This window comes from Mangrovibacter phragmitis, assembly GCF_040429585.1.
GTDB lineage: Bacteria > Pseudomonadota > Gammaproteobacteria > Enterobacterales > Enterobacteriaceae > Mangrovibacter > Mangrovibacter phragmitis.
Genome location: NZ_CP134782.1, coordinates 3451508 through 3509178 on the forward strand (window position 1 = coordinate 3451508; position 57671 = coordinate 3509178).

The window sequence follows — 57671 nt, forward strand, 5'->3', positions numbered from 1 at the left end:
TTTGTGGGGTGGCGCTGTTGCAGCACACCAGGTTGAAGGTGGCTGGGATAAAGGTGGAAAAGGCCCCAGCATTTGTGATGTGCTGACCGGTGGCGCTCACGGTGTGCCACGCGAGATTACCCAGCAACCAGAAACAGGTAAATACTACCCTAACCATGAAGCAGTCGACTTCTATGGTCATTACAAAGAAGACATTAAGCTGTTTGCCGAAATGGGCTTCAAATGCTTCCGGACATCCATTGCCTGGACGCGAATTTTTCCCAAAGGAGACGAAGCCCAGCCAAATGAAGAGGGCCTGAAATTTTACGACGACATGTTTGATGAAATGCTCAAATACAATATTGAGCCAGTCATCACCCTGTCGCATTTTGAAATGCCTTTACACCTGGTGCAGGAATACGGCGGCTGGACTAACCGTAAAGTTGTCGATTTCTTCGTTCGCTTCGCCGAAGTGGTGTTTGAGCGTTATAAATCCAAAGTGAAATACTGGATGACGTTCAACGAAATTAATAACCAGCGTAACTGGCGCGCGCCTTTATTTGGTTATTGCTGCTCTGGTGTGGTGTATACCGACCATGAGAACCCTGAAGAAACCATGTATCAGGTTCTGCATCACCAGTTTGTTGCCAGCGCAATGGCGGTTAAAGCCGGCCACCAAATCAACCCGGAAATGAAAATTGGCTGCATGCTTGCCATGGTGCCGTTGTATCCGTTTACCTGTAACCCGGATGACGTGATGTATGCACAGGAATCCATGCGTGAACGCTATGTCTTTACCGATGTGCAATTGCGGGGCTACTACCCGGCTTATGTACTCAACGAATGGGAACGCCGTGGGTTTACTATCCACATGGAAGAAGGTGACGAGCAAATTCTGCGTGAAGGATGCTGTGATTACCTGGGATTCAGCTATTACATGACCAATGCGGTAAAAGCAGAAGGTGGCAGTGGCGATGCCATTTCCGGTTTTGAAGGCAGCGTACCGAACCCACATGTTAAAGCCTCTGACTGGGGCTGGCAGATTGACCCGGTTGGCCTGCGTTATGCTCTGTGTGAACTGTATGAACGCTATCAGAAACCGCTGTTCATTGTCGAAAATGGCTTTGGCGCTTACGACAAAGTTGAAGAGGATGGCAGTATCAATGATGACTACCGTATTGAGTACCTGCGCGCACATGTCGAACAAATGGTGAAAGCTGTCACTTATGATGGTGTGGATCTGATGGGCTATACCCCATGGGGCTGCATTGACTGCGTCTCTTTCACTACCGGGCAATACAGCAAGCGCTACGGGTTTATTTATGTGAATAAACACGATGATGGCACGGGTGATATGTCCCGCTCGCGGAAGAAAAGCTTCTGGTGGTATCAGGGCGTGATTGCCAGCAATGGTGAAGAACTCTGATAACCCAACCAGCATCTTTCTCAGGCCCCGCGTACTGCGGGGCTTTTTCTTTTACAGGCTGATACCAGCCTGCGTGCAGGTCACCTTGCGGCAGGGCTACAGGCATTTTTACAGCCCACCAGCCAAATCAATAAATGAGCCTGTCACGTAAGACGCATTGTCACTGAGTAACCAGACAATTGCCTGAGCCACTTCATTGGGTTCTCCCCCGCGTTGCATGGGCAAACGGGACTTAATTCTGTCTACCCGACCGGGTTCACCACCACTGGCATGCATCCCGGTATAAATAAACCCAGGCCGGACACCATTCACGCGGATCCCCAGAGCAGCCACTTCCAGCGATAACCCCCGGGTCAATGTATCCAGCGCGCCTTTTGACGCGGCGTAATCAACATATTCGCCAGGTGCCCCAAGACGGGCCGCCGCAGAAGAAACATTCACAATAGCGCCTCCCGGGTTACCTGAGTGCTGGCTCATGCGTTTTACCGCTTCCCGGCAGCAAATAAAAGGGCCGGTAACATTGGTATGTAATACTGCGTTGATTCGCTCAGCATCCAGCCCTTCAATACCCGTCTGAGGAAATAACACACCAGCATTATTGACCAGTGCATGTAGTGAGCCCGGCAACGTATCAATCCAGGCAAATAAATTTACGATGTCCGTTTCTTGTGACATATCAGCCGGATACGCCCATGCCTGCCCACCATGCTGAACAATATCGGTAACCACTTCATCTGCCGCTTGCTGGTTTTCGCGGTAGTGAACCACCACAGCATAGCCGCTTTGCGCTAATAATTGTGCCGTTGCCCGCCCGATTCCACGGCTGGCGCCTGTCACCAGTGCTATTTTCATCCTTTGCTTTACTCCAAAATAAAAAGGGTGCCGAAGCACCCTTAACATAAAATTAACAAAAAACAAAATTTGACTAGTCGTATTCGCTCATCGGGACACAGGAGCAGAACAGGTTGCGGTCACCGTAAACATCGTCCAGGCGTTTAACCGTCGGCCAGTATTTATTGCCGTAACCCGCCGGGAACGCAGCAAGTTCACGGGTATAGCTGTGCGGCCACTCAGCCTGAGCCAGTTCTTGCTGTGTGTGCGGTGCATTCACCAGTGGGTTATCATCCAGGGCCCATTCACCCGCACCAACTTTGGCAATTTCACCGCGGATAGCCAGCATGGCATCAATAAAGCGATCCAGTTCAACTTTGCTTTCCGATTCCGTCGGTTCCACCATCAGCGTACCGGCTACCGGGAAAGACATGGTTGGAGCATGGAACCCATAATCAATCAGGCGTTTCGCGATATCCAGTTCACTGATACCGGTTTGCTCTTTCAGCGGGCGGATATCCAGAATACATTCGTGTGCCACACGGCCATCCTGGCCGGTATACAGCACCGGATAGGCATCTTTAAGGCGTGTGGCAATATAGTTGGCATTCAGAATTGCCGTCTGACTGGCCTGCTTCAGGCCTTGTGAACCCATCATGCGTATGTACATCCAGCTAATAGGCAGAATGGAAGCACTGCCAAATGGTGCGGCAGACACCGCGCCCTGCTGGGTCAGCATTTCTTCAATTTGCACCACGCTGTGGCCTGGAACAAACGGAGCCAGGTGTGCTTTAACACCAATCGGCCCCATTCCCGGGCCGCCACCGCCGTGAGGAATACAGAAGGTTTTGTGCAGGTTGAGATGTGATACATCCGAGCCAATAAAACCGGGTGATGTAATGCCAACCTGAGCATTCATATTCGCGCCATCCAGGTAAACCTGGCCACCCGCCTGGTGCACAATGTCACACACAGAGCGAATAGTTTCTTCATACACGCCATGGGTGGACGGGTATGTCACCATGATGCAGGAGAGTTTGTCACCAGCTGCCTCTGCTTTGGCACGCAAATCATCGAGGTCGATATTGCCTTGCTTATCACAGGCCACCACGACCACCTGCATGCCCGCCATTTGTGCTGATGCCGGGTTGGTACCGTGAGCTGAACTGGGGATAAGGCAGATATCGCGCTGCCCCTGGTTGCAGCTTTCGTGATAACGGCGAATCGCCAGCAGGCCGGCATATTCCCCCTGGGCACCCGAGTTAGGCTGCATACACAGGGCATCATATCCGGTCAGTTTCACCAGCCACTCAGACAGTTGGTTAATCATGTAATGATAACCTTCAGCCTGATCCACCGGGCAGAATGGGTGCAGTTCGGCAAATTCAGGCCAGGTAATGGGGATCATTTCAGCCGCAGCATTGAGCTTCATGGTGCAGGAGCCCAGTGGGATCATGGCCTGATTCAGTGCCAGGTCTTTGCGCTCCAGGCTGTGCATATAGCGCATCATCTCAGTTTCACTGTGATAACGGTTGAAAACCGGATGCGTCAGTATGGCATCGTTACGCAGCATTTCTGCCGGTAGTGAGCGGCTGTCCAGTGCGGTTTCTTTATCCAGTGGGGCAATATCCAGACCATGATCGTCGCCCAACAACACGCTAAACAGGCTGAGAACATCTTCCCGGGTAGTGGTTTCATCCAGAGTAATCCCCACTGCATTATGAATATCGCTACGCAGGTTGATACCTTGTTCCTGAGCACGCGCCAGCACACTGCCTTTATCACTCACTTCCACACACAGTGTGTCAAACCAGTGCTGATGACGTAGTGAAACCCCTTTTTGCTTCAGGCCACAGGCCAGAATATCGGTAAAGCGGTGAATACGCCCGGCAATACGTTTCAGCCCAACCGGGCCGTGCCATACAGCATACAGGCTGGCGATATTGGCCAGTAAAACCTGTGACGTACAAATATTGGAGTTCGCCTTTTCACGGCGAATATGTTGTTCGCGGGTTTGCATCGCCATACGCAATGCAATGTTACCAGCTGCATCGCGGGATACACCAATAAGCCGCCCTGGCATCGCACGCTTATGCGCGTCACGCGCTGCGAAGAATGCAGCATGTGGGCCACCGTAACCCATCGGCACGCCAAAACGCTGTGCGGAACCGAAAACGATATCAGCACCTTGCTTACCGGGTGCTGTCAGCATCACCAGCGCCATAATATCTGCCGCAACACTCACCACGATATTACGCTGCTTCAGTTGCGCGATTAAGTCGCTGTAGTTATGCACTTCACCAGTGGTTCCTACCTGCTGCAGCAACACACCAAAGATATCCGGGAGTTCCAGCACTTTATCAGCGTCATCCACTACAACCTCAAAACCAAAGGTTTCTGCGCGGGTACGGACAACATCCAGCGTTTGCGGATGGACGTCATTGGCGACAAAAAAGCGGTTGGCGTTCTTGAGCTTACTGACGCGTTTTGCCATCGCCATAGCTTCTGCAGCCGCAGTCGCTTCATCCAGCAAAGAAGCGGAGGCCATGTCCATACCGGTGAGGTCGAGTGTCACCTGCTGGAAATTCAGCAAAGCTTCCAGGCGCCCTTGAGAAACCTCAGGCTGATACGGGGTATAAGCCGTGTACCAGCCAGGGTTTTCCAACATGTTACGCAAAATAACGGGTGGCGTATGAACCGCCGTATACCCCATACCTATAAACGAACGGAAACGCTTGTTACGGCTGGCAATTGTTTTTAATTCAGCCAGCGCCTGCGCTTCGGTAGCCGCTTCACCAATATAAGGTGGTTGTGCCAGTTGAATATCTTTGGGCACAATTTGCCCGGTCAGCGCATCCAGTGAATCGGCACCAACTACAGCGAGCATGGCCTGCTGTTGATCAGGCGACGGGCCAATATGGCGACCGATAAACGCTTCATTGTTTTCCAGTTGGCTTAAGGTCTGGGTCATGGGCGGTATTTCCTGAAACGAAACTTACGATAAGTAGATAGCTACAGGGCTGGCAGTTACCAGCCCCCGGGTTTTACTCGTCTTCCAGCAGTGCCTCATAGGCTTCTGCATCCAGCAGCGCATCAATCTCAGAGGTATCGCTGGCTTTAATTTTGAAAATCCAGCCATTGCCATAAGGCTCGCTGTTGACCTGTTCCGGGCTGTCATTCAGCTCTTCGTTAACAGCGACAATCTCACCACTTACTGGCGCATAGATGTCTGAAGCCGCTTTAACAGATTCAGCAACGGCACAGTCATCACCAGCGCTGACAGTGGCTCCCACTTCCGGCAGATCGACAAACACCATATCGCCCAGCAGCTCTTGCGCATGCTCGGTAATACCTACAGTGTAAGTACCATCTTCTTCTTTACGCAGCCACTCATGCTCTTTGGTGTATTTCAGCTCATTAGGCACATTGCTCATAATTCTCTCCTGATAAAAATTTACTGAGCCACCGGTTTACCGGCGCGAACAAAAATCGGTTTAGTCACATGCACCGGCATTTCCCGGTTACGGATCTGCACAACCGCTGTGCTGCCAATACCTGCCGGTACGCGTGCCAGCGCAATACTGTAGCCTAAGGTTGGAGAAAAAGAGCCACTGGTGATAACACCTTCGCGTGCTGTGCCTTCAGTGTCGGTGAAACGAACAGGTAAACCACCACGCAGTACACCTTTTTCGGTCATCACCAGGCCCACCAGTTGCTCGGTACCATGCAGGCGTTGAGCTTCAAGAGCATCGCGCCCAATAAAGTCGCGATCTTCAGGTTGCCATGCAATAGTCCAGCCCATATTTGCAGCCAGGGGAGACACGCTTTCGTCCATCTCCTGGCCATATAAATTCATTCCGGCTTCAAGGCGCAGGGTATCCCGGGCCCCCAGGCCACAAGGTTTCACCCCGGCCTTAACCAGTTGTTCCCAAAAATCTGCGGCCTGCTCTGCCGGCAGTGCAATCTCGTACCCGGCTTCACCGGTATAACCGGTTGTTGCAATGAAAAAATCCCCGGATTGTACGCCGAAGAAAGGTTTCATACCTGCAACAGCCTGTTGCTGCTGTGCAGTAAACAACGTTGCCGCTTTCTGCTGTGCATTCGGGCCCTGTACGGCAATCAATGACAAGTCATCGCGCACGCTGATATCAATGCTATAAGAGGCTGCCTGTTGATTGATCCAGGCAAGATCTTTTTCACGGGTTGCAGAGTTGACGACCAGGCGGAACCAGGAGTCGGAGAGAAAATAGACAATCAGATCGTCGATGACACCCGCTGAGGCGTTAAGCATCCCGGTATACAGTGCTTTGCCTGGCTGGGTTAGCTTCGCGACATCATTTGCCAGCAAATAGCGCAAGAATTCACGGGTGCGTTCGCCATGAAGATCGACAATCGTCATATGCGACACATCAAACATCCCGGCATCCGTGCGCACGGCGTGGTGTTCATCAATTTGCGAGCCATAATGCAGTGGCATCATCCAGCCATGGAAATCCACCATGCGCGCGCCGCACTGTTTATGCTGCTCAAACAACGGAGTTTGCTGAGTCATGTTGTCCTCTTCAGTAATAGCCCGCAATTGCGGAACGCTCACGTCTGGCCTGGGGAAAACAATACCCTGACTTGCCCCGACGCAAACGTTATCTTTTGCCTGAACTTACCACTGAAAAGCCTGCTTAACCATAAGGTAAAATGGGTCATCACTTTATCTTATGAGTATTTTTAACAACACAACTACCAGTTAATTAAACTGGATTAACCACAAAAACATAAAATTTTCTCCAGCTTTTGCGTACCGGTTTCCGATTTAAATGATATTAATCTCCAAATACTCAGGAAAACGCGAAATTCAGGAAAAAATTCAGATAAATAAAACTAATCTGAAAAAAGGAGTGAAATTAGAATATTTCAAATGAAAGGCGCGCCGGTTTACCAACCGTAAACACGGCGCTGATGATCAATCACGCAACCATTGGGGTAAATTATTAAGCCCCATTGCCTGGCGAATAATGCGGGGTTTAACGCCGGGTAATGTGTCGGCGAGTTTCAGGCCAACATCACGCACCAGTTTCAGTGCCGGGTTAGTACCTGCGAACAATTCACGGAAGGATTGCATGCCAGCCAGCATCAATGCGGCATTGTATTTACGCTGCCTTTCATAGCGTTTCAGATACAGGTACTGACCGATATCTTTTCCTTGCTGGTGCAAACGCCGTAATTCCCCCACCAACTCAGCTGCATCCATAAAGCCCAGGTTCACGCCCTGCCCCGCCAGCGGGTGAATGGTGTGTGCTGCATCGCCTACCAAAGCCAGCCGGTGAGCGGCAAACTGCCGCGCATAACGCCCGGTAAGAGGGAAACACTGGCGGTCACTGCTCAACTCACAGCGACCCAGGCGCAAATCAAATGCAATGCTCAGTTCGCGGTTAAACACTTCAGGGACCGCCTCCTGCATTTCACGGGCTTTATCGGGCGGCAATGACCAGACAATAGAACACAAGTGAGGATCGTTAAGTGGCAGAAAAGCCAGAATGCCATCGCCATGAAATACCTGGCGAGCAACAGCCTGATGTGGCTCCTGAGTGCGAATAGTGGCGACCAGGGCATGGTGCCGATAATCCCAAAAGGTGAGCGGTATATTCGCCTGGCTACGCAACCATGAGCGTGCGCCATCAGCACCGACAACCAGCCGGGCAGTGAGCATCTCGCCATCTTTGAGCGTAATAAATGCCTCATTTTCACCCCAGGCAACTGAATTCACTTCAGCCGGGGCATAAAATGAGACATCTGCCGACTGCTCAGCCTGTTGCCACAATGCCTGGTTTATCACGCTATTCTCAATGATATAACCCAGCGCATGCTCACCCGCAGTGCGATCATCAAAAGCTATGCGCCCAAAGCTGTCTTTTTCCCACACTTCCATACCATGCCATTCACTGGTACGTTGTGGCGCCATTCGCTCCCAGGCTCCGAGACGGCGCAGTAATTTTTCACTGGCCGCATTGATTGCCGAAACGCGCAGCGCCGGAGGCGCAGACGCATCAACTGGCTGGCATGGCTGATTTTCCACGACAGCAACCCGCAGCCCACTACCCTGCAGACCGCAGGCTACGGCCAGCCCAACCATTCCACCGCCAATAATGGCGACATCCACACTCTGAACCATAATGCTCCTTACCGAATCACCCAGCCCAGGGTGCGTTTTGCCAGCGCTTCACGCACTGGCGCCAGGATATCCATCGCCATTAAACCTATGTTGCGCCCAACAACCAGCGGCCCCCATGGGTTGGCAAACAAGTGAACCAGGCCATCAGTGACGCCAATTGTCGCCTCCCGGTCAGGAGTACGGCGCGCATTATAGCGTGCCAGTACCGCACATGAGCCCGGATCCTGCTGCTGATTAAACGCGCTGGCGAATTCCTCAGCCAGCGACATCACATCGCGTATGCCAAGATTAAAACCCTGCCCGGCAATAGGGTGCATGGTTTGTGCAGCGTTACCCACTGCCACTACACGGTGCGAAGTAGCGGCCACTGCCGTAGTTAACCGAAGTGGGTATGCACTGCGCTCACCTGCATGGCAAATACGCCCCAGCCGCCAGCCAAAGGCGCGCTGAAGCTGTGTGCAAAACTGCTCATCACTCCAGCTCATAACCTCAGCTTGTTGTGATAACGGGTGGCACCAGACCAGTGAACTGCGCCCACCAGACATCGGCAGCATTGCCAGTGGCCCACTGGCGGTGAAGCGCTCAAAAGCCCGGCCATCTGGTGAACATGCGGTTGTTACATTCGCGATGACGGCTACTTGTTGGTAGTCATCTTGTTGCCAGGCAAGGCCACAAGCTTTACCAACAGCAGACAGAGTGCCATCAGCAGCCACCAGCACTTTGCCCACAACGGTTGTTTGGTTATCCAGCGTCACTGTAACGCTGTCAGTGCTGCGTGTTACAGATTCAACCCGTGCCGGGCAATGCAGTGTCACACCAGGGGCATCGCGCAATAGCCGAAACAGGCGAACCCCGGCATCATGGAGTTCAACAACATGGCCCAGCTCAGTAATAGCATAATCTTTGGCCTGCAGTGTCACAAACCCGGCATGACCGCGGTCGCTAACCTGAACTTGTGTCAGTGGCGTAGCGCAGTCCTGCAATGCCTGCCACACCCCTAGCTTTGCTAACTGAGTGGAAGTGCCTTTTGCCAGGGCAATAGCCCGGGCGTCAAACCCCGGGTGCTGACAGGCATCAGGGGAACGGGCCTCGATGAGATGAACAGGTAACTTACCCTGAGTAAGGGCGGAGATAGCCAGCGCCAGTGTCGCACCGGTCATTCCGCCTCCTGCAATCACAATACTCATGAGTGTGATGCCGCCATCAGTGCTTCGATATCATCTGCAGATTTCACTACACTGGCAGTCAGGTTTTCGTTCCCGGTGGCTGTAATCACAATGTCATCTTCGATACGAATACCAATGCCCCGGTAGATTTCCGGTACATCTGCATCTGGCGCAATATACAAACCGGGTTCAACCGTCAGTACCATGCCAGGTTCCAGCGGGCGTGAGCGATCCGGCCCATATTCCCCGACATCATGGACATCAAGCCCCAGCCAGTGGCTCAGGCCATGCATGAAAAATTGCCGGTGTGCGTTTTGGGTTATCAGGGCGTCGATATCACCCTGTAAGATATCAAGGCGAACCAGGCCCATGACCATTACGCGCACAACAGCTTCTGTCACTTCCTGCATGGTTGTACCCGGACCATATAACGAAAGTGCCGTTTCAAGCGATTCCAGTACGATGTCATAAACCGCCCGCTGCGCCGGAGTGAAGCGCCCGTTAACAGGAAAAGTGCGGGTAATATCCCCTGCATACCCTTCCAGCTCGCACCCGGCATCAATTAATACCAGGTCGCCGGCACGCAGCAGGCTTTCATTTTCGGTGTAATGCAGAATACAGCCGTTTTCACCGCCTCCGACAATCGTGTTGTATGAGGGATAACGTGCGCCATGATGGTTAAATTCGTGGAGGATTTCACCTTCCAGTTGGTATTCATACATTCCCGGGCGGCACTTTACCATCGCCCGGGTGTGGCCCAATGCGGTTATCTCCCCGGCACGGCGTAATACCGCGATTTCCTCGGGTGATTTAAACAGGCGCATATCATGCACCCAGGGGCGCCAGTCAGTAAGTGTGGAAGGGGCTTTCAGGTTCTGGCGGCTGCCTTTGCGTAATTTATCCAGCGCGCCAAAAACAATGCTGTCTGCATAGTCATAGAGACCCTGCGCGTGGTAAACACAGTCCAGCCCATTAAGCAGTTGAGCGAGGTTGTCATCCACTTCGTCAAAAGCCAGAGCTCTGTCCACCCCGAGTTTTTCCGGCGCAGCTTCCTGCCCCAGGCGACGACCAAACCAGATTTCTGCCGTTTTGTCCCGCACCCGGTTAAACAACACACTGTGATTGTGCGTATCATCGCTCTTAATTAAGACCAGCAATGCTTCCGGCTCGTTAAAACCTGTGAAGTACCAGAAATCACTATTTTGCCGATAAGGATACTCGCTGTCAGCACTGCGCGGTGCCTCAGGAGCCGCAAAAAACAGCGCCGCACTGGCTGGCGCCATTTTTGCCAACATAGCCTGACGGCGGCGAAGAAATTCCTGTTGATTCATCACCCCTCCTTTCGTTCCTGACCCCACGTTGAATTAATGCAGTGTGGGTTTTTGTTGTACTTCCGGTGCTGTTGGTTGCTGGCGGTTAAATGTTTCATAACACAGCAATGCCGCAACACGCACATACTCAACAATTTCTTCCAAAGACATTTCCAGTTCTTCAATATCTTCGTCTTCGTCGTAACCCAGTTGAGCGATATTGCGTAAATCAGCAATCGCTTCGCCAAGATCACCTTTCACTTTATCCAGGCGCGGCTGAGTCACTCCCAGCCCCAGCAGGAAGTGATTCACCCAGCCAGAAAGAGCATCTGCACGGTCAAACACTGACACATCCTCACCGTCAGGCATGAATAACTGGAACTGGAAGCCTTCATCTTCCAGTGCATCACTGGTGGCGCCATGCATCTGGCGCAGGCTGTCAGCAAGGTTCTGGCTGAACGCCAGGCCTTCGTTAGTCAAATCGTGGACAAGCGGTTGCCAGGAACTGTCATTGTTCCCGCCACATAAGATCCCGCTAATCAATCCGTGCATTTCCGACGGCGTTAAACCAACATTTTGTTGGTTGAGCAACTGGTTTATGCTGGCATAGCCAGGCATCTCATTTTGTATAGACATGCGCATTCTTCGTCGTTGGGAAGCTAAGTTCGTGTTATGCTACCACTTCGGCCCCAGGAGATACCAGAAAAGGGCTTGTATCTTCATATAAGGGTAGCTATAGTAGCGCCCCTTCGCCGCCCCAGGGCTGCGATAAGGCAGGCGAGTAAACAGCAGGAAGGTGTCATGTCTGCAGAACCAGTCGACATTCAAATTTTTGGTCGTTCACTGCGCGTGAATTGTCCGCCTGAACAACGTGATGCGCTGAATCTGGCCGCTGATGAATTGAATCAACGGTTGCAAGATCTGAAAGTTCGCACTAGAGTCACCAATACAGAGCAACTGGTTTTCATTGCGGCGCTCAACATCTGTTATGAGCTGTCACAAGAAAAAGCGAAAACCCGTGACTATGCTGCCAGTATGGAGCAACGAATCCGGATGTTACAGCAGACCATTGAACAGGCATTACTTGAACAAGGTCGCATAACTGAAAGGCCGGAAACGAAGTTTGAATAACAATTCTGGGTTGACTGTGGTACAGTAACCATGAATTAAAAATTTCTCTGAGATGTTCGCAAGCGGGCCAGTCCCCTGAGCCGATATTTCAAACAAACAGAATGTGACGCTCCACGACCGGTGAGCATGCCCGGTCAGTCCGGGAAGCCTTAAGGTCGTGACGACACATTCACCTTGAACCACGGGTTCAAGGGTTACAGCCTGCGGCGGCATCTCGGAGATTCCCTCTTTCTTTTCATCATCTCATTGTCTATGTCGCACTCACCGGATGTATCTGCTTCCCGGCAACATATTCGTCAGCATATTCGACAGGTTCGGCGGGCTTTAACTCCTCATCAGCAACAATCTTCCGCTCATGAAGCGGCCAAACGTTTTCTGAGCTGGTCCCCCGCAGCAAGCGCACAGCATATTGGGTTATTCCTCTCTGTAGACGGCGAACTCGACACTCGCCCACTGATTGAACGCCTGTGGGCAATGAACCGCTCGGTTTACCTTCCGGTTCTGCACCCGTTCAGCACCGGTGGGCTTATTATGGTGCGTTATGAGCCGGATACTGAGCTGGTAGTCAACCGCCTGAAAATTCCCGAGCCGCGCCTTGATGTGCGCCAGATTCTGCCCTTGCAGCATCTCGATATTCTGGTAACCCCTCTGGTTGCGTTCGACAGCACTGGCCAACGGCTGGGTATGGGTGGAGGGTTTTATGACCGGACACTACAAAACTGGCGTGAACATGGTTTTATCCCGGTAGGCTACGCGCATGACTGCCAGCATGTGGAGGCACTCCCCACCGAGCGATGGGATATTCCCTTACCCACTATTGTGACGCCGTCAAAACTCTGGGCCTGGTAACTCACTGCCGGCGCATAAAAAAGCCTTCCCAAAGGAAGGCTCCGATTGATGAAAAAGAAGGAAAAAACGTGGTTTTTCCTTCTTTTTAGTTAACAGCCGAAAACCAATAAATTGATTTTCCTTATTTTTATTGGGTGACACCCTCTGGTTCTGTACAGACATGAGGTTTGTCATCGGCCTCAGCCTTCCCAAAGGAAGGCTCAATGCAGCAATGTATTAATTAGTACAGCAGGCGGGCACGTACTGTCCCCGGAATAGCTTTCATGCTCTGCAGTGCTGCATCAGCGACATCTTCTGCCGCATTGATATCAATAACCACATAACCAATATGCGGAGAAGTTTGCAGGTACTGCGCTGCAATATTGATCCCCTGATCGGCAAAAATATGGTTGATTGCGGTCAGAATGCCGGGGCGGTTCTCGTGGATATGCAGCAAACGGCTGGTGCTGCTGGTATGCTGAGGCAAAGACACTTCCGGGAAATTCACTGCAGAAAGTGTTGAACCGTTATCAGAATATTTCACCAGCTTACCGGCCACTTCGATACCAATATTTTCCTGCGCTTCCTGGGTTGAACCACCAATATGCGGAGTCAGCAGCACGTTATCAAACTCGCACAACGGCGAAGTGAATGGGTCACTGTTTGTTGCCGGTTCTGTTGGGTAGACATCAATGGCTGCCCCGGCCAGGTGCTGGCTTGCCAGTGCGTCGCACAGTGCGTCGATGTCAACCACAGTACCGCGGGAGGCATTAATTAACAGTGAGCCTGGCTTCATCATGGCTATCTGTTCTGAACCCATCATGTTTTTGGTGGATGCATTTTCCGGCACATGCAGGCTGACCACGTCACTCATATTCAGTAAATCTGATAAATGCTGAACCTGGGTGGCATTGCCCAACGGCAGTTTGCTTTCAATATCATAGAAATAAACGTGCATACCCAGAGATTCGGCCAGAATCCCTAACTGAGTACCAATATGACCGTAACCAATAATACCCAGTTTTTTACCGCGTGCTTCAAAGCTACCCACTGCCTGTTTATGCCAGACACCGCGGTGTGCTTTGGCGTTCGCGGCCGGTACGCCGCGCAGCAGCAACAGCAGCTCACCAATAACCAGTTCAGCAACAGAACGGGTATTTGAGAACGGCGCATTAAATACCGGGATACCACGTTTACCTGCTGCATCCAGGTCAACCTGATTTGTACCGATACAGAAACACCCTACCGCAACCAATTTTTCAGCCGCGGCAAAAACGTCTTCAGTCAGATGGGTACGGGATCGTAAACCAATAAAATGAGCATCACGGATGGACTCTTTGAGTGATTCAGTGTCCAGTGCGCCTTTATGATATTCAATGTTGTTGTAGCCTGCAGCACGAAGGTTATCGATTGCTTTTTGATGCACACCTTCAACCAGCAGGAACTTAATCTTGTCTTTCTCCAGTGATACTTTTGCCATTTCCCGACCCTGTGTTATCTGAAAGAATACGCTGCATGAAATAAGCCAGCCTTCTGTCAACATATCAAAAATTACGCCCCCGGCAATAACGATGTTTTGTCACTTATGCTGAACAAAATGCAAGTAAGAAGGAAAGCCGGGGATTCACGCCAAAAAAATCAAAAAAAGCAGGAATAAAAACCACAACAGGAATTAAATGTGAACATTATCACTAAATTTAAAATTTCTTAAATTTTTTCAAAACGACAGCTTCTGGAGGGCAGAAAAGCCCCCCAGCCAGATCATTTCACAATAGTTTTCACACCATCAGCTGTACCAATAAGCGCAATATCCGCGCCACGGTTGGCAAACAACCCAACAGTCACCACACCGGGAATCGCATTAATGGCATTTTCTGTGGCAACCGGATCAATGATGGATAAACCGTAAACATCCAGAATTACGTTACCGTTATCGGTCAGAACCCCCTGGCGATACTCCGGGCGCCCACCTAACTTGACCAGGCTGCGCGCAACGCAGCTGCGGGCCATAGGAATAACTTCAACTGGCAGCGGGAAATTACCCAAAATATCAACCTGTTTGGATGCATCAGCAATACAGATAAATTTATCTGCTACAGAAGCAATGATTTTTTCCCGGGTTAAGGCAGCACCACCACCTTTGATCATTTGCATCTGCCCGTTAATCTCATCTGCGCCATCAACATAAATACCAAGCGCGTCAACATTGTTAAGATCAAACACGGTAATACCCAGCGCTTTGAGTTTGGCGGTCGAAGCATCGGAACTGGATACTGCGCCCTCAATTTGATGCTTAACAGTGCCCAGTGCATCAATAAAATGTGCGGCGGTAGACCCCGTGCCGACACCAACGATAGTTCCGGGTTGCACGTACTGTAAAGCGGCCCATCCCACTGCTTTTTTCAGTTCATCCTGCGTCATGGTGTTTTTGCCTGTGATAGAAAAGATGAAAAAACCGGGGGCGTATTATAGAACAGAGCCAGTAAAAATACCGTGTTTAAGGCCAAAATACGCCGAATGAAAGGCAACTTGCATGCCATATGTAAGGATTTTCGCTGGATCATGTCTGGTTTTATGTCATAGTGCCAGAAGCCAAAAAAACAGGAGCACACCGAAATAATGAAACGCCCGGACTACAAAACACTACAGGCGCTGGACGCAGTTATCCGCGAACGCGGGTTTGAGCGTGCAGCACAAAAGCTTTGTATCACCCAGTCTGCGGTGTCTCAACGAATCAAACAGTTGGAAAATTTGTTCGGTCAGCCCCTGTTGGTAAGAACAGTTCCTCCCCGGCCTACAGAGCAAGGGCAGAAACTTCTGGCATTGCTGCGCCAGGTAGAATTACTTGAAGAAGAATGGCTTGGCGATGAACAAACAGGGTCAACACCACTGCTCTTGTCACTGGCGGTGAACGCCGACAGTCTGGCAACCTGGTTGCTTCCGGCGCTAGCCCCGGTACTGGCTGATTCCCCGATTCGCCTCAACCTGCAAGTTGAAGACGAAACCCGTACTCAGGAGCGTTTACGCCGCGGTGAAGTGGTTGGTGCCGTGAGTATACAATCTCAGGCACTGCCCAGTTGCCTGGTCGACAAACTCGGGGCGCTGGATTACCTGTTTGTCGGTTCCAAAGCTTTTGCAGCACGTTATTTTCCCAATGGTGTTAACCGTACATCTTTGCTGAAGGCTCCCGCCGTGGCATTTGACCACCTTGATGATATGCATCAGGCGTTTTTGCAACAGAACTTTGATCTTTCCCCGGGCAGTGTGCCCTGCCATATCGTGAACTCATCAGAAGCATTTGTTCAGCTCGCACGTCAGGGAACAACCTGCTGTATGATTCCGCATCTGCAAATTGAAAAAGAGTTAAACAGCGGTGAGCTTATCGATTTAACACCAGGGCTGTTTCAACGCCGTATGCTTTACTGGCACAGGTTTGCTCCTGAAAGCCGTATGATGCGTAAAGTGACTGATGCACTGCTGGCGTTTGGGCACAAAGTATTACGCCAGGAATAACGGTCTTTTTTGCCTGTTTATTTCCCGAACCCTGGTGAGCGTTCTCTGTAATATTTAATAACAAACAGATAAAACTGGTTATTATCCGTCGGCACGGGAATGTTAGACAATGCGGCGGTTAATTCGCACAGGCGGGTATTGCAGACTGGCATGAAAACGTTATTTATCACGATTTTTTCTCTCGGGCTGTTTGGGATATTGGGTTACAGCCTTTATCTTCCGGCCGCGGTGATGTACTTTCACGGCAAGACACTGTTTATTTCCAGCGCGGCAGCAACGGCTGAGTGCCAGATGTGGCATACCCTTGTTTTCGCAATTTCCGGAACCCTGGGTACAGTGATTCTGCAGCGCGTTTTTGCGATGTCGTCATTACTGAAGGCCCTGGTTTGTACCTTAGGGCTGGCAGTCAGTAACCTGCTGGTACTGATGGCCTTGCTGCAAGTGAAAAGTACCTTTTTCGAACCACTTAATACCAACCGGTTAAGCCATGTTCCGTTAAGTGATTTCTCGGTATATGGTTATGTTGTGGCTGCTGCTGTCATCGCGCTGATTATCACAAGCGCGGTGAATTTATTCCCCCGCCGCCAGCCCATTTGGTACTGATCCAGCATTTGCTCATGAAAAAGGCTTCCAGGTGGAAGCCTTTTTTACTTGTGTTGGCCGTAAACAGTTATCATTGCGCCGGAGCAGAGGCGGTCTGTGGGCTCATTTCGAATACCACATCTACCTGATCATTAAACTGAATCGTTTGCTGGTCGTAGGTATCTTCAGCAGAAACAGGGGCTGCGTCTGCTTTCATCATACGCATCACAGGCGACGGCTGATAATTGGCTACGTGGTAACGCACACTGTATACCGGGCCCAATTTAGCGTGGAAACCTTGCGCAAGTGAATTTGCCTGTGCAATGGCGTCATTGATTGCAGCCTTACGAGCCTGTTCTTTATAGGCATCCGGGCTGGAGACTCCCAGGGAAACGGAACGAATTTCATTCAACCCGGCCTTAAGTGCGCCATCAAGCAACCCGCTAAGGCCATCCAGTTTGCGCACTGTAACAACAACGTTGCGCACAGCACGATAGCCTTTAAGTTCGCGCTTGCCTTCTTTCAGATATTCGTATTCAGGCTGAGTACGTAAATTTGCCGCATCAATATCTTTTTTATCGACACCCTTTTCCTGCAGGAAAGAAAAGTAACGCGCAACACGCTCATCGGCCTGTTTTTTCGCGCTGGCTGCATCCTTCGCCGTAACGCTCACCTCGATAGATAACGTCGCGATATCTGGCACTGCGTCTACACTGGCACTCCCTGATGTGACAATATGAGGTCCGTTCGGTAACTCATTCGCGACACCAGAAAAAGAGGTCAATCCTAAAACACTTGCCAGTAACAACACGTTAAACTTCATTTCTTATCCTCCATGCAATTTTTAACCTGACAGGAAGTACTTCTCGTTACATCCTGCGAGCAAGAGTAACGATTAATCTCCAGATGTCCATAGGATAATTACGCCAGCCTGTTATCAAAACAACCCCTGAAGATGATGAACGCCTTCCCGTGCAAGTCTTAATGCAATGAACCACATCACGCTACCGACTACAAAATTGATAACCCGTTGCGCATGTTGAGTACGCAGGCGTGGGGCAAGCCAGGCCGCGAGCAGTGCCAGGCCAAAAAACCACAGAAACGAGGCGCTGACAGTCCCCAGAGCAAACCACCGTTTCGGCTCAGTGGCCAGTTGCCCTCCCAGGCTGCCTAATACCACGAAAGTGTCCAGATACACATGGGGGTTGAGCCATGTCACCGCCAGCATCGTCGTAATGATACGCCAGCGCCCCTGGCCCGCTATTTGTGCTTCATCCAGCGTAATATCGCGGCTGAATACTGTTTTGAACGCGCCCCATCCATACCATAACAAAAACGCCACGCCGCCCCAGGTTACCAGGGCCAGAAGCCAGGGCGACTGCATCAACAGTGCGCTGCCACCAAAAATCCCGGCACAAATCAGCACTAAATCACTTAAGGAACACAGTGCCGCAATCATCAGGTGATACTGGCGACGAATCCCCTGATTCATTACAAACGCATTCTGTGGCCCGAGGGGTAAAATCATTGCTGCGCCCAACGCCAGCCCTTGCAGATACCAGCTAAACATAGTTCATCCTTTTATTTTGGGAATGGCGCGCAGTCTAAGTAGTTTGTTTTATTAGTGGAAATTGATGTTTCTAATTATTAATAAAAATATCTAATAATAGAGACTATAATAATGGCCAGTACAAACTGGCCATTCGGGCTGATGACGAGAACTGTCATCGACGTGCTTCATTATGCAGAAAAACCACATTTTCCTCAGGCATCACAACAACCTGAGAGCAACAGATTATTTTTCTTGCTCACGAATCATATGCACATCCATTTGCGGGTAAGGAATGCCAATACCATTAGCATCCAGAGCCTTCTTAATTTTTTCCAGTGTATCCCAGTACACTTCAAAGAGATCGGCACTATTGCTCCAGGCACGCACTACAAAGTTAAGGGAAGAGTCACCCAGTTCATGCAGACGCACAGTGATGCCTTTATCTTTAATAACGCGTTCATCAGCCATCAGAATATCAGTGATGATTTTTTTCACCTGATCGATATCCGCATCATAGGACACACCAATCATGAAATCATTACGGCGTACAGGTTCGCGCGAATAGTTAATGATATCACCAGAGATAATTTTGCCGTTAGGAACAACGATTATCTTGCCATCCACGCTGCGCAGTGTGGTAGAGAAGATCTGGACATTCAGTACGGTACCCGCAGCACCACCCAGGTCAACATATTCGCCACTACGGAACGGGCGGAATGTTACCAGCAGAACGCCGGCAGCAAGGTTAGACAACGACCCCTGCAACGCAAGGCCAACAGCTAAACCGGCGGCACCTAATACGGCAATTACAGAAGCGGTTTGTACCCCAATTCGGCCTAATGCAGCAATCAGGGTGAACGCAATAATGCCATAGCGAACCAGCGCAGACAGAAAATCTGCAACGGTGGCATCAATTTTGCGGGCCTGCATAACACGGTTCAGCGCGTTAGAAATTAAGCGGGCTACCACAAAGCCAATAATAATGATGACTACGGCTGAGACAATATTAACGGCGTAATCAACCAACAAAGCCTGATTGCGCATCAACCAGGTGCCTGCATCATTTATGCTGTCCACAACATGTATGTCTTCCATCTGGATTCCTTGTCTCCGTTAGTCAAAAGCAAATATACACCTCAAAGGTGTTTCTAAAGGGTAAACAAAAAGCTTGCCTTATGCCAGACAGCTCACATTTTTATGCTTTAAAGCCAGAAAAAGGCGTAAAAAAACCCGCCACAGAGGCGGGTTTTTAGTTGTGACAGAAACGAACTAATTACAGAACGTCAATTGCGTTCAGTTCAGTGAACGCTTTCTCCAGACGAGCTACCATTGACTGCTGGCCGGCACGCAGCCAGACACGCGGGTCATAGTATTTTTTGTTCGGCTGATCTTCGCCTTTCGGGTTACCCAACTGGCCTTGCAGATAAGCTTCGTTTTCTTTGTAGTAGTTCAGAATACCTTCCCAGGTTGCCCATTGGGTATCGGTATCAATGTTCATTTTAATCACACCGTAGCTTACGGAGTCTTTGATTTCCTGGGCAGTTGAGCCAGAACCACCGTGGAATACGAAGTTCAGGCTGTTGTGCGGCAGGTTGTGTTTTTTGCACACATATTCCTGAGAATCGCGCAGAATAGTCGGGGTCAGTTTAACGTTACCAGGTTTGTAAACACCGTGTACGTTACCGAAGGAAGCAGCGATGGTGAAACGCGGGCTGATAGCATTCAGTTTAGTGTATGCGTAATCAACGTCTTCTGGCTGAGTGTACAGTGCAGAAGCGTCCATGTGGCTGTTATCCACACCATCTTCTTCACCACCCGTACAACCCAGTTCGATTTCCAGGGTCATGCCCAGTTTAGACATACGAGTCAGGTATTTAGAACAGATTTCGATGTTTTCTTCCAGAGACTCTTCAGACAAGTCAATCATGTGAGAAGAGAACAGCGGTTTGCCCGTGGCAGCAAAGTGTTTTTCACCAGCATCCAGCAGGCCATCAAGCCACGGCAGCAGTTTTTTCGCGCAGTGGTCAGTGTGCAGAATAACCGGAACACCATAATGTTCGGCCATATGATGAACGTGAAGCGCACCAGAGATAGCACCCAGAATAGCAGCCTGCTGGCCTTCACCTTTGTAGCCTTTACCAGCGATAAATGCAGCACCACCGTTAGAGAACTGCACGATTACCGGCGCTTTAACTTTGGCAGCCGTTTCCAGAACAGCGTTAATAGAATCAGTACCGACGCAGTTCACTGCCGGTAAAGCAAAGTTATTTTCTTTTGCTACCTGGAAAACTTTCTGAACATCATCACCAGTGATAACGCCAGGTTTCACGAAATCAAAAATTTTAGACATATTACGTTGTCCTGTATCTTCGGCCTTGGAAAAAGGAGGTGCGCCTGGTTAACCAGACACACAGAAAACGACGGGCAGGAAACCCTGCCCGAATGTATTACTTCTTAGCACGCTCTTCGAGCATGGCAACAGCTGGCAGAACTTTACCTTCTACAAATTCAAGGAAAGCGCCACCGCCGGTGGAAATGTAAGAAATTTTGTCTGCAATACCGAACAGATCAATTGCTGCCAGGGTATCGCCGCCACCAGCGATAGAGAATGCATCACTTTCAGCAATGGCTTTAGCAACAATTTCAGTGCCTTTACGGAAGTTCGGGAACTCGAACACGCCAACCGGGCCATTCCACAGAATAGTTTTAGCGTTTTTCAGGATTTCAGCCAGTTTCTCAGCGGAAACATCACCCATATCCAGAATTTGCTCTTCGTCTTTCACTTCAGTAACAGACTTCAGCGTAGCCGGAGCAGTTTCAGAGAACTCGGTTGCTACGCGAACATCGGTCGGTACCGGGATGTCACAAATAGTCAGCAGGCGTTTGGCTTCTTCAACCAGGTCTGGTTCATACAAAGATTTGCCCACTTTATTGCCTTGCGCAGCAACGAAGGTGTTAGCGATACCGCCACCAACAATCAACTGGTCAGCGATTTTAGACAGGGAGTCAAGAACAGTCAGTTTAGTGGAAACTTTAGAACCACCAACGATAGCAACCATCGGGCGGGCAGGTTCTTTCAGTGCTTTACCCAGCGCGTCCAGTTCAGCTGCCAGCAGCGGACCTGCGCAAGCGATTTCAGCAAATTTGCCAACACCGTGAGTTGATGCCTGAGCACGGTGAGCAGTACCGAAAGCGTCCATTACGAAAACATCACACAGTGCTGCGTATTTTTTGGACAGCGCTTCGTCGTCTTTCTTCTCGCCTTTGTTAAAACGAACGTTTTCCAGAACAACCAGTTCACCAGCTGCCACTTCCACGCCATCCAGGTAGTCTTTTGCTAAACGAACCGGCGCAGAGAGTTTGTCTTTCAGGTAATTCACAACTGGCAGCAGAGAGAATTCTTCATTGTACTCGCCTTCAGTCGGACGACCCAGATGGGAAGTCACCATCACTTTTGCGCCTTGTTTCAGGGCAATTTCAATGGTAGGCAGAGATGCACGGATACGCGCATCAGAAGTCACTTTCCCTTCTTTAACCGGTACGTTCAGATCCGCACGGATAAGAACACGTTTACCAGCCAGATCCAGATCGGACATCTTAATTACAGACATGGTGAATCCTCTCGTTGATTCTAAAAGTTTTGCAGGCGCAAATTACGCCTTACCTGATATCGGTGTTGCAGACATCGCCAACGTGGTATCCAGCATGCGGTTGGCGAAGCCCCACTCATTATCACACCAGACCAATGTCTTGATCAGGTGCCCACCACTTACCCGGGTTTGGGTACCATCCACAATAGCGCTATGTGGATCGTGGTTAAAATCGGTCGAGACTAACGGTAATTCCGTATAGTCAACTATACCATGAAATGCCCCCTGTGCCGCTTTTTGCAGCAACAGGTTAACCTCTTGCGCAGTTACTTTATGTGACACAGTAACGCTCAAATCAATCGCCGTCACATTAATGACTGGTACTCGTACAGCGATAGCTTCAAAGCGGTCACAAAATTTCGGAAAAATACGGGTGATGCCTGCAGCCAGCCGGGTATCGACCGGGATAATTGACTGACTGGCTGCCCGGGTACGGCGCAAGTCCGGATGGTAAGCATCGATCACCTGTTGGTCATGCATCGCAGAGTGAATGGTGGTGACCGTTCCTGATTCAATTTCCCAGGCTTCATCAAGCAGCTTAATCACGGGAATAATACAGTTAGTCGTGCAGGAGGCGTTGGAAACGATGCGGTCTGTGGAGCGGAGTTGGTCATGATTGACACCGTAAACCACGGTGGCATCCAGCGTATTACCGCCTGGGTGCGAAAACAGCACTTTTTTGGCTCCAGCCTCAATGTGAGCCAGACCATCTTCACGGCTACCATAGACCCCGGTGCAATCCAGCACAATATCCACATCCAGCGCCCGCCAGGGCAGCGAGGTAATATCCCGTTGATGCAAAATACGAATAGTGTCGTCACCAATAAAGAGCTGTTCGCGGTCATGGCGAACTTCCCACGCAAAACGGCCATGGCTGGTATCGTATTTAAGCAAATGCGCCATACCAGCGGCATCAGCCAGCTCGTTGATTGCCACAACGGTGATTTCCGCCCGGCGACCGGATTCGTAAAGTGCCCGAACCACGTTGCGCCCGATGCGACCAAAGCCATTTATCGCGATGCGTACGGTCATATCTCTCCTGCCAGGATTCTGAGCAATGTTGTGGCAAACAGGGTAATGCAGCCACCGCCTCAGGGGAATCCTCGCCAGCCATAAATCACGACTGTTTGGTTAAATGTCGAACATTTTAAATTACTGAAACGCTTCAGCCAGCATATTAGAAATAAGGAATAAAGGGAATATTCCCTCTGCGTTATCACTCATTCTTCTGACCTGCATCACACTTTTCGCCATTTCACTGCTTAGAAGATAATCTGCACAAGAATACTCTTCAGGAATAATGGAATAATTTACTGCCAGAGAGGATATCACGAGCGTAAAAAAGCCGGGCAAATTACCCGGCTATATAAAACGAACATGGCTGAGGTGATTACAGCAAAGATTTCGCCTGTTTCACTACGTTTTCTACGGTGAAACCGAACTCTTTAAACAGCAGCTCTGCTGGTGCAGATTCACCGAAGGTGGTCATGCCCACAATGGCACCGTTCAGGCCAGTGTATTTGAACCAGTAGTCAGCAATGCCTGCTTCAATTGCCACACGGGCAGCAACTGCTTTTGGCAGCACCGCTTCGCGGTATGCGGCATCCTGTTTATCAAACACATCAGTTGACGGCATGGAAACCACACGCGCTTTCACGCCTTCGCCAGACAGTTGTTCCCAGGCGGCAACCGCCAGTTCAACTTCAGAACCGGTGGCAATGAAAATCACCTGCGGCTGGCCTTCGCAGTCTTTCAGCACATAGCCACCACGCGCTGCATCAGCCAGTTGCTGTGCACTGCGCTCCTGCTGGGCCAGGTTCTGGCGGGACAGAATCAACGCGGTCGGGCCGTCATGGCGTTCAACAGCCGCTTTCCAGGCAATGGCACTTTCCACCTGGTCGCATGGGCGCCATGTACTCATGTTCGGCGTTACGCGCAGGGAAGCCAGTTGTTCTACAGGCTGGTGAGTCGGACCATCTTCGCCCAGACCGATGGAGTCGTGGGTATACACCATCACCTGGCGCTGTTTCATCAGTGCAGCCATACGCACCGCGTTACGGGCATATTCCACAAACATCAGGAAGGTGGAAGTATACGGCAGGAAACCACCATGCAGCGCGATACCGTTGGCAATCGCCGTCATCCCAAACTCACGCACACCGTAGTGAATGTAGTTACCAGCGGTGTCTTCGTTAATGGATTTGGAGCCGGACCAAATGGTCAGGTTGCTCGGTGCCAGGTCAGCAGAGCCGCCGAGGAATTCCGGTAACCACGGGCCAAAGGCTTCAATGGCATTCTGCGACGCTTTACGGCTGGCGATTTTCGCCGGGTTGGCCTGCAGTTTTTCAATAAAGGCCTGAGAATTTGCCGCAAAATCAGACGGCATTTCACCGCTCATGCGGCGGGTGAATTCAGCCGCTTCCTGCGGGAAGGCTTTGCTGTAGGCAGCAAATTTCTCATCCCATGCGGATTCTTTTGCTTTGCCTGCTTCAGAAGCATCCCACTGGCCATAGATTTCCTGCGGGATAACAAAAGGTTCGTATTTCCAGCCAAGCTGTTCGCGGGTGGCAGCCACTTCTGCATCACCCAGCGGTGCACCGTGAGAATCGTGGGTACCGGCTTTGTTCGGCGAACCGAAACCGATGATGGTTTTGCACATCAGCAGGGACGGTTTGTCTGTGACACTGCGCGCTTCGTCGATGGCGCGTTTGATGGAGTCCGCATCATGGCCGTCAACACCGCGTACCACATGCCAGCCGTAAGCTTCAAAACGTTTGGCGGTGTCATCAGTAAACCAGCCTTCCACATGACCGTCGATAGAAATACCGTTGTCATCGTAAAACGCAACCAGTTTGCCCAGTTTCAGGGTACCGGCCAGGGAGCACACTTCGTGAGAAATCCCTTCCATCATGCAGCCATCACCCATAAAGGCGTAGGTGTGGTGGTTAACGATTTCATGGCCCGGACGGTTAAACTGCGCAGCCAGTGTTTTCTCAGCAATTGCCATACCCACGGCATTGGCAATACCCTGCCCCAGCGGGCCAGTGGTGGTTTCAACACCAGCGGTGTAACCCACTTCCGGGTGACCCGGTGTTTTGGAGTGCAACTGACGGAAATTTTTCAGTTCTTCAATTGGCAGGTCGTAGCCGGAAAGGTGCAGCAGGCTGTAAAGCAGCATGGAGCCATGGCCGTTAGACAGGACAAAGCGGTCACGGTCAGCCCAGTGCGGGTTCTTCGGGTTATGATTCAGGTAATCACGCCACAGGACCTCAGCAATGTCAGCCATCCCCATAGGGGCTCCGGGGTGGCCGGATTTGGCTTTTTGTACTGCGTCCATGCTGAGCGCACGAATGGCGTTGGCAAGCTCTTTACGAGAAGACATTTTGACTCCAGATCGGATAGTTGAAGACCAGGCCTTAATAACGGTTTCAAGCCTGCACCCCAATGGTGTATAGCCCAAAGCAAAAACACCCCACTACAGTAAACTGTATTCAGGCTGTGTTATTTTCAGGCTATTGATTCACCATAATAAGTGGGCACATGTCTCTGGCCGTTAGGGCTCCAAAAAGTTGTCCATCAATTTAACCTAAGCAGCCTGTCATGTACATGGAACATCCTTTTGTCCACAGATAAATCTGCGAAACAGCCCTCAGGTTCTGTAGTTGAGTATCGCACAGGCTGAGCCTGAGGATTTATACTTCTGCGCCCTGGGTGCGGATTTTAAGACTTTTTGCTTACTGTTGAGCCGGGCTGGTGGGCAGGAGGGCAATAGAAAAACGGCACGCGGACAACCCGCGCGCCATTCTTAGCAAACGAATAACAGATTATTCGTCTTCGAGGTAGGTATAGCCGTAAAGGCCAGCTTCGAACTCTTCCATAAATTGCTGTTGCAATACCGGGTCCAGCCCAGTCTGCCTGACCTGATCACGGAAATGTGTCAGCAGCGTATTGGGGTCCAGTTGTACGTATTGCAGCATGTCGGCAACGGTATCACCCTCGTCAGAAAGCTCTACTTCCACGGTGCCATCCGGGAAGACAAACACATCCACGGCCTCGGTATCACCAAACAGGTTATGCATGTTACCCAAAATTTCCTGATATGCCCCGACCATAAAGAAACCGAGTAATGGTGGGTTTTCAGGATCATATTCCGGCATTGGCATGGTCGTCGCAATACCATCGCCATCCACATAATGGTCAATGGCACCATCTGAGTCACAGGTGATATCCAGTAATACAGCACGGCGCTCCGGCGCATGGTTCAGCCCTTCAAGTGGCAGAACCGGGAACAACTGGTCTATCCCCCAGGCATCCGGCATGGACTGGAACAGCGAGAAGTTGACGTACAGTTTATCCGCCATACGTTCCTGCAGTTCATCGATAATTGGCCGGTGAGCACGGTTTTGTGGATCCAGTTGTTTTTGCACCTCATGGCACATACTCAAATAGAGTTGTTCAGCCCAGGCTCGCTCCTGAAGATTGAATGTACCGGATGAGTAGCCGACATGGATATCATGCAAATCCATTTGGCTGTCGTGCAACCATTCACGTAAGGAGCGCCGGTTGTCTGGCTCATGCATTTCTTCCCAGGTCTCCCACATGCTCTGCAATGCACGGGAAGCATCTTCAGCCGGAGGCGTTGGTTTGGAAAATTCATTGCGCTCTACCCCAATAATATTGGAGACCAGAACTGTGTGGTGCGCGGTCACTGCCCGGCCTGACTCGGTGATAACCGTTGGGTGCGGCAGCCCGTGCTCTTCGCAGGCATCACCAATGGCCCATATAATATTGTTGGCGTATTCGTTCAGACCATAGTTCACAGAACAGTCAGACTGAGAACGTGTCCCTTCATAATCTACGCCCAGGCCGCCACCTACATCGAAGCACTGAATATTCACACCCAGTTTATGCAGTTCGACATAGAAACGTGCAGACTCACGAACACCGGTTGCGATATCGCGGATATTCGCCATCTGTGAACCCAGGTGGAAGTGCAGCAGTTGCAGGCTGTCAAGGCGATTCGCCGCACGCAACATTTCAACCAGTTGCAATACCTGAGTTGCTGCAAGGCCAAATTTTGACTTTTCGCCACCGGAAGACTGCCATTTGCCTGAGCCTTGTGAAGCCAGACGAGCACGAACCCCCAGGCGTGGCACCACATTCAGGCGGGCGGCTTCTTCCAGAACGATATTAATTTCCGTCATTTTTTCGATGACCAGATAGACTTTGTGGCCCATCTTTTCACCGATCATCGCCAGGCGAATGTATTCACGGTCTTTGTAACCATTACACACAATTACTGAGCGAGTCATACCGGCATGAGCCAGAACCGCCATCAATTCGGCCTTGGAACCGGCTTCCAGCCCCAGCGGTTCACCGGAGTGAATCAGTGACTCAATCACGCGGCGATGCTGGTTTACCTTTATCGGATAAACCAGGAAATAGTCGCCTTTATAACCGTAAGATTCACGGGCGCGTTTGAATGCCCCATTAATAGAACGCAGGCGGTGCTGGAGAATTTGTGGGAAACAAAACAGAGCAGGAAGGCGTTGCCCCTGGGCTTCACGTTCCTTCACCAGTTTCGCCAGATCAACCCGGGCTTGCGGTACGTCCGGATCCGGGCAAACACTGATATGCCCCAGTTCATTGACGTCGTAATAGTTATTGCCCCACCAGGCAATATTGTATGTACGCAGCATCTTGCTGGCTTCCTGGGAGTTCATTGCAACCTCCTGCATGGAACGGAGTACACCCTGTTCGCCTGCTGACGAACCCGAAACAAAAGAAATGTCGTCAGACATTGCGAACCTCAATTTTTGTCGAAAAAGTAAAACAGTTGACTACTATCGCAGGGCATACCTGAGATAACAACCCATAAGCAACACCCGGAGTTAGCAGAACATAAAGCTTCGCTAACCGCGTGACCGGTTTCATTTTCATAACATTGTAAGACACGATTCCGAACGCCACATGACAGTCCGGCGAAACCTGGAAAAATCCTTCTGGAAAACCAGAAGAGCCCTTGCTCAGTTCAGGTGGCGAAAACCAGCTCGAGAATCCTGAGACGTGCCGAAACGGATATGACATCGGCTGGAAAACAAAAGTGAGAAGCAGGTGGAGAGGTGCGTATATACACCTGAGGATCGACGTAACAACGGAGTCTGTTGAAAATGGCGGTTCATTGTCATTGCTTGTTATCACCTCCACGCATACAACTACATGCGATAAGTAAAGCCCGTGGTCGGTCGCAGGAACGAAAACCACGCTACTGAGATTTTGCTCAACCCGGCTGGAAGTGAGTAACACAGTAAAAACTGATTACCTGACGATATAAGCCGCGCGCGCCGTTTTATACCCACATCATCGCCAAAAAGCAAAACAAAAATATGCTACCGGGCCGCTCGTTGCTTCTGTTGTTTTGTAACAAAACAGCAGCATCGTGAAGTCTGTCAAAAAACCACTGGAAATCTGCTTAAGGTATAACCTAGAATAGCCGTCCAGAAGTTAATCCATCTATACTGATTAACACTAAGACTGCTGGTGTTGATTACCACCCCAAATGACGTTTGTCAGCATAGTCCTTATAAAGGATGTGGGTTATCAGCAGTCCCTGATAATCGATTTACTCCAGGGTGAAGATAATATGGCAAAACACCTTTTTACGTCCGAGTCAGTATCCGAAGGGCATCCCGACAAAATAGCAGACCAGATTTCAGACGCCGTTCTTGACGCGATTCTGGAACAGGATCCTAAAGCACGCGTTGCCTGTGAGACTTACGTAAAAACGGGCATGGTTCTGGTTGGTGGTGAAATCACGACCAGTGCCTGGGTTGATATTGAAGAAATTACCCGTAATACCGTGCGTGATATTGGTTATATTCATTCCGACATGGGCTTTGACGCAAACTCTTGTGCCGTTCTGAGCGCCATCGGCAAACAGTCTCCGGATATCAACCAGGGTGTTGACCGTGCGGACCCGCTTGAACAGGGTGCTGGTGACCAGGGTCTGATGTTTGGCTATGCCACTAATGAAACCGATGTACTAATGCCGGCGCCAATAACTTATGCTCATCGTCTGGTTCAGCGCCAGTCTGAAGTGCGTAAAAATGGCACACTACCGTGGTTACGCCCTGATGCGAAAAGCCAGGTAACCTTCCAGTATGATGACGGAAAAATTGTCGGCATCGATGCGGTTGTGTTGTCTACTCAGCATTCAGAATCGGTCACGCAGAAAGACCTGCAAGAAGCTGTAATGGAAGAAATCATCAAGCCGGTTCTGCCTGCAGAATGGCTGAGTGCTTCCACTAAATTCTTTATTAACCCAACAGGCCGTTTTGTTATTGGTGGCCCAATGGGCGATTGTGGCCTGACCGGACGTAAAATTATCGTGGATACCTACGGTGGTATGGCTCGCCATGGCGGCGGGGCATTCTCCGGTAAAGATCCTTCCAAAGTAGACCGTTCTGCAGCTTACGCTGCTCGCTATGTAGCGAAAAACATTGTTGCTGCGGGTCTGGCAGATCGCTGCGAAATCCAGGTGTCCTATGCCATCGGTGTGGCTGAACCCACTTCCATCATGGTAGAAACCTTTGGTACTGAAAAAGTGGCCTCAGAGTTACTGACAGCACTGGTTCGCGAACATTTTGATCTGCGCCCTTATGGCCTGATCAAAATGCTGGATTTGTTACATCCGATCTACCGCGAAACAGCAGCTTATGGTCACTTTGGTCGTGACCACTTCCCCTGGGAAAAAACCGACAAAGCAGCCGACCTGCGCGCTGCTGCCGGGCTGTAATAAACAGTCTCGGGCACCTTTCAGGGCCAGTATTCGCTGGCCCTCAGATTGATGAAAAAGAAGGAAAAAGCGTGGTTTTTCCTTCTTTTCAGTTAGTAGCCGAAAATCAATAAATTGATTTTCCTGGTTTTTTATTGGATGACATCCTCTCGTTCTGTGCGGACATGAGGTTCGTCATCAGACTCAGGGCCAGTATTCACTGGCCCTCTTTATGACCCTTCGCAATTTGTTTACTGGCTAACTTTTCTTTCTGCAAGACTGAGCGCTCCCGTTACACCTGCAACCAACACGTTTCTGTACAACGCGAAATCTTGCTGCGCGGCCCCCAACAGCCTCTTTTCTGCTTAGTGCAGCCTGAGCCATCACGCAAGAAATGAAAACGGTTACACATCGATTTGCAATATATTTTTTCAGAATAGGCTTAAAAAAACATAAATTTGATATTTTTGTTACACAAACTATCAGAGTTATCTAATAATCCAACATAACAGAAAATGAGATAGTGAATAACATAATGATTTTAATAGTAAAAAACAACAATCACAAACCATACACAATGTAACCGATTACATTAGCGTGACAATGGTCACGTTTTCTCTCCCAAACACAACCTACCATTAACATCGGTATAATTAACAACCCAACTGGAGGGCATCATGCCTGACACTAAAAAAACGGGGCTTTCTAACAAGGCATTGACATTCTTTGTCTGCTTTCTGGCCGCACTGGCAGGATTGCTGTTTGGTCTTGATATCGGTGTTATTGCCGGTGCACTTCCCTTTATTGCCCATGAGTTCCAAATTACATCACACCAACAAGAATGGGTGGTAAGTTCCATGATGTTCGGTGCTGCAGTGGGTGCGGTAGGGAGCGGCTGGCTCTCTTTCCGACTGGGGCGTAAATACAGCCTGATGATTGGCGCGATACTGTTCGTGGCCGGTTCATTATGCTCCGCTCTGGCACCAAATGCCGAAATTCTGATTCTTTCCCGCGTGTTACTGGGGCTGGCCGTGGGCATTGCCTCCTACACGGCACCACTGTACCTTTCTGAAATTGCGCCAGAAAAGATTCGCGGCGGCATGATCTCCATGTATCAGTTAATGATAACTATCGGCATTCTTGGCGCCTATTTATCAGATACCGCCTTCAGTTACAGCGGTGAATGGCGCTGGATGCTGGGTGTTATCACTATTCCGGCGGCCTTGCTGTTAATTGGCGTATTCTTTTTACCAGACAGCCCACGCTGGTTTGCAGCCAAACGCCGCTTCCATGACGCTGAACGTGTGCTGATGTACCTGCGTGACTCCAGTGAAGAAGCCAAACGTGAACTGGAAGAAATACGTGACAGCCTGAAGGTGAAACAAAGTGGCTGGTCACTATTCCGTGAAAACAGCAATTTCCGCCGGGCCGTTTTTCTGGGTGTGCTACTACAAGTAATGCAACAGTTCACCGGGATGAACGTCATCATGTATTACGCGCCCAAAATTTTCGAAATAGCCGGTTTTACCAATACCACAGAACAGATGTGGGGAACGGTTATCGTCGGCCTCACCAATGTACTGGCAACCTTTATTGCAATTGGACTGGTTGACCGTTGGGGGCGTAAACCAACGCTGATCCTTGGGTTCCTTGTGATGGCCGTTGGTATGGGTATTCTCGGCACCATGCTGCATGTGGGTATTCACTCCAGCAATGCACAATACTTCGCCGTGGCCATGCTACTGATGTTTATTGTGGGTTTTGCAATGAGTGCCGGCCCGTTAATTTGGGTGCTGTGTTCCGAAATTCAGCCCCTGAAAGGACGAGATTTCGGCATAACCTGCTCAACGGCAACCAACTGGATTGCCAATATGATTGTCGGTGCGACGTTCCTGACTATGCTCAACAGTTTGGGTAATGCAAGTACCTTCTGGATTTATGCTGGTCTGAATGTGTTCTTTATCATTCTGACATTAATTCTGGTACCGGAAACCAAGCATGTTTCCCTTGAGCACATTGAACGTAACCTGATGAAAGGCCGTCCGTTGCGTGAAATTGGTGCCCAATAAAACATCCTGCCAAATTTGGGGGGCGGCTATGCCCCCCGCTACACGCTTGCAGTCAGCGATTCCAGGCTCTATGCTGCCAGCTTATGAATACACGCCGCATCCCCATTGCAATACAACAAGCTATAATGCGCAGCCTGCGCGCTAACCTGGTACGGGCTAATCACTACCTGAATACACAGTACCCTGAGCCCAAAATCTCCTGGCAGCAACGCGGAACATCGGCGGGTACCGCCTGGTTAGAATCCTATGAAATCCGGCTTAACCCATTATTATTGTTGGAAAACCAGCAAGCATTTACCGACCAGGTAGTGCCACACGAACTGGCTCATTTACTGGTGTGGAAGCATTTTGGCCGGGTGGCTCCCCATGGCAAAGAGTGGAAATGGATGATGGAAACTGTGCTGGGCGTTCCGGCTCTGCGTACTCACCAGTTCGAACTCAGCGCCGTGCGTTCCAATACCTTCCCTTATTATTGCCGTTGCCAGCAACATCAGTTGACGGTACGTCGCCATAACCGGGTATTACGCAAGCAGGCGGAATACCGCTGTATTCATTGCGGTGAAATACTAAAACCGGGCACATCTCCTCTGTAACGACAACAAGTTAACTGGAAACTTTAGAATCTAACTGATTGAAACTGGATAAATGATCAGTTAGGGTGCGGGCACACTTTGACAGAGAATTTCGATATGTCCCGCAAAATATTTTCTACCGCTATCTCCCTGGCGGCTTTTTTGTTAAGTACCGGTGCACAGGCCACAGGTATTCACAGTTTTTCTCAAGCAAAGACGGCTGGCGTAAAAGTGAATGCCGATGTTCCCGGCACTTTTTATTGTGGTTGTAAAATCACCTGGGAAGGGAAAAAAGGCATTCCGGACCTGAACTCATGCGGTTACCACATCAGAAAAAATAAAGTTCGGGCCAACCGCATTGAATGGGAACATGTTATGCCCGCATGGCAATTCGGCCATCTGCGCCAGTGCTGGCAAGAAGGGGGGCGTAAGAACTGTGCCAAAGATCCGGTGTACCGCAAAATTGAAAGCGATATGCACAACCTGGAACCCGCAGTGGGCGAAGTCAACGCCGATCGCGGTAACTTTATGTACAACCAGTGGAATGGTGGTGAGAACCAGTATGGGCAGTGCACAATGAAAGTCGATTTTTCCAGCAAGCGCGCTGAACCACCAGCCCGCGCGCGGGGTGCCATTGCCAGAACATATTTTTATATGCGCGATCAGTACCAACTACCGCTCTCACGCCAACAAACTCAACTATTTGAAGCCTGGGATAAAATGTACCCGGTGACTCAGTGGGAATGCACACGCGATGAACGTATAGCGAAAATACAGGGAAATCATAACCCTTATGTACAGCAGGCTTGCATGGCGCGAAAAGGCTAACCTACACTACCCAGCAATAATTAACTCTGTGATGCGCCGGTGCCTCCATTAGTGGGGCACAATAATGACGGCAACTTCTGCACTCTGCGCTTAGCGAAGAATTTGTTATAACCACCATCACACCTTTTTATGGATGATATACACGATGCGTATTCCTCGCATTTATCACCCTGCGCCACTTGTTGTTGGCCAGACTATTGCGTTAAGTGATGACGCGGCTGGGCATGTTGGACGTGTTCTGCGCATGTCTGCCGGGCAGACTCTGGAGTTATTTGATGGCTCCAACCAGGTTTTTTCTGCAGAAATCGTTCAGGCAGATAAAAAACAGGTTCAGGTCAGGTTGCTGGGTAGTGAAACAGATAACCGTGAGTCACCACTGTTTTTACATCTGGGCCAGGTGATGTCCCGTGGCGAAAAAATGGAATTTACTATTCAGAAATCCATTGAGCTGGGCGTCAATGTGATTACCCCCCTGTTCTCGGAACGTTGTGGAGTGAAACTGGATGCAGAACGCCTGAATAAAAAACTGCAGCAATGGCAAAAAATTGCGATTGGCGCCTGTGAACAGTGTGGACGCAACCAGATTCCAGAAATACGTCCCGTAATGAACCTGGAAACCTGGTGCCAGGAACAGGATGATGCACTGAAGCTCAATCTTCACCCGCGCGCCAGTGCCAGTATCAATACGCTCCCTCTGCCAGTTGAACGGGTGCGGTTGCTTATTGGGCCTGAAGGTGGATTATCGGCAGAAGAGATTGCCATGACTGCGCGTTATCAGTTTACTGATATTCTGTTAGGACCGCGTGTGCTGCGTACAGAAACCACCGCCCTTACTGCAATCACCGCACTGCAGGTGCGTTTTGGTGATTTGGGCTAAAGGAGACAAGAATGATCAAGCTCGGCATCGTGATGGATCCCATCGCGTCAATTAACCTGAAAAAAGACACCAGTTTTGCGATGTTGCTGGAAGCACAAAAACGTGGTTACCAGTTGCATTACATGGAAATGGCCGATTTGTACCTGACGAATGGTGAAGCACGCGCACGCGCACGCGCCCTCAGCGTCGAGTATAACTATGAGAAATGGTACAACTTCGACAGCGAGCAGGATATTGCGCTGTCAGACCTTGATGTCATTTTAATGCGTAAAGACCCACCGTTCGATACAGAGTTTATCTACGCCACCTATATTCTGGAACGGGCTGAAGAACAGGGCACATTGATTGTTAACAAACCACAGAGTCTGCGTGACTGCAACGAGAAACTCTTTACTGCCTGGTTTGCTGATTTAACACCGCATACGCTGGTAACCCGGAACAAAGCACAACTGAAAGCATTTTGGGAAAAACACGGCGACATCATTCTCAAACCACTGGATGGCATGGGTGGAACATCAATTTTCCGCGTGAAAGCAGGCGACCCTAACTTATCCGTCATTACCGAAACGCTGACGGAACTGGGTAACCGTTATTGCATGGCGCAAAACTACCTGCCTGAGATTAAAGAGGGTGATAAACGTGTGCTGGTAGTAGACGGTGAACCTGTGCCTTATTGCCTGGCGCGTATTCCGCCAAATGGGGAAACCCGTGGTAACCTGGCAGCAGGTGGACGTGGCGAGCCCCGCCCATTGTCTGAAAGTGACTGGGCCATTGCCCGCCGCATTGCCCCTGCGTTAAAAGAAAAAGGCCTGATATTTGTCGGGCTCGATATTATCGGTGATAAGCTCACTGAAATTAACGTCACCAGCCCAACGTGCGTGCGGGAAATTGAAGCACAGTTCCCGGTATCAATTACGGGAATGCTAATGGACGCTATTGAGAAGCGTCTGGCAAAATAGTGTCCATGGCGGGAAGGATCCCGCCAGACTCTCGGGAATGCCGGTAGCACACATTCCTTATCAGGCAGACTTACCACCTGCCAAAGACTCAACCGGAACAGACCTCTGACAATGAATTTACAGCATCACTTTCTTATTGCCATGCCAGGGTTACAGGATCCGCTGTTCAGGCGTTCTGTCGTGTACATCTGCGAGCATAACGACGAAGGTGCAATGGGGATTATTATTAATAAGCCTCTTGATAACCTGAAAGTTGCCGACGTGCTTGAGAAATTAAAGATTACACCAGAACCACGAGACCCGGCGATTCGCCTGGATAAGCCAGTATTTGTCGGTGGGCCGCTCGCGGAAGACCGGGGCTTTATTTTGCATACCCCACCAGAAATGTTCAGTTCCAGTATTCGTATCTCTGAGAACACCATTATTACAACGTCTAAAGATGTTCTGGAAACATTGGGTACACCAAACCAGCCACCAGATGTGCTGGTTGCGCTGGGTTATTCCTCCTGGGATAAAGGACAGCTGGAACAGGAAATCCTGGATAATGCCTGGCTTACAGCGCCCGCCAATAATCAGATTCTGTTCCACACACTGATTGGTGAACGCTGGCGGGAAGCGGCACGCCTGATTGGCATTGATATTCACAATCTGCCTAACGAAGCAGGGCACGCGTAATGGCGACAGGAACAATATTGGCTTTTGACTTTGGCTCCCGCAGTATTGGTGTCGCCATTGGGCAAAAAATTACCGGGACAGCCCGCCCGTTGTCTGCGCTAAAAGCCAAAGACGGCATTCCTGACTGGGAACAAATCGACCGTATTCTTAAAGAGTGGCAACCTGATTTTTTGGTTGTTGGCTTGCCGCTGAATATGGACGGCACAGAACAACCCCTGACGGCCAGAGCGAAGAAATTCGCTAACCGCCTGCATGGCCGTTTTGGCATTACTGTGGAGCTTCATGATGAACGCCTGAGCACAGTTGAAGCCCGTGCTGGTTTATTTGCTCAGGGTGGTTTCAAAGCACTGGATAAAGGCAGCGTCGATTCGGCTTCCGCGGTTGTTATTCTGGAAAGCTGGTTTGAGCAACGCGTTTGACCCATTATCTGGCTGCGCTATGCAGCCAATCTCGCTTGTTTCTGAACCAGCCCCCAATATCCCTTTATATAGCATTTTTTTGCCGGCGCCACCCTTCTGAGCAAACACACACATAACCTGAACTACCGGGGGGATATAATTTGGCTTTTTGTGCCAAAAATAAATAGCCAACCAGTGATTAACACCTGATACAACCAAACATATAACATATTATAATTTCAATAAGTTAGCTAAAAAACGGGTTCTTCCAAAGGCCATATCCCCAGCCATCATCCCAGCATAACGTGATCCAGATCGCACTTTTTGTTACCTGAGATATAATTTCAAGCGTTATTATAACCCACATCAAAGGCACTCGCCTTTAACGATAACGAATTGAATTAAATAAGGAAAAGACCATGAAATCTGTTAAAACTCTGTTCGCTGCTGCTGCCCTGTCTCTGGTTTCTTTTGCAAGCTTTGCTCAAACCGTCACTGCTACCGCAAGTACTCTGGATGGTGCAGAAGCACAGATAGCATCTCAGGCTAAACAAGCTGGTGCAGCTTCTTACCAAATCACTGAAGCTTACTCTGGCAACCAGGTTCACATGACTGCTGAACTGAGCAAATAAGAGTAACTGTTCTGGTACCGGAGCGCTTTTATCCCCTTGATTCTGGTACTGAACAACCATATTGAGCCCGGTCACTGCACTGGGCTCAAACATATCCACAATGCTGTAAACAGCTTCGCTGCTGCTATATCACTCTTCTGAATATCTGCTCACACGATAACCCGGCACAAAAAACACCGGCAAACTTACCTTTACAATCAATGAAATACTATATTCTTTGCCCGCCCATTGACTACTCACCAATACATTAGCGATTAGCCCCATAACGGCACTTTCTGGCCAGCACTTCATGCAGACTTTCGTACTGCGCCGTTTGTGCATTGCCGCACCCAAAGGCAACCCAAAGCATTTAGGCAAGCATTCCCGCCGCATCACGCTCGGCGCGGCTTTGTTCAAAAGTTTGCATGCCAGCCTGCCTGCCAGTCTGTAATACACCGGGTAACTGGTGTGTTTTCCCTTCCCGAACCAGGCTGGAAACGGCTGGCGTAACAACTAAAAGCTCAAACAAAGCCACCCGCCCACCACCTTTACGCGCAGCCAGTTGTTGAGCTACCACACCTTTAAGGCTGCCAGCAAGTTGAGTACGAACCATACTTTTCTCTTCCGCCGGGAAGACATCTACCAGCCGCTCTACCGCTTGTGCAGCCCCACGGGTATGCAGTGTTGCCAACACCAGGTGCCCTGTTTCAGCCGCTGTCAGGGCGAGGCGAATCGTTTCGCTGTCTCGCAACTCGCCCAGCAAAATGACATCCGGATCCTGGCGTAAAGCCCCCTTCAGCCCGGCAGCAAAAGAGGCACAATGCAAACCTACTTCACGCTGCTGGATAACACCCTGAGGAGGTTTGTGAACAAACTCAACCGGGTCTTCAAGGGTAATAATATGTGCCTGCGTTTGCCGGTTCAGCTCACCAACCATGGCTGCCAGTGTCGTTGACTTGCCACTGCCCGTAGCACCACACACTAATACCAACCCTGACTGCTCTTGTAGCAGTGCCATTAATGCTTCAGGAACCTGTAATGTGGTTAACTCAGGACATACCTGCGGTAAAATACGCAACGCCAGAGACACCCCTGCCACCTGAAGAAAAGCATTGGCTCTTAAACGCTGGCCATTTGCCAGCTCGACGGCGAAATCAAGTTGCCCATGGTGTTTAAACTGGCTGTGCTGCTCTGGTGTCAGCCACAAATCCAGCAATGCCGATATATCGGGTAAAGCACACGGGGCTGGCTCCATCACGCCATCTTTACGCCAGTAAAAATGCCCACTGCTACACAGGTGTAGATCCGACACATTATGCTTTACACTAAGGGCCACGATTTCTTCCATTTTGGCTTATCCTGAAACTCATGAACGACATTGCCCACAACTTAGCGCAGGTTCAGCAGAGAATCTCAGCGGCTGCAGAACGTTGCGGCCGTGCTCCAGAAGAAGTTTCCCTTCTTGCAGTCAGTAAAACTAAACCTGCGAGTGATATCGCACAAGCCATTGCCGCCGGGCAACGGGAGTTTGGTGAAAACTATGTTCAGGAAGGTACCGATAAAATCGCTCTGTTTCGTGAGCAAGGGATTACCGGCCTGACCTGGCACTTTATTGGCCCTTTACAGTCCAATAAAAGCCGCCTGGTTGCCGAAAATTTTGACTGGTGTCATACCATTGACCGGCAAAAAATCGCCATGCGGCTCAGTGAACAGCGCCCGGGCGAATTAGCGCCATTGAATGTGCTGATTCAGGTTAATATCAGCGATGAAACCAGTAAATCAGGTATCGCATTAGCTGAGGTAGACGCCCTGGCTGACCTGGTAAGCAGTTTACCCGGATTACGCTTACGCGGGCTGATGGCAATTCCTGCGCCAGAGCAGGATTACGACAAGCAATTTGCTGTTTGCCAACAAATGGCTGTAGCATTTAGCGCGCTACAACGCCGCTATTCTGGCATTGATACACTTTCGCTGGGCATGACGGATGATATGGAAGCAGCTATTGCCGCAGGTTCCACCATGGTTCGAATTGGTACAGCAATTTTTGGCGCACGGGATTATTCCGCGCGTCAGGGACAATAACTACAGAGGAATGCCATGCTGACGTTGACTTTCCTGGCCAAAACCATCATTGAATTGTATGTGATGGTGTTACTGCTCCGTATCTGGATGCAGTGGTCACGTTGTGATTTTTATAATCCGCTTTCACAATTTATTGTGAAGATTACCCAGCCCATTATTGGCCCGTTGCGCCGGATTATTCCGTCAATTGGTCCGGTAGATACCGCTTCTTTGCTGGTCGCGTTTATTCTTACCACGCTGAAATTCCCACTTCTGCTATTGATTCAGGCAGGAGTACTTGCAATTGGCCCGGTAAACCTGTTGGTTGGCTTGTTGTCGTTGCTGAAGAGTGCTGGTTCTCTGGTGTTCTGGGTGATTATTGTGCGTTCCATTATGAGCTGGGTAAGCCAGGGGCGTAGCCCAATGGAGTTTGTACTGATGCAACTCACTGAACCGTTGATGGCGCCAATTCGCCGCTTTATCCCGGCGATGGGCGGCATCGACTTTTCCGCCATGGGGGTAATTATTATTCTGTATCTGCTCAATTACCTGGGTATGGATCTGTTCCCGGGGCTGTGGTACCAGCTTTGAGTGCAGTAACCCAGACTGAATCCGGGCTGGTGCTGAACCTGTTTATTCAGCCCAAAGCCAGCCGGGATGCTATTGTTGGCCTGCATGGCGATGAGTTAAAAATCGCCATCACCGCGCCGCCGGTTGACGGCCAGGCCAACGCTCACCTGGTTAAATTTCTGGCAAAACAATTCCGGGTTGCCAAAAGCCAGGTGTCACTCACCAAAGGTGAACTTGGCCGTCATAAATCAGTGCTAATCAGTTCACCAAAAACTATTCCGCCGGTTGTTGCGGCCTGTCTTAATTAATCTGTGGTATTCGTTATGCAAAAAGTCGTACTGGCGACCGGTAATGCGGGCAAAGTTCGCGAACTGGCTGACTTACTGGAAAATTTCGGTCTGGATATTGTCGCGCAAACTGAGCTGGGCGTTGATTCAGCGGAAGAAACGGGCGGCACCTTTATTGAGAATGCCATTCTCAAAGCTCGCCATGCGGCACGTATCACCGGGTTGCCCGCCATTGCTGATGATTCAGGCCTGGCAGTCGATGCACTGGGTGGGGCGCCAGGTATTTATTCCGCACGCTATGCGGGCGAAGAGGCAACAGACCAGCAGAATCTGGAGAAGTTATTACATACCATGGACGCCGTGCCCGATAACCTGCGCAAAGCACGTTTTCACTGTGTTCTGGTGTACATGCGCCATGCTGATGACCCGACACCACTGGTGTGCCATGGCTCATGGGAAGGGGAAATCACCCGCGCCCCGGCAGGTCTTGGGGGGTTTGGTTATGACCCCATTTTCTACGTTGCTTCCGAAGGCAAAACTGCTGCGGAATTAACTAAAGAAGAGAAACGCGCTATTTCACACCGCGGCCAGGCTCTGGCATTACTACTGGAAGCAATGCGCAATGGCTGATTTGCCGCCACTGAGTCTGTACATCCATATTCCATGGTGTGTGCAAAAATGCCCTTACTGCGACTTTAACTCTCATGCGCTGAAAGGCGATGTGCCGCATGATGAATATGTCAGCCACTTGCTGAGAGATTTAGACAACGAACTGCCTGCCGCTCAGAGCCGCGCTGTCAGCACAATATTTATTGGTGGTGGCACACCAAGCCTGCTTTCTGGCGAAGCGATGCAAACGCTGCTTGATGGTGTACGCGAGCGTTTACCGCTGGCAGCCGATGCAGAAATCACCATGGAAGCTAACCCGGGTACCGTTGAAGCTGGCCGCTTTGCCGCTTACCAGGCAGCCGGTGTTAACCGTATTTCCATTGGTGTCCAAAGTTTCAACCAGGAAAAGCTACAACGGCTGGGGCGTATTCATGGCCCGGAAGAAGCAAAACGCGCAGCACTACTGGCATCTTCACTTGGCTTGCGGAGTTTTAACCTGGATTTGATGCACGGGCTGCCCGACCAGTCACTGGAGGAAGCGCTGAGCGATTTGCGCCAGGCGATAGCACTGAACCCACCGCATTTGTCCTGGTACCAGCTCACAATCGAACCCAATACGCTATTTGGCTCACGCCCACCAGTGCTGCCCGACGACGATACCCTATGGGACATTTTCGAGCAGGGCGATAAACTACTGAGTGCGGCCGGTTACCAGCAATACGAAACGTCCGCCTACGCCAAACCGGGCTACCAGTGCCAGCATAATCTCAATTACTGGCGCTTTGGTGATTACCTGGGAATTGGTTGCGGTGCGCACGGGAAAATAACCTGGCCGGATAACCGGATTATTCGCCGGGTAAAAACTCGCCACCCGCGCGGTTATATGGCAGGGAAGTACCTCGACAGAGAGCATAAAGTGGCTGTGGCAGATAAGCCATTTGAATTCTTTATGAACCGCTTCCGGCTGTCAGAACCCGTTCCCCGGAGCGATTTTCTGCAACTAACCGGCCTTGGCGAAACAGTGGTCCGCCCGCAACTGGATGAAGCCATTGCCCAGGGCTACCTCACCGAAACGGCATCACAGTGGCAAGTCACTCAGCGCGGGAAATTGTTTCTCAACTCGCTGCTGGGCCTGTTTCTGGCTGATGACTGAATCAGGCTCCCCGGCAACAAAAAGGGGAGCCTCAGATTGATGAAAAAGAAGGAAAAAGCGTGGTTTTTCCTTCTTTTTAGTTAGCAGCCGAAAATCAATAAATTGATTTTCCTGGTTTTTTATTGGGTGACATCCTCTCGTTCTGTGCGAACATGAGGTTTGTCATCAGACTCGAGCCTGTTGTTCTTTCTCGTAGCTAACTTACTTCAGGCCTTTCACCAGTGCCTTGCGCTGGTCTTCCAGGGAAATCACCCGGGAGCAAACATCTTTGCCAAACTGTTTAAAATCGGCCTGCTGGTTATTCCACTCCTGCTGGATGGCATTTTGCATCCCGCCAAGGTTACCCAGTATCCCTTGTAAACCGCCTTTACTGTTTCCACTGGTGAGCGCTTTCGCCCCCATCTCATTGATACTGTCCTGCAGAATGCCACCCATTGCCTGGTTAACCAGTTGCTGGCCATCTGCCCTGACCTGGTCAATAGCTTTGTAGTGAAAAGCCAGGCCATCAGTACGGTGTTCAATAATACGGTTCATCTGCGCTTTTAACTGCGCATCAAGCTTTTCCAGCCGCCCGTGCATGCTGCTGCTTTCCCCCACCTGCTCGGTGATGATTTTGTCCAGTGCCGCACGGCCTTTCTCAACCCGGGCCCGGGCACCGTTATCGATCCACGGCAGGTCGTTACGCAGTGCCTGCTGGTAGTTCACAGCCTGTTGTTGCTGGCTGGCAGTAAGCGACTGCGCTTTACCATTAAACTGAACGTCCCCCTGAGGAGAAATAACCAGGTCGCCATGTTGCCCAACCACCTGCACTTGTTGAGGGTTGATAACCACATCATCTTTGGGGCTGACACTGCACTGGTAATCAGCTTTCGCCGCCGTGCTGACGGCCAGTAACGCAGCCAGCGCAAGGGATAACTTCTGCATTTGCTACTCCATAAAGAAAAAACGGGCCGGTAGCAACCGACCCGTTGAACATCCTGCGCTTAATCCCACCAGACGTCGAACAAATCGCTGGTGCGAATTTCTGACAACTGGCGTGCTTCGAGCCAGTTTTTTACCAGCGCCTGATGCTCTTCGGTACATTTGCCAATTTGCTGCATGCAAATCAGCCCTTCCCAGGCAAGGTAACCACTACCATCAAAAGCCAGGCCATTTGGCTCAATCACTTCATTAATTAAGTCATCAACGGTTTTATCAATCTGTTCTTCCGGCGTACCTTCCGGGAAACGCCATGCCACCGAAAACCCCACTTCCTGAAACTCGTCGATATGCATTTTTTTGCGTAAACGACGGCTGCGGTTTGTTGCCATTATTTGATCCTCTCGAACATTAAGTCCCATACACCGTGGCCAAGGCGCTGGCCGCGTTGTTCAAATTTGGTGACCGGACGGGATTCTGGGCGAGGAACATAATCGCCGTTCTCCGACATGTTTTGATAACCGTCCACCGATGACATTACTTCGAGCATATGTTCTGCATAAGGTTCCCAGTCTGTCGCCATATGGAAAACACCGCCCAATTTTAGTTTCCCTTTCACCTTTTCAGCAAACGGCACCTGAACAATTCGGCGTTTATTATGGCGCGCTTTGTGCCATGGATCAGGGAAGAACAGTTGCACCATGGTCAGGCTGTTTTCCGGGATCATCATGTCCAGCACTTCAATGGCATCATGGCACATTACACGCAGGTTAGTCAGCCCGGATTCATGAGCAGCGCTCAGGCACGCCCCAACACCCGGTGCATGAACCTCAATTCCCAGAAAATTCTGGTGTGGATTGGCCGCGGCCATCGCCACCAGCGATGCGCCCATCCCGAACCCAATTTCCAGGGTAACAGGTGCTTCCCGCCCAAACAGCGCCGCAAAATCGATGGACTTACCATCAAATTCAACGCCCATCACCGGCCAGTAGTGGTCCAGCGCATGTTGTTGCCCTTTAGTCAGGCGGCCCTGGCGGCGGACAAAACTACGAATGCGGCGTAATGCGCGACCATTCTCATCAAATTCCGGTGAAATCACGTCGTTTATCATGGTAGAAACTCTGCTTGAGTTAATGTTCAGGAAACGGGCATTATCCAAAGTTACTCCGCCGATGCAAGCACCGGACACCAGCTGTTTACAGCAGGCCCGTGCTGTGCTGGAATCTGACACCTAAATTGACTGAGTCGGATACTGTGCGTAAATGATACAAGCGCTTCAATTCTCTCGCCAGGTGCTCGACTGGTATGAAAAGTATGGTCGGAAAACCTTACCCTGGCAGGCAGCAAAAACACCTTATAAAGTGTGGCTGTCCGAGGTAATGCTACAGCAAACCCAGGTGGCAACGGTTATCCCTTATTTCCAGCGCTTTATGGAAAAGTACCCGGATATCCGCGACCTGGCGGCGGCACCACTGGATGAAGTACTGCACTTATGGACTGGCCTTGGCTATTATGCCCGCGCCCGCAACCTGCATAAAGCCGCACAAACTGTCGTTCAACAGCATGGCGGTAAATTTCCTGAACGTTTCGAAGAAGTTGCCGCACTGCCAGGTGTTGGCCGCTCTACCGTAGGTGCCGTACTTTCTCTTGCCTGCGGCCAGCATTACCCCATTCTGGATGGCAACGTAAAACGGGTGCTGGCACGGTGTTACGCAGTAGAAGGCTGGCCAGGCAAAAAAGATGTCGAAAAGCGCTTATGGGACCTGAGCGAACAAGTTACACCAGTGCATGGCGTTAGCCAGTTCAACCAGGCCATGATGGATCTGGGAGCCATGGTTTGTACTCGTTCACGGCCCAAATGTGAGATTTGCCCTCTCAGCCAGGGTTGCCTTGCGAAACAGGCAGGCAACTGGTCCAGCTTTCCAGGGAAAAAACCAAAACAAACGCTGCCGGAGCGCACTGGCTGGTTTGCGCTGGTACAACATGGTGACGACGTTTATCTTAGCCAGCGCCCGCCGGTTGGGTTGTGGGGTGGGCTTTATTGCTTCCCACAATTTGAAACGCAAAACGCATTGCATCAGTGGCTGGAAGCAAGACACATTTCAGCAGATAATTGCCAGCAACTTACAGCTTTTCGCCATACATTCAGCCATTTCCATTTGGATATTGTGCCAGTATTAGTCCGGGCAGAAACATGGCCTCTTCGCATGGAGGAAGATACCGGTCTCTGGTATAACTTACCGCAGCCACCCGCAGTGGGGTTAGCGGCACCGGTAGAGCGTCTGTTGCAGCAATTGCGTGCCGGGTCAGTTGCTTAAGGCCCACCAAATAATGAGGATGAGACATGAGCAGAACGATTTTTTGTACTTACCTGCAGCGCGATGCTGAAGGCCAGGATTTCCAGTTGTACCCAGGTGAACTGGGTAAACGTATTTATAATGAAATTTCCAAAGAAGCCTGGGCTCTGTGGCAAACCAAACAGACCATGTTGATCAATGAAAAGAAACTCAACATGATGAACCAGGAACACCGCAAATTACTGGAACAGGAAATGGTGAACTTCCTGTTTGAAGGTAAAGACGTCCACATTGAAGGTTTTACACCCGAAGAAAAACAATAAGGGCTCGTGCCCTTCAATGGATAAAACTGCACACATCAATGAAGAAGAGACTTATTGCGCTGGCTCTTGTTGCACCACTTTTGGTGTCCTGCTCCAGTAAAAAGGATTCGGCATATCACGAAGAGTGGGTCAAAGACACCAACGGTTTCGATATTTTAATGGGGCAGTTTGCCAATAATATTGAGAACCTGTGGGGGTATAACGAGGTACTGATCGCCGGGCCGAAAGACTATGTTAAGTATACGGACCAGTATCAAACCCGTAGCCATATCAACTTTGATGACGGGACGATTACCGTTGAAACCATCTCCGGTACAGACCCGGCAGCTCACTTGCGCCAGGCGATTGTCTCGACGCTTCTGATGGGCGATGACCCGGGCTCTATTGATCTCTACTCCGACAGCAATGATGTTGCACTGTCCAAACAACCTTTTTTATATGGGCAGGTAGTGGATAACCGGGGGCAGCCCATCCGCTGGAAATGGCGGGCAGAAGAGTTTGCAGACTACCTGCTGCAAACCCGCCTGCAAAGCCGTAGCAACGGGCTGCATATTATCTACAGCGTGACCATTAACATGGTAGCAAACCATCTGGATAAGCGTGCGCATAAATATCTTGGCATGGTACGCAGCGCAGCGCATAAATATGGGGTGGATGAGTCTCTGATTCTGGCCATCATGCAAACAGAATCCAGTTTTAACCCTTATGCAGTGAGCAATGCCGATGCGTTGGGGTTAATGCAGGTGGTACAGCACAGTGCCGGGAAAGATGTGTTCCGCTCCCAGGGGCGCAGTGGCATTCCCAGCAGAAACTATCTTTTCGACCCGAGAAACAATATTGATACCGGTACAGCCTACCTGGCGATGCTGAATAATGTTTATCTTGCGGGCATTGATAACCCAACGTCGCGGCGTTATGCCGTTATTACTGCGTATAACGGTGGGGCCGGCAGCGTACTGCGTGTATTCTCCAGTGACAAAGACCAGGCGGTATCGATTATCAACAGCCTGTCGCCTGATGATGTTTATGAAACTCTGGCCACCCGCCACCCGTCTTCTGAATCACGCCGGTATTTATATAAAGTGAATACTGCGCAAAAAGGCTACCGCCGGGTGCATTAAGTTTTAAATTCTCACCAAACAAGCAATATAAAAAGGGAAAAGCATGCTTTTCCCTTTTTATTACGCCGGGTAATTAATTGTTCAGGCGGGATTATTATTAATCACATAACCATACAGGCGTTTAATGCCATCGGAGTCTGTTTCGCTGTAAACCCCCTGGAGTTCTGGTGAAAAACCAGGCAGCAGGTTGACACCTTCTTCCAGTGCCAGGAAGTAACGCAATGCGGCCCCTCCCCAAATTTCACCCGGCACCACACACAGCACACCTGGCGGATACGGTAATGCGCCCTCGGCAGCGACCCGCCCCTGGGCTTCGCTCAGGCGCACCAGTTCTACATCGCCGCGAATAAATGCACTGTTGGCATCCTGAGGGTTCATCACCACTTCGGGGAAGCACTCTTTACGGAACATCGCTTTTTGCAGATCTTTCACGTCAAAACTGACATAAAGGTCGTGCATTTCCTGGCAAAGCTGGCGCAACGTATAGCCTTTGTAGCGCACCGGGTATTTCTGGTAGATGGTAGGTAATACATCTGCCAGCGGCGTATTGTCTTCAATATGGTGTTCAAACTGCGCCAGCATAGCAACCAGTTGCGCCAGCTTCTCCTGGCTTTCGGCGGGAGTCAGCAGGAACAGAATCGAGTTAAGGTCTGATTTTTCCGGTACGATGCCATTTTCGCGCAAGTAGTGCGCCAGAATAGCAGCAGGCACACCAAACTCACTGTATTTCCCTGTTGCTGCATCAATTCCTGGCGTGGTCAGTAATAATTTGCACGGGTCCACCAGGTATTCATCTTTGGCGTACCCTTCAAAGCCATGCCAGTTTGCTCCCGGTTCAAAGCTGAAGAAACGCCGGTCATGGGCAATGGTGTCCGTTGGGTAATCCTGCCACTGACGGCCATCGATTTCTGGCGGGATAAACGGGCGGATCATTTTGCACTGCGCAAGGATCTGTTTGCGCGCTTCAATCCCCATGTCCACACACTCAGCCCATAAGCGCCGGCCACTTTCCCCTTCATGAATTTTGGCATTCACATCCAGTGCCGCAAACAGCGGGTAAAACGGGCTGGTTGATGCATGCAACATGAAAGCATTGTTCAGGCGTTTATGCGGGCAGAAACGCGACTGCCCACGGATATGATCGTCTTTTTTATGAATTTGCGATGTCTGAGAAAAACCGGCCTGTTGTTTATGGACAGACTGCGTGACAAAAATACCCGGGTCTTCCGGTTTGAGTTCCAGCCGCAATGGCGAGCAATCTGCCATCATTGGCAGAAACTGCTCATAGCCAACCCAGGCTGAGTCAAACAGAATGTAATCACACAGGTGGCCGATGGTGTCTACCACATGGCGGGCGTTATATACCGTGCCATCGTAAGTGCCTAACTGGATAATCGCCAGGCGGAATGGGCGCGGCAAGTCTGCGCGTTCCGGGGCCACTTCACGAATGGATTCACGCAGGTACGCTTCGTTAAAGCAGTGAGCATCCACCCCGCCAATAAACCCAAACGGGTTACGTGCTGCTTCCAGGTAAACCGGGGTCGCCCCTGCCTGAATTAACGCACCATGGTGGTTGGATTTGTGGTTATTGCGGTCAAACAGCACCAGGTCTCCCCGGGTCAGCAACGCATTGGTCACCACTTTATTTGCCGCAGAAGTTCCATTCAGGACAAAATAGGTTTTATCCGCGTGGAACACTTTGGCTGCAAATTTCTGTGCATCCTTCGCTGAGCCTTCGTGGATAAGCAAATCACCCAGTTTGACATCGGCATTGCACATATCCGCACGGAAAACGTTTTCGCCGAAGAAATCATAAAACTGGCGCCCTGCCGGATGCTTACGGAAAAACGCACCATGCTGATGCCCCGGGCAGGCAAATGTGCTGTTGCCCATTTCAACGTACTGGCTAAGGGTATCGAAAAACGGGGGTAACAAATTTTCTTCATAGCGGCAAGCTGCCGTTTCAATCTCAAGAAAATCTTGTGCTTTTCCCGTAATCACACCTTCAGTACCCGAAAGCGGTGCAACCTGCTCAGGGCTGAAAAGGAACACCGGTAAATTAAACCCGGTGCGTTTAAGCAAAGTCAGAATACCGCTACGGCTGTCGGCAACCGAAACCACCACAACGGCCACATCAGTAAAATCCGTGTTATCCAGTGTCACAACTTCACGGTGCGTGGACAAACAGGTGACAACATCATGGCTTGCGGCAATTTTCAACGCTTTCATAAGCACAAATCCCCAGGGGTCAAGGATGAGTGAGTGCCAGAGGCACAACAAAAGGGAGTGTTCTCCCGGCGAAAATGATAAGGGGCCTGAACTGATAACCAGCTGCGACCACCAGACATCAGTAAAACCAGGGCCTGCCTGAGTTTACTGATGCTCCGGTGCGAGCCTGCACTGCCCTCACCGCATGGTGAAAGTTTGAATGGCTTGAATAGATAAATAGCGGACATAACGAGAACACGCCATTACGCAATGGCTGTGATGTGCCAGAAATGTCGATGAGAATCCGAACATTGCAGCGACCTCGTTAAGGTAGTCGTGGAAAAAATCCGCGCAATTCTGGCACCTTTCTGGCAGGGGTGCAAGCGGTTGCCTGTAACAGAATGCACACAAATCAGGCAAACACACCACCGGGTACAACAAATGATTTGACGACAGCAGGCCTTTACGGTTTAATGCGCCCCGTTGCCCGGATAGCTCAGTCGGTAGAGCAGGGGATTGAAAATCCCCGTGTCCTTGGTTCGATTCCGAGTCCGGGCACCACTTCTTCAGAGCCTGTCCGTTAGGAGATGAGATCCTTAACGGGCAAGACAAAGTCCCGGACCCATCATCGTGCAGGATGAGGCAAAGTCGTTCTGCACCTGAGGGTTTAGGGATTAAGAATCCGGAGGATGTTGGTCGCATCCTCCGGATTTCTCACATCCCAACAATTTCAGTTACAGGTATTTACCTTCTCAGCGCTGCTCTGTCAACGATCTGTAAAGGAAAACCCGCGATTTTTCCCGTTTAGATATCAAATCCTTATGAATTTGACTTAGGATTACTCCTAAGCTGCATATGCGGCTTCAAGATTTCGCCTCAGGTTATCCATGTTTGCTTCCACATATTCCAGGGTCACCGCTACGCTGGAATGACCGAGCAGCATCTGGACATCATTCAGGCTTCTCTCCGGGCGTTTCATCAGGTCTGTGGCTATCGTATGCCTGAACCGGTGCGGGCTGATATCACACTGACACTCCCTAGACAGTCTTCTGAAGAAGGCCCTCATCGGTAGGTGATCCATGTTTTTAGCCCGAATAATTCTTTTCTTTTTGGGTGTAAACCGGTTGATGTTGAATAACTGCTCCCCTTTTTTGGCTCCCTTCTGTACAGACATAAGATACAGTTGCTCAAGACGCGGTCTCAGCCGCGCTGTGATCGGCACGCGATGCTCCCGGTGGTTTTTAGAACCTTCAGCCTGTAATTCAATGATGCCCAGTTTCAGGTCCACATCACAAAGTCGTATATGCAGCAGCTGATTCTGGCGCATACCGGTGAACTTCAGTGTCTCAATGACCGTCATCCAGAACCAGGCGGGTTCAAGGGCATTTGGCCGCGGATCGTGAACGCCCATCTGCTCCAGCTCAATTTTCCTTTCCATGATTAAATCAATTTTCTTCATCTGCTCCCCGGATAGTGTTTTTTTTCGTTTAATATCGGGTTTAACAATCACCTGGTTAAAAGGATTCTCTCTGGCTGAAATAAGTTTATTCGTGATGGCATGATTAAATACTGCCCGCATGTGGGCAACCTTGTTATTCCATGTCCGCTTACTGGACATCTGTTCATTCAGAACATACCGTCTCCATTTCAGAACATCCATTCGCGTCACATTTTCCGGAAGAATATCTTCTCCGTAAAATTCAAGGAAAGTTCTCACCACCTTTCGGTAACTCCATTCTGTTGCACGACGAAGAACTTTATTAAAAAAATAGTCATCGAGAATTTTTTCAAACGTCACAATGTCTGCCATAATGACCTCGTAATATTAACTTAACCTCAGCAAATTATTTCTTCGCTGAAAGCCATATACTGTCCGTGAGACAGCTCCCTTTTTTAAAAATAATGTCAGCGTTAATCATGTAGCCTGACACTTTGGTAAAACGACCGCTTTTATCCGGCGTGTCGTATTGATGGTAATGGAATAACCCCTTACCATTTCGTGAATGGTGTACGTTCAGCGCCTCAAAACTTTTCTGCAGCCTGTCCTTGTCGGTAACACTCCCTTCCGCTGTAGAGGTGTGACGGTAAAAACAGGCCGGTGACACCATGAATACAAACTGCGCCAGAACGTGCAGAATGCTGTCCTTTTCATTGACGCTGAGCGTGCCGTCCTCAACGCTGTCCCTGACCCACTCCAGAAATAACGCGCCGGCCTGCTCTTCCTTGTCCATCCCCTCCTCATGCGAAGGGAGTGTACCGGGCGGAAGCACCGTGGCCGGAGGGCTATCAGCACTATCCGCAGGTACATTTTCCGTTACCACAGAGCTTTTCCCTTCTGCCATCAGATCCAGCAATGACAGCAGGTTCTCCGTGGATACCTGCGCCCCACCTTCCTCATCCCTGCTGATATCATTTTCTGCTGAAAGCAGCGGTTCATCTGTTGAATGTGCTGATTCCAGTACCAGTGCTGAAGGGACAGTATTAACGGACGTTTTCTCTCCGTCCTGACTGAAACTGTAGGTCATATCTCCGGTTTTAATTGGCACTGAAACATCCGGAGAATTATCGTTACTGGACAATGGGATAGAATCAGTCTCATATAATTTAGGGAAGGTATGACCAGTGACAGGCACAACTGTCACAAGGGAGACCAGGTCTGGTGGCTGCCCGGACATAACGGCCGTATCAGAGAGACCGCAGCTGCGCAGCGCATCGTTCACAATGCTGTTCAGAATCCCGGCTTCCGCACGACGTCCGGAAAGAAATAGCAGCAGCGTATCGGACAGCACAGGCCAGCGCTGAAGCCACAGCAGAGCGGCCTCAGGCAGGAGCCTGAACGCCACATATACACTGCCCGTCGCACCCGAAGGTTCGCTGGCCGGCCTGACCCGCCACGGTTCTCCGGGCACACTCAGCCCCGGATACCAGACACGTCCGCTTTTCAGCGCCCCCTCCACCTGCATCAGCCAGGGCAGGTGATGGAACAGCCCGGCCCAGTACGCTGCACAGACCCAGCCGGGCGTCTGCTCTGCCTGCTCTTCAGGCGTGGCACCCGGTGGCAGCATCATGCCACGTACCAGCCTCACCGCACGTGTGGCTACGTTCAGGGTGAGTTCATTAAACCCTCCCGGTCCGGAGAACGGCCCGGCCCAGGCCCCCGGGCAGGCCTGCACCCGTCCCGCCATCTCCTCCAGTGGCCTGAGCCACCAGGCTTCCGTGACCTGCTGCGACAGCGGGCTGTTCTCTGTCAGCACCCGGATAAGGCGACGGTATTCGTCTGCCTGCAGCAGTGATCTGCCCGTCTGAGCAGGGCGCCAGCCATCATCAGCAACAGTCCGGGACGGCGTGGCACCCGCCGGTAGCCTCTCTCCGGGCCGTTTTTCCTGTCGGCTCCTGCCTGTTAACCAGTTAAGTCCACGCACCATCACCTCCGCCGGAATATGCCTGCTGAAAATGACGCTACGCTAAAAGCCCCCCTGATAATTGCAACCGGAAACCCTGAACTGCCCCTGACAGAAATCCTGCTTGTGAAAATATTCAGAAGTGGTTTCAGATTTTCAGGGTGCCGGGACCAGAGGAGGAATGCTCTCCTGCACGCCTCTGTTAACACCGTTATCGGGAGTCTGTTCATGCAGCAAGCCTGTGTTTTTTCTTTTTTCCTGCTATGGCTGGGTTTGTCCGGCGTGATGGGTCTGGAGATCACCGGCGGCGTTCCCTGCTCCGGTTTTTATCTGGTCTGGGTGCTGCTGTCCGGCCTCCCCTTCCTGCTGCGCCCGCTCGCATGGGCAGAGCGTCGTTTCAGGCCGAAGATGACGCTGATAAGCCAGCACGGAAAGCGGGCATGGGTTCACCTGGCCCCCTGGCAGCCCACCACCGACCTGACGCCGTCGCGTGTCTGTCTGTTCTGGCAGAACGTGAACGCCTCAACCTGTCAGGCACTGGAAACACACCGCACCGTTATCATCTCATCGCACCTGCTGACCGGTATACGTGCCCGCAGGCTACTGGCCCACACCACGGAATATGGACTCACGGTCCGCAGCCGTATTTATCAGATTCCTTTTACTCCCTGGAAAAGAGCACTGATGCAGCTCGAAATCCTTTTCCGGCAGTGGCGCTGGCGCACGGACTTCCGCAGGGACTGGCCCGTGCTGGTCCTCCGGCGAAAATCTTTAAACACGGAAAAATAATTTCCCCTGTCAACAGTCTGCGCGCCGTTTCACACTGGATACATGCATGTATTCGATCTGAACGATCGATTTTATCCGTTATACATCCGCATTTTCGCGGCGTAACGTATTCACACCGGATACATATAAATAAACCGATGAAAATTAGACTGTTAGCCAACACCAGGACTTTTTATGAAGCATCTGAATATGACATCCCTGCTGGCAAGGATCGCCCTTGAACGGGACGACGAATTGCTGCAACTGACCGCCGCAATGTCCGACGGAAAGAAAACATCCGGTAACCCGATGGCCATCCGTTTCAAACCTGCTGTGGGGGATTTTATCATCCTCATGTCAGGTCGTCTGGGTATCTCGGCTGCGGCTCTCGTGAATATTATGATTGAAGGCGTCATGCGTGAAACCCTCACACCGCATCAGGCCGCCGTTACCCGCATCCCTGAACGTTTCTGGCTGTTGATGGACGAATACAATCTGTCATCTCCGGAGGTGGCCCATCTGCTTGCGGACTGGAACATGAGCCTGGGTGTGCTGGAAAACCGGGAAAGAACGCTCGGTTACATGACCCCGCCCCTGCTGGAAAAATTGTCTGAATGGTTTTATGTCAGTACCGGGTGGCTCTCGGGCAAAATCGTCCCTCCGGTCCGGATTACCGTATTTCCTGACTGGCTCGATGCAGCCCGGTTATTAACGTGCAGAATTCAGGAAATCAATCCGGAAGATTTTATCGCCCGGCCGGATCTCTTTTTTATTCGAAAAAAAGAGCAGGATGATATTTTCCTGTTTATTCGCCGGTACACAACCATTAACGACACAAGGTTCCGTGTTGTGGAATGTGCTGGCCGTTGTTCAGTATCCGGTGAGTCAGCGAAACAATTTACTTTATTCCTGGCCCTGTGCGGATTGCTGTTTAAAGCCGAAGTCCTCTTCCTTGTCGATACCTTTATTGATTCAGGGAATATTCTGGATTCAATGATATCCGGGGAAGTACTTCCGCCGGCAGCATTAAGGGAAATACAAAAACCCTTCCACGATACTCACGGAAAATATACCCAAAGGATCTGGAGCACTGAAGAAAGGGAGCCTTTCCTTAATCCGGATAATTTTATAAATGATGAATGGAGAAAGATAGCGGAAGACATTATTTCAACCCGTTCCATCTGAATTCACTGAATAGCCCGTTTTAACTGGCGCGCCAGCGTCAGGGGATTCTTTTGCCTTAAACACCATAAATGAGAAAAGGAAATAAATGATGAAAGCTTCAGTTTCAATGATTACACGCTGCATTTCTGTTGCCCTGCTGGTTTCTGCGGTGCCGTCAGTCTATGCAGCCACAGGCTGGATGGAAGCACGGGGGGACGCAATGGGGGGCACCGGCGTGGCATCAGCACACTACGGTACCGCGGCGCTGTCCAACCCGGCGCTGTTGACGCATTTTGGACCAACCGATGATTTCAGCCTGGTGCTGCCGTCTGTCGGCGCGCAAGTCTCTGATCCCGATAACACGGTGGACAAAGCGGATGATGTGAAAGACCTGTGGGACCGTTTTGATGCAGCCGCCGACAGCCAGTCCGGTGTCAGCGAAAGCGCAGCGGCACTTAAGGAAGGTGCGAACAAGTCCCTGATATGAGATCATGTTTGTCATCTGGAGCCATGGAACAGGGTTCATCATGAGTCATCAACTTACCTTCGCCGACAGTGAATTCAGCAGTAAGCGCCGTCAGACCAGAAAAGAGATTTTCTTGTCCCGCATGGAGCAGATTCTGCCATGGCAAAACATGGTGGAAGTCATCGAGCCGTTTTACCCCAAGGCTGGTAATGGCCGGCGACCTTATCCGCTGGAAACCATGCTACGCATTCACTGCATGCAGCATTGGTACAACCTGAGCGATGGCGCGATGGAAGATGCTCTGTACGAAATCGCCTCCATGCGTCTGTTTGCCCGGTTATCCCTGGATAGCGCCCTGCCGGACCGCACCACCATCATGAATTTCCGCCACCTGCTGGAGCAGCATCAACTGGCCCGCCAATTGTTCAAGACCATCAATCGCTGGCTGGCCGAAGCAGGCGTCATGATGACTCAAGGCACCTTGGTCGATGCCACCATCATTGAGGCACCCAGCTCGACCAAGAACAAAGAGCAGCAACGCGATCCGGAGATGCATCAGACCAAGAAAGGCAATCAGTGGCACTTTGGCATGAAGGCCCACATTGGTGTCGATGCCAAGAGTGGCCTGACCCACAGCCTGGTCACCACCGCGGCCAACGAGCATGACCTCAATCAGCTGGGTAATCTGCTGCATGGAGAGGAGCAATTTGTCTCAGCCGATGCCGGCTACCAAGGGGCGCCACAGCGCGAGGAGCTGGCCGAGGTGGATGTGGACTGGCTGATCGCCGAGCGCCCCGGCAAGGTAAGAACCTTGAAACAGCATCCACGCAAGAACAAAACGGCCATCAACATCGAATACATGAAAGCCAGCATCCGTGCCAGGATGGAGCACCCATTTCGCATCATCAAGCGACAGTTCGGCTTCGTGAAAGCCAGATACAAGGGGTTGCTGAAAAACGATAACCAACTGGCGATGTTATTCACGCTGGCCAACCTGTTTCGGGCGGACCAAATGATACGTCAGTGGGAGAGATCTCACTAAAAACTGGGGATAACGCCTTAAATGGCGAAGAAACGGTCTAAATAGGCTGATTCAAGGCATTTACGGGAGAAAAAATCGGCTCAAACATGAAGAAATGAAATGACTGAGTCAGCCGAGAAGAATTTCCCCACTTATTCGCACCTTCCCTAACTCACTGCGCTTCACGCGCTGGTTAGCAAGGGTGGTTCTCAGTACTCCCGCAATGACGATATGCTTAGGTTCTTGTCCCAGATCGCGCATTTCCAGCACTACTTTACCGACTACTCTGCACATTTCACGGTACAACTCGTCGTCTTTCGTCTGATTTCCCATTTTTGCCCGCTCGTCATTAACTCAAACCAACAGCATATATCACTCTGAGGATTTAGACAAAATTCAATGAAAATCAAATAAATGTTATCATTCTACTGAATTCTCTGAAGTCGATTAACGAGCTCAGCAAGACTTCCTGCCTGCATTTTTTCCATCACCCGCGCCCGGTGCACTTCAACCGTACGCACGGCAATATTCATGGCATCAGCAATTTCCCGATTCATTAACCCTTTTGCTACCAGATGCGCCAGTTCCCGTTCTTTTGGCGTAAGTTGTTGGTAGCATGAGATGATCTCTTGTCGCGAGAACGCCGCTGCCGAGACCTGCAAGGCATGTTCTAATGCTGCCTGAAGCGGCACGGCTGACACCGGTTTTTGCAAAAAGTCGACCGCGCCACGTTTCATTTGCTCAACCGCCATCGGCACATCGCCGTGCCCGGTGAGAAAGACCACCGCCAGCGTACTTGCTTTCTGACGCATGATTTCATGCACAGCGTGCCCATCCAGTACCGGCATACGCATATCCAGCAGTAGTACGCCCACCTGGTGCAAATTTGCCTCGGCGAGGAATTTCTCGCCTTGCTCCCAGCAAGACACTTCATATCCCAGACTTTCCAATAAAAACGCACAGGCCTGGGTAACGGCAATGTCGTCATCCAGCAGATGAATTATCGCCACTACGGCCTCCTTCCTGATTTGGCTTAAAATACAATGTCACTCTCGCCCCCGCTTTACCGTCCGGGGCCTGCTGATTTTTGATCTCAATATCTCCGTTTGCGTAGCGCACCAGTCGCTGACAAATGGCCAGTCCTAGTCCCATACCTTCTTTGCGGGTGGTCATAAACGGCTGAAACGCCTGATACAACTGAGCCTCGTCAATACCTCCGGCATTATCCTGCACCTGAATACGCACGCCGCCATCCTTATGCAGGGCGCTAAACCATACCGTCGTAGCGCCTGCCTGGGCGGCATTGAGTACCAGGTTAGCCAGCACCTGCTCAAGAAGAACGCTTGGCAGCATCAACGTTAACGCCTTACTAACCTGCGTGTGCAGCGTTATCGCCGGGAATTGCTGGGGCATACGCAGTAATTGCCAGACGTGATGGATAGCATCGTGAACGTTGATGGCTTGCCAGTCATCGGTGAGTACCGGATTGCCCTGTGCCTGGCTGACCCACTGCCGGAGATTGCGCAGCGTATCGGCTCCTCGTTGTGCCTGGGCGTCTATGTGCTCAAGCGCGGGCAGCAACGGATGCTGCTCATCCTGACCACGCAGGCGAATTAGACAGCCTTGGGCATAATGACGGATAGCAGACAACGGCTGATTGAGTTCATGGGCAAAACCGGAGGTCATCTCCCCCAGCACGCTCATTTGGCGGGCAGTCTCCAGCGCCTGTTCCTGTTTGTGCAACAACACGTTGTTCCGCTCCAGCTGCCTGCCACGTCGGCGAACCAACAGCATCACCCAGATGTAATTGAGCGTAAGCAACAGCAATACGATGACCACGCCCCCCATCGCCAGTCGGTGTTGAATAAACCAGCTTTTGACATCCAGCCACAGCTGACGCTGCTGCGGATGCTGTCGGACGTCGCGCAGCAACGCTTCTACTTCACGGGTCGAGGCGGGCGCACCCCAGCGAAACGTCGCGTTTTGCGGTGCATTGAACAGTACCCGCGTGACGCGATCGGCCAGCTCGTCACTCACTACAGGTAGTGCGGCAAATGACCAGTCCGGATAGAGCGGCGTACTGGTTAAACAGGGAATTGAAGTCGGATGATTCAACACGGTCATAAAATCGGTTTTACGGATGAGGCCTTCTTCATCCATTTTTTCCAGCAGGCACACCGGCACGATCACCGCCTGCACGGCTTTTTCACGTAATAAATAGAGTAAGGCATCGGCGGGAAATCCGGTAAACGTCAGACGTAAATCACGTTCAGGGCGCAGACCGGCATCACTGAGCGCTTTATATCCCAGCAAATAGCCGCCAAACGCCTGAGCATCAATGGCGCCAACCGTTTTGCCGATCAGATCGTGTGCGGAGGTTAACCCACTGTCGCGCCTGACGAGAATG

54 protein-coding genes, 1 tRNA gene, 1 other RNA gene and 1 pseudogene (2 of these 57 running past the window's edge) are annotated in these 57671 nt (G+C 50.7%); 28 read left to right on the forward strand and 29 right to left on the reverse strand.

The window, feature by feature from the left end; genetic code table 11:
* Nucleotides 1-1405, forward strand: partial view of a 6-phospho-beta-glucosidase gene (locus MPHASIOC01_RS16630; RefSeq protein ID WP_353612946.1) — the 3' portion only. Its footprint begins 29 nt before the window's first position; only the last 1405 of its 1434 coding nucleotides appear in the window; the start codon falls outside the window, past its left edge; its stop codon occupies nt 1403-1405.
* Between the two features lie 108 nt (nt 1406-1513).
* Here the strand turns inward: MPHASIOC01_RS16630 and MPHASIOC01_RS16635 are convergent, their stop codons facing one another.
* The 8 genes from MPHASIOC01_RS16635 to MPHASIOC01_RS16670 form a co-directional block, all read right to left on the reverse strand.
* Entirely contained in the window at nt 1514-2257 is a 744-nt protein-coding gene (locus tag MPHASIOC01_RS16635; RefSeq protein ID WP_353612947.1) for an SDR family oxidoreductase, read from the reverse strand.
* A gap of 73 nt (nt 2258-2330) precedes the next feature.
* Nucleotides 2331-5207, reverse strand: a complete 2877-nt coding sequence (gcvP, locus tag MPHASIOC01_RS16640) for an aminomethyl-transferring glycine dehydrogenase (protein WP_353612948.1) — start codon at nt 5205-5207, stop codon at nt 2331-2333.
* Nucleotides 5208-5280: 73 nt separating this feature from the next.
* On the reverse strand, nt 5281-5670 hold the full coding sequence (gene gcvH / locus MPHASIOC01_RS16645) for a glycine cleavage system protein GcvH (RefSeq protein ID WP_064601200.1): 390 nt from the start codon (nt 5668-5670) through the stop codon (nt 5281-5283).
* Between the two features lie 20 nt (nt 5671-5690).
* A complete protein-coding gene (gene gcvT / locus MPHASIOC01_RS16650) occupies nt 5691-6788 on the reverse strand; it encodes a glycine cleavage system aminomethyltransferase GcvT (RefSeq protein ID WP_064601201.1) in 1098 nt (365 codons plus the stop codon).
* A gap of 405 nt (nt 6789-7193) precedes the next feature.
* The gene (gene ubiI, locus MPHASIOC01_RS16655; protein WP_064601202.1) at nt 7194-8402 is read right to left on the reverse strand and encodes an FAD-dependent 2-octaprenylphenol hydroxylase; all 1209 of its coding nucleotides are present in this window, start codon (nt 8400-8402) and stop codon (nt 7194-7196) included.
* Nucleotides 8403-8410: 8 nt separating this feature from the next.
* Complete coding sequence (gene ubiH / locus MPHASIOC01_RS16660) at nt 8411-9589, reverse strand: 2-octaprenyl-6-methoxyphenyl hydroxylase (RefSeq protein ID WP_353612949.1); 1179 nt, start codon at nt 9587-9589, stop codon at nt 8411-8413.
* Nucleotides 9586-10899 (reverse strand): Xaa-Pro aminopeptidase, encoded by a 1314-nt coding sequence (gene pepP / locus MPHASIOC01_RS16665; protein ID WP_353612950.1) that lies wholly within the window; start codon nt 10897-10899, stop codon nt 9586-9588. The genes ubiH and pepP overlap by 4 nt, the downstream gene beginning before the upstream one ends.
* A gap of 33 nt (nt 10900-10932) precedes the next feature.
* Nucleotides 10933-11514, reverse strand: a complete 582-nt coding sequence (locus MPHASIOC01_RS16670) for a YecA family protein (protein WP_156519119.1) — start codon at nt 11512-11514, stop codon at nt 10933-10935.
* A 165-nt stretch (nt 11515-11679) separates the two neighbouring features.
* Between MPHASIOC01_RS16670 and zapA the strand changes: the two genes are divergently transcribed.
* The 3 genes from zapA (at nt 11680) to MPHASIOC01_RS16685 (ending at nt 12858) form a co-directional block, all read left to right on the forward strand.
* Nucleotides 11680-12009: a cell division protein ZapA gene (gene zapA, locus MPHASIOC01_RS16675; RefSeq protein WP_036102818.1), complete on the forward strand. Its 330-nt coding sequence runs from the start codon at nt 11680-11682 to the stop codon at nt 12007-12009.
* Between the two features lie 41 nt (nt 12010-12050).
* A non-coding RNA gene (gene ssrS / locus MPHASIOC01_RS16680) (6S RNA) lies at nt 12051-12234 on the forward strand.
* Nucleotides 12235-12261: 27 nt separating this feature from the next.
* Nucleotides 12262-12858: a 5-formyltetrahydrofolate cyclo-ligase gene (locus tag MPHASIOC01_RS16685; RefSeq protein WP_353612951.1), complete on the forward strand. Its 597-nt coding sequence runs from the start codon at nt 12262-12264 to the stop codon at nt 12856-12858.
* A 220-nt stretch (nt 12859-13078) separates the two neighbouring features.
* Here the strand turns inward: MPHASIOC01_RS16685 and serA are convergent, their stop codons facing one another.
* Both serA and rpiA read right to left on the reverse strand, forming a co-directional pair.
* The gene (serA, locus tag MPHASIOC01_RS16690; protein WP_064601208.1) at nt 13079-14317 is read right to left on the reverse strand and encodes a phosphoglycerate dehydrogenase; all 1239 of its coding nucleotides are present in this window, start codon (nt 14315-14317) and stop codon (nt 13079-13081) included.
* A gap of 281 nt (nt 14318-14598) precedes the next feature.
* On the reverse strand, nt 14599-15258 hold the full coding sequence (gene rpiA / locus MPHASIOC01_RS16695; RefSeq protein ID WP_353612952.1) for a ribose-5-phosphate isomerase RpiA: 660 nt from the start codon (nt 15256-15258) through the stop codon (nt 14599-14601).
* A 198-nt stretch (nt 15259-15456) separates the two neighbouring features.
* Between rpiA and argP the strand changes: the two genes are divergently transcribed.
* Nucleotides 15457-16350 (forward strand): DNA-binding transcriptional regulator ArgP, encoded by an 894-nt coding sequence (argP, locus tag MPHASIOC01_RS16700; protein ID WP_064601210.1) that lies wholly within the window; start codon nt 15457-15459, stop codon nt 16348-16350.
* 150 nt (nt 16351-16500) lie between these two features.
* Complete coding sequence (locus tag MPHASIOC01_RS16705) at nt 16501-16953, forward strand: hypothetical protein (protein ID WP_353612953.1); 453 nt, start codon at nt 16501-16503, stop codon at nt 16951-16953.
* Nucleotides 16954-17023: 70 nt separating this feature from the next.
* On the opposite strand, the gene MPHASIOC01_RS16710 is transcribed toward MPHASIOC01_RS16705, so the two are convergent.
* The 9 genes from MPHASIOC01_RS16710 to yqgB all read right to left on the reverse strand — a co-directional run bounded on the left by MPHASIOC01_RS16710 (nt 17024) and on the right by yqgB (nt 28221).
* Nucleotides 17024-17755, reverse strand: a complete 732-nt coding sequence (locus MPHASIOC01_RS16710) for an oxidative stress defense protein (protein ID WP_353612954.1) — start codon at nt 17753-17755, stop codon at nt 17024-17026.
* Between the two features lie 114 nt (nt 17756-17869).
* The gene (argO, locus tag MPHASIOC01_RS16715; RefSeq protein ID WP_064601213.1) at nt 17870-18502 is read right to left on the reverse strand and encodes an arginine exporter ArgO; all 633 of its coding nucleotides are present in this window, start codon (nt 18500-18502) and stop codon (nt 17870-17872) included.
* A gap of 225 nt (nt 18503-18727) precedes the next feature.
* Complete coding sequence (gene mscS / locus MPHASIOC01_RS16720; RefSeq protein WP_064601214.1) at nt 18728-19579, reverse strand: small-conductance mechanosensitive channel MscS; 852 nt, start codon at nt 19577-19579, stop codon at nt 18728-18730.
* Nucleotides 19580-19757: 178 nt separating this feature from the next.
* Nucleotides 19758-20834: a class II fructose-bisphosphate aldolase gene (gene fbaA / locus MPHASIOC01_RS16725; RefSeq protein ID WP_064601215.1), complete on the reverse strand. Its 1077-nt coding sequence runs from the start codon at nt 20832-20834 to the stop codon at nt 19758-19760.
* A 97-nt stretch (nt 20835-20931) separates the two neighbouring features.
* A complete protein-coding gene (gene pgk, locus MPHASIOC01_RS16730; protein WP_064601216.1) occupies nt 20932-22095 on the reverse strand; it encodes a phosphoglycerate kinase in 1164 nt (387 codons plus the stop codon).
* Between the two features lie 42 nt (nt 22096-22137).
* Nucleotides 22138-23166: an erythrose-4-phosphate dehydrogenase gene (gene epd / locus MPHASIOC01_RS16735; protein ID WP_064601217.1), complete on the reverse strand. Its 1029-nt coding sequence runs from the start codon at nt 23164-23166 to the stop codon at nt 22138-22140.
* A gap of 358 nt (nt 23167-23524) precedes the next feature.
* A complete protein-coding gene (gene tkt, locus MPHASIOC01_RS16740; protein ID WP_064601218.1) occupies nt 23525-25516 on the reverse strand; it encodes a transketolase in 1992 nt (663 codons plus the stop codon).
* Nucleotides 25517-25958: 442 nt separating this feature from the next.
* A complete protein-coding gene (speA, locus tag MPHASIOC01_RS16745) occupies nt 25959-27935 on the reverse strand; it encodes a biosynthetic arginine decarboxylase (RefSeq protein ID WP_064601219.1) in 1977 nt (658 codons plus the stop codon).
* Nucleotides 27928-28221, reverse strand: coding sequence for an acid stress response protein YqgB (gene yqgB, locus MPHASIOC01_RS27695; protein WP_369792545.1), 294 nt, complete (start codon nt 28219-28221; stop codon nt 27928-27930). The genes speA and yqgB overlap by 8 nt, the downstream gene beginning before the upstream one ends.
* A 556-nt stretch (nt 28222-28777) precedes the next feature.
* On the opposite strand from yqgB, the gene metK reads away from it, so the two are divergent.
* The 9 genes from metK to MPHASIOC01_RS16795 all read left to right on the forward strand — a co-directional run bounded on the left by metK (nt 28778) and on the right by MPHASIOC01_RS16795 (nt 36918).
* Nucleotides 28778-29929: a methionine adenosyltransferase gene (metK, locus tag MPHASIOC01_RS16755; protein WP_064601255.1), complete on the forward strand. Its 1152-nt coding sequence runs from the start codon at nt 28778-28780 to the stop codon at nt 29927-29929.
* A gap of 656 nt (nt 29930-30585) precedes the next feature.
* Nucleotides 30586-31977 (forward strand): sugar porter family MFS transporter, encoded by a 1392-nt coding sequence (locus MPHASIOC01_RS16760; protein WP_064601220.1) that lies wholly within the window; start codon nt 30586-30588, stop codon nt 31975-31977.
* A gap of 83 nt (nt 31978-32060) precedes the next feature.
* A complete protein-coding gene (locus tag MPHASIOC01_RS16765) occupies nt 32061-32570 on the forward strand; it encodes a SprT family zinc-dependent metalloprotease (RefSeq protein WP_064601221.1) in 510 nt (169 codons plus the stop codon).
* Between the two features lie 96 nt (nt 32571-32666).
* On the forward strand, nt 32667-33377 hold the full coding sequence (endA, locus tag MPHASIOC01_RS16770; protein WP_064601222.1) for a deoxyribonuclease I: 711 nt from the start codon (nt 32667-32669) through the stop codon (nt 33375-33377).
* A 145-nt stretch (nt 33378-33522) separates the two neighbouring features.
* Nucleotides 33523-34254: a 16S rRNA (uracil(1498)-N(3))-methyltransferase gene (gene rsmE / locus MPHASIOC01_RS16775; RefSeq protein WP_064601223.1), complete on the forward strand. Its 732-nt coding sequence runs from the start codon at nt 33523-33525 to the stop codon at nt 34252-34254.
* An 11-nt stretch (nt 34255-34265) separates the two neighbouring features.
* A complete protein-coding gene (gene gshB / locus MPHASIOC01_RS16780) occupies nt 34266-35213 on the forward strand; it encodes a glutathione synthase (protein WP_353612955.1) in 948 nt (315 codons plus the stop codon).
* Nucleotides 35214-35324: 111 nt separating this feature from the next.
* Nucleotides 35325-35888, forward strand: a complete 564-nt coding sequence (locus MPHASIOC01_RS16785; RefSeq protein WP_064601225.1) for a YqgE/AlgH family protein — start codon at nt 35325-35327, stop codon at nt 35886-35888.
* On the forward strand, nt 35888-36307 hold the full coding sequence (gene ruvX, locus MPHASIOC01_RS16790) for a Holliday junction resolvase RuvX (RefSeq protein ID WP_353612956.1): 420 nt from the start codon (nt 35888-35890) through the stop codon (nt 36305-36307). Before MPHASIOC01_RS16785 ends, ruvX begins: the two co-directional genes overlap by 1 nt.
* Nucleotides 36308-36705: 398 nt before the next feature.
* Nucleotides 36706-36918 carry a DUF1471 domain-containing protein gene (locus MPHASIOC01_RS16795; RefSeq protein ID WP_064601227.1) on the forward strand — a complete coding sequence of 71 codons (213 nt, stop codon included), beginning with the start codon at nt 36706-36708 and terminating at the stop codon, nt 36916-36918.
* Between the two features lie 349 nt (nt 36919-37267).
* On the opposite strand, the gene MPHASIOC01_RS16800 is transcribed toward MPHASIOC01_RS16795, so the two are convergent.
* A complete protein-coding gene (locus MPHASIOC01_RS16800; RefSeq protein WP_064601228.1) occupies nt 37268-38245 on the reverse strand; it encodes a type IV pilus twitching motility protein PilT in 978 nt (325 codons plus the stop codon).
* A 20-nt stretch (nt 38246-38265) separates the two neighbouring features.
* Between MPHASIOC01_RS16800 and MPHASIOC01_RS16805 the strand changes: the two genes are divergently transcribed.
* The 5 genes from MPHASIOC01_RS16805 to hemW are packed head-to-tail and all read left to right on the forward strand — an operon-like array spanning nt 38266 to nt 41577.
* Nucleotides 38266-38979 (forward strand): YggS family pyridoxal phosphate-dependent enzyme, encoded by a 714-nt coding sequence (locus MPHASIOC01_RS16805; protein WP_064601229.1) that lies wholly within the window; start codon nt 38266-38268, stop codon nt 38977-38979.
* A 15-nt stretch (nt 38980-38994) separates the two neighbouring features.
* Nucleotides 38995-39549, forward strand: a complete 555-nt coding sequence (locus tag MPHASIOC01_RS16810) for a YggT family protein (RefSeq protein ID WP_036102866.1) — start codon at nt 38995-38997, stop codon at nt 39547-39549.
* Nucleotides 39546-39836: a DUF167 family protein YggU gene (gene yggU, locus MPHASIOC01_RS16815; protein WP_064601230.1), complete on the forward strand. Its 291-nt coding sequence runs from the start codon at nt 39546-39548 to the stop codon at nt 39834-39836. Before MPHASIOC01_RS16810 ends, yggU begins: the two co-directional genes overlap by 4 nt.
* A gap of 15 nt (nt 39837-39851) precedes the next feature.
* Nucleotides 39852-40445, forward strand: a complete 594-nt coding sequence (locus MPHASIOC01_RS16820; protein WP_064601231.1) for an XTP/dITP diphosphatase — start codon at nt 39852-39854, stop codon at nt 40443-40445.
* The gene (gene hemW, locus MPHASIOC01_RS16825; RefSeq protein WP_353612957.1) at nt 40438-41577 is read left to right on the forward strand and encodes a radical SAM family heme chaperone HemW; all 1140 of its coding nucleotides are present in this window, start codon (nt 40438-40440) and stop codon (nt 41575-41577) included. Before MPHASIOC01_RS16820 ends, hemW begins: the two co-directional genes overlap by 8 nt.
* Nucleotides 41578-41778: 201 nt before the next feature.
* Here hemW and MPHASIOC01_RS16830 read toward each other — a convergent pair whose 3' ends face one another.
* The 3 genes from MPHASIOC01_RS16830 to trmB are packed head-to-tail and all read right to left on the reverse strand — an operon-like array spanning nt 41779 to nt 43606.
* Nucleotides 41779-42501, reverse strand: a complete 723-nt coding sequence (locus MPHASIOC01_RS16830) for a DUF2884 family protein (RefSeq protein WP_064601233.1) — start codon at nt 42499-42501, stop codon at nt 41779-41781.
* Nucleotides 42502-42560: 59 nt separating this feature from the next.
* The gene (locus MPHASIOC01_RS16835) at nt 42561-42887 is read right to left on the reverse strand and encodes a YggL family protein (RefSeq protein ID WP_064601234.1); all 327 of its coding nucleotides are present in this window, start codon (nt 42885-42887) and stop codon (nt 42561-42563) included.
* On the reverse strand, nt 42887-43606 hold the full coding sequence (gene trmB / locus MPHASIOC01_RS16840) for a tRNA (guanosine(46)-N7)-methyltransferase TrmB (protein WP_353612958.1): 720 nt from the start codon (nt 43604-43606) through the stop codon (nt 42887-42889). The genes MPHASIOC01_RS16835 and trmB overlap by 1 nt, the downstream gene beginning before the upstream one ends.
* A gap of 151 nt (nt 43607-43757) precedes the next feature.
* Here trmB and mutY point away from each other — a divergent pair, with 151 nt between their 5' ends.
* From mutY to mltC, 3 genes are read left to right on the forward strand one after another with little or no spacing between them, the layout of a single operon-like run.
* Entirely contained in the window at nt 43758-44813 is a 1056-nt protein-coding gene (mutY, locus tag MPHASIOC01_RS16845) for an A/G-specific adenine glycosylase (protein WP_353612959.1), read from the forward strand.
* Nucleotides 44814-44839: 26 nt separating this feature from the next.
* Nucleotides 44840-45115 carry an oxidative damage protection protein gene (locus MPHASIOC01_RS16850; RefSeq protein WP_036102877.1) on the forward strand — a complete coding sequence of 92 codons (276 nt, stop codon included), beginning with the start codon at nt 44840-44842 and terminating at the stop codon, nt 45113-45115.
* A 38-nt stretch (nt 45116-45153) separates the two neighbouring features.
* Nucleotides 45154-46236: a membrane-bound lytic murein transglycosylase MltC gene (mltC, locus tag MPHASIOC01_RS16855; protein ID WP_064601237.1), complete on the forward strand. Its 1083-nt coding sequence runs from the start codon at nt 45154-45156 to the stop codon at nt 46234-46236.
* A gap of 81 nt (nt 46237-46317) precedes the next feature.
* Here mltC and MPHASIOC01_RS16860 read toward each other — a convergent pair whose 3' ends face one another.
* Nucleotides 46318-48465, reverse strand: coding sequence for an ornithine decarboxylase (locus MPHASIOC01_RS16860; protein WP_353612960.1), 2148 nt, complete (start codon nt 48463-48465; stop codon nt 46318-46320).
* Between the two features lie 464 nt (nt 48466-48929).
* Here MPHASIOC01_RS16860 and MPHASIOC01_RS16865 point away from each other — a divergent pair.
* A tRNA-Phe gene (locus MPHASIOC01_RS16865) sits at nt 48930-49005 on the forward strand.
* A 283-nt stretch (nt 49006-49288) separates the two neighbouring features.
* Here the strand turns inward: MPHASIOC01_RS16865 and MPHASIOC01_RS16870 are convergent.
* Both MPHASIOC01_RS16870 and MPHASIOC01_RS16875 read right to left on the reverse strand, forming a co-directional pair.
* Nucleotides 49289-50254 (reverse strand): site-specific integrase, encoded by a 966-nt coding sequence (locus tag MPHASIOC01_RS16870; RefSeq protein WP_187973418.1) that lies wholly within the window; start codon nt 50252-50254, stop codon nt 49289-49291.
* Between the two features lie 34 nt (nt 50255-50288).
* On the reverse strand, nt 50289-51869 hold the full coding sequence (locus MPHASIOC01_RS16875; RefSeq protein WP_353612961.1) for a TraI domain-containing protein: 1581 nt from the start codon (nt 51867-51869) through the stop codon (nt 50289-50291).
* A 204-nt stretch (nt 51870-52073) separates the two neighbouring features.
* Between MPHASIOC01_RS16875 and MPHASIOC01_RS16880 the strand changes: the two genes are divergently transcribed.
* The 4 genes and pseudogenes from MPHASIOC01_RS16880 (at nt 52074) to MPHASIOC01_RS16895 (ending at nt 55285) form a co-directional block, all read left to right on the forward strand.
* On the forward strand, nt 52074-52634 hold the full coding sequence (locus MPHASIOC01_RS16880; protein ID WP_013095250.1) for a hypothetical protein: 561 nt from the start codon (nt 52074-52076) through the stop codon (nt 52632-52634).
* A 174-nt stretch (nt 52635-52808) separates the two neighbouring features.
* The gene (locus MPHASIOC01_RS16885) at nt 52809-53798 is read left to right on the forward strand and encodes a hypothetical protein (RefSeq protein ID WP_187973420.1); all 990 of its coding nucleotides are present in this window, start codon (nt 52809-52811) and stop codon (nt 53796-53798) included.
* Nucleotides 53799-53904: 106 nt separating this feature from the next.
* Nucleotides 53905-54237 (forward strand): annotated as a pseudogene (gene traF / locus MPHASIOC01_RS16890) (conjugal transfer protein TraF); the annotation flags it as partial.
* Between the two features lie 67 nt (nt 54238-54304).
* On the forward strand, nt 54305-55285 hold the full coding sequence (locus tag MPHASIOC01_RS16895) for an IS5-like element IS5 family transposase (RefSeq protein ID WP_213666987.1): 981 nt from the start codon (nt 54305-54307) through the stop codon (nt 55283-55285).
* Nucleotides 55286-55393: 108 nt separating this feature from the next.
* Here the strand turns inward: MPHASIOC01_RS16895 and fumD are convergent, their stop codons facing one another.
* The 3 genes from fumD to ttrS form a co-directional block, all read right to left on the reverse strand.
* Nucleotides 55394-55597, reverse strand: coding sequence for a fumarate hydratase FumD (fumD, locus tag MPHASIOC01_RS16900; protein WP_000528119.1), 204 nt, complete (start codon nt 55595-55597; stop codon nt 55394-55396).
* Between the two features lie 92 nt (nt 55598-55689).
* Complete coding sequence (gene ttrR / locus MPHASIOC01_RS16905) at nt 55690-56274, reverse strand: tetrathionate respiration response regulator TtrR (protein WP_000974596.1); 585 nt, start codon at nt 56272-56274, stop codon at nt 55690-55692.
* Nucleotides 56249-57671, reverse strand: the 3' portion of a protein-coding gene (gene ttrS, locus MPHASIOC01_RS16910) for a tetrathionate respiration histidine kinase TtrS (RefSeq protein WP_000948388.1). Its footprint extends 311 nt past the window's final position; only the last 1423 of its 1734 coding nucleotides appear in the window; its start codon lies beyond the right edge, outside the window; its stop codon occupies nt 56249-56251. Before ttrS ends, ttrR begins: the two co-directional genes overlap by 26 nt.

Excerpts from the sequence above, each read along its gene's own strand:
- MPHASIOC01_RS16635 (WP_353612947.1), bottom strand. The coding sequence starts at position 2,257 with ATGAAAATAGCACTGGTGACAGGCGCCAGCCGTGGAATCGGGCGGGCA.
- gcvP (WP_353612948.1), bottom strand. The coding sequence starts at position 5,207 with ATGACCCAGACCTTAAGCCAACTGGAAAACAATGAAGCGTTTATCGGT.
- gcvH (WP_064601200.1), bottom strand. The coding sequence starts at position 5,670 with ATGAGCAATGTGCCTAATGAGCTGAAATACACCAAAGAGCATGAGTGG.
- gcvT (WP_064601201.1), bottom strand. The coding sequence starts at position 6,788 with ATGACTCAGCAAACTCCGTTGTTTGAGCAGCATAAACAGTGCGGCGCG.
- ubiI (WP_064601202.1), bottom strand. The coding sequence starts at position 8,402 with ATGGTTCAGAGTGTGGATGTCGCCATTATTGGCGGTGGAATGGTTGGG.
- ubiH (WP_353612949.1), bottom strand. The coding sequence starts at position 9,589 with ATGAGTATTGTGATTGCAGGAGGCGGAATGACCGGTGCGACACTGGCG.
- pepP (WP_353612950.1), bottom strand. The coding sequence starts at position 10,899 with ATGAATCAACAGGAATTTCTTCGCCGCCGTCAGGCTATGTTGGCAAAA.
- MPHASIOC01_RS16670 (WP_156519119.1), bottom strand. The coding sequence starts at position 11,514 with ATGTCTATACAAAATGAGATGCCTGGCTATGCCAGCATAAACCAGTTG.
- zapA (WP_036102818.1), top strand. The coding sequence starts at position 11,680 with ATGTCTGCAGAACCAGTCGACATTCAAATTTTTGGTCGTTCACTGCGC.
- MPHASIOC01_RS16685 (WP_353612951.1), top strand. The coding sequence starts at position 12,262 with ATGTCGCACTCACCGGATGTATCTGCTTCCCGGCAACATATTCGTCAG.
- serA (WP_064601208.1), bottom strand. The coding sequence starts at position 14,317 with ATGGCAAAAGTATCACTGGAGAAAGACAAGATTAAGTTCCTGCTGGTT.
- rpiA (WP_353612952.1), bottom strand. The coding sequence starts at position 15,258 with ATGACGCAGGATGAACTGAAAAAAGCAGTGGGATGGGCCGCTTTACAG.
- argP (WP_064601210.1), top strand. The coding sequence starts at position 15,457 with ATGAAACGCCCGGACTACAAAACACTACAGGCGCTGGACGCAGTTATC.
- MPHASIOC01_RS16705 (WP_353612953.1), top strand. The coding sequence starts at position 16,501 with ATGAAAACGTTATTTATCACGATTTTTTCTCTCGGGCTGTTTGGGATA.
- MPHASIOC01_RS16710 (WP_353612954.1), bottom strand. The coding sequence starts at position 17,755 with ATGAAGTTTAACGTGTTGTTACTGGCAAGTGTTTTAGGATTGACCTCT.
- argO (WP_064601213.1), bottom strand. The coding sequence starts at position 18,502 with ATGTTTAGCTGGTATCTGCAAGGGCTGGCGTTGGGCGCAGCAATGATT.
- mscS (WP_064601214.1), bottom strand. The coding sequence starts at position 19,579 with ATGGAAGACATACATGTTGTGGACAGCATAAATGATGCAGGCACCTGG.
- fbaA (WP_064601215.1), bottom strand. The coding sequence starts at position 20,834 with ATGTCTAAAATTTTTGATTTCGTGAAACCTGGCGTTATCACTGGTGAT.
- pgk (WP_064601216.1), bottom strand. The coding sequence starts at position 22,095 with ATGTCTGTAATTAAGATGTCCGATCTGGATCTGGCTGGTAAACGTGTT.
- epd (WP_064601217.1), bottom strand. The coding sequence starts at position 23,166 with ATGACCGTACGCATCGCGATAAATGGCTTTGGTCGCATCGGGCGCAAC.
- tkt (WP_064601218.1), bottom strand. The coding sequence starts at position 25,516 with ATGTCTTCTCGTAAAGAGCTTGCCAACGCCATTCGTGCGCTCAGCATG.
- speA (WP_064601219.1), bottom strand. The coding sequence starts at position 27,935 with ATGTCTGACGACATTTCTTTTGTTTCGGGTTCGTCAGCAGGCGAACAG.
- yqgB (WP_369792545.1), bottom strand. The coding sequence starts at position 28,221 with ATGTCATATCCGTTTCGGCACGTCTCAGGATTCTCGAGCTGGTTTTCG.
- metK (WP_064601255.1), top strand. The coding sequence starts at position 28,778 with ATGGCAAAACACCTTTTTACGTCCGAGTCAGTATCCGAAGGGCATCCC.
- MPHASIOC01_RS16760 (WP_064601220.1), top strand. The coding sequence starts at position 30,586 with ATGCCTGACACTAAAAAAACGGGGCTTTCTAACAAGGCATTGACATTC.
- MPHASIOC01_RS16765 (WP_064601221.1), top strand. The coding sequence starts at position 32,061 with ATGAATACACGCCGCATCCCCATTGCAATACAACAAGCTATAATGCGC.
- endA (WP_064601222.1), top strand. The coding sequence starts at position 32,667 with ATGTCCCGCAAAATATTTTCTACCGCTATCTCCCTGGCGGCTTTTTTG.
- rsmE (WP_064601223.1), top strand. The coding sequence starts at position 33,523 with ATGCGTATTCCTCGCATTTATCACCCTGCGCCACTTGTTGTTGGCCAG.
- gshB (WP_353612955.1), top strand. The coding sequence starts at position 34,266 with ATGATCAAGCTCGGCATCGTGATGGATCCCATCGCGTCAATTAACCTG.
- MPHASIOC01_RS16785 (WP_064601225.1), top strand. The coding sequence starts at position 35,325 with ATGAATTTACAGCATCACTTTCTTATTGCCATGCCAGGGTTACAGGAT.
- ruvX (WP_353612956.1), top strand. The coding sequence starts at position 35,888 with ATGGCGACAGGAACAATATTGGCTTTTGACTTTGGCTCCCGCAGTATT.
- MPHASIOC01_RS16795 (WP_064601227.1), top strand. The coding sequence starts at position 36,706 with ATGAAATCTGTTAAAACTCTGTTCGCTGCTGCTGCCCTGTCTCTGGTT.
- MPHASIOC01_RS16800 (WP_064601228.1), bottom strand. The coding sequence starts at position 38,245 with ATGGAAGAAATCGTGGCCCTTAGTGTAAAGCATAATGTGTCGGATCTA.
- MPHASIOC01_RS16805 (WP_064601229.1), top strand. The coding sequence starts at position 38,266 with ATGAACGACATTGCCCACAACTTAGCGCAGGTTCAGCAGAGAATCTCA.
- MPHASIOC01_RS16810 (WP_036102866.1), top strand. The coding sequence starts at position 38,995 with ATGCTGACGTTGACTTTCCTGGCCAAAACCATCATTGAATTGTATGTG.
- MPHASIOC01_RS16820 (WP_064601231.1), top strand. The coding sequence starts at position 39,852 with ATGCAAAAAGTCGTACTGGCGACCGGTAATGCGGGCAAAGTTCGCGAA.
- hemW (WP_353612957.1), top strand. The coding sequence starts at position 40,438 with ATGGCTGATTTGCCGCCACTGAGTCTGTACATCCATATTCCATGGTGT.
- MPHASIOC01_RS16830 (WP_064601233.1), bottom strand. The coding sequence starts at position 42,501 with ATGCAGAAGTTATCCCTTGCGCTGGCTGCGTTACTGGCCGTCAGCACG.
- MPHASIOC01_RS16835 (WP_064601234.1), bottom strand. The coding sequence starts at position 42,887 with ATGGCAACAAACCGCAGCCGTCGTTTACGCAAAAAAATGCATATCGAC.
- trmB (WP_353612958.1), bottom strand. The coding sequence starts at position 43,606 with ATGATAAACGACGTGATTTCACCGGAATTTGATGAGAATGGTCGCGCA.
- mutY (WP_353612959.1), top strand. The coding sequence starts at position 43,758 with ATGATACAAGCGCTTCAATTCTCTCGCCAGGTGCTCGACTGGTATGAA.
- MPHASIOC01_RS16850 (WP_036102877.1), top strand. The coding sequence starts at position 44,840 with ATGAGCAGAACGATTTTTTGTACTTACCTGCAGCGCGATGCTGAAGGC.
- mltC (WP_064601237.1), top strand. The coding sequence starts at position 45,154 with ATGAAGAAGAGACTTATTGCGCTGGCTCTTGTTGCACCACTTTTGGTG.
- MPHASIOC01_RS16860 (WP_353612960.1), bottom strand. The coding sequence starts at position 48,465 with ATGAAAGCGTTGAAAATTGCCGCAAGCCATGATGTTGTCACCTGTTTG.
- MPHASIOC01_RS16870 (WP_187973418.1), bottom strand. The coding sequence starts at position 50,254 with ATGGCAGACATTGTGACGTTTGAAAAAATTCTCGATGACTATTTTTTT.
- MPHASIOC01_RS16875 (WP_353612961.1), bottom strand. The coding sequence starts at position 51,869 with ATGGTGCGTGGACTTAACTGGTTAACAGGCAGGAGCCGACAGGAAAAA.
- MPHASIOC01_RS16880 (WP_013095250.1), top strand. The coding sequence starts at position 52,074 with ATGCAGCAAGCCTGTGTTTTTTCTTTTTTCCTGCTATGGCTGGGTTTG.
- MPHASIOC01_RS16885 (WP_187973420.1), top strand. The coding sequence starts at position 52,809 with ATGAAGCATCTGAATATGACATCCCTGCTGGCAAGGATCGCCCTTGAA.
- MPHASIOC01_RS16895 (WP_213666987.1), top strand. The coding sequence starts at position 54,305 with ATGAGTCATCAACTTACCTTCGCCGACAGTGAATTCAGCAGTAAGCGC.
- fumD (WP_000528119.1), bottom strand. The coding sequence starts at position 55,597 with ATGGGAAATCAGACGAAAGACGACGAGTTGTACCGTGAAATGTGCAGA.